Origin of the sequence: Stagnihabitans lacustris (genome assembly GCF_025950525.1) — a bacterium.
In the GTDB taxonomy this organism is placed as follows: domain Bacteria; phylum Pseudomonadota; class Alphaproteobacteria; order Rhodobacterales; family Rhodobacteraceae; genus Stagnihabitans.
Genome location: NZ_JAPDGS010000011.1, coordinates 1 through 57,671 on the forward strand (window position 1 = coordinate 1; position 57,671 = coordinate 57,671).

Here is a 57,671-nt window from a genome sequence, read left to right on the forward strand (position 1 = left end):
ACCCTCCCGGGGCGTCCCCATGAGATTCGGGGAGGGTGTGAAACCCTCCCGGGGCGTCCCCATGAGATTCGGGGAGGGTGTGAAACCCTCCCGGGGCGTCCCCATGAGATTCGGGGAGGATATGAATTCCTCCCGGTGTATCCGCAAAAGACCGGGGAGGATGTGAAACCCACCCGGTTTATCCGCCAGTGCGGCGTTCACCGCAAAAGGGCTCTGCTTCCGCCGCGTAGCCCGGGGTATACCCCGGGGCCTGGCTTACGAGACGACCTGATAGCCCGCAGCCGCCATGACGCGGTGCAGCTCTTTGTTGCCCTTGGTCGACCATTCCAGCGGCGGAGCCTTTTTCGGGTCCTGTTCCGCCTCGACGACGAACCAGCCCTCATAGCCATACGACGCCAGGCGCTTCACGATGGTTTCGAAGTCCAAAGACCCGTCGCCTGGCACGGTGAAAGCGCCTTTCATGACGGCATCAAGAAAGGACTCCTGCGTGCGGTCAAGGGCGTTGATGACCTCCATCCGGACGTCCTTGGTGTGGACATGCGTGATCCGGGCATGGTGGTTGTCGATGGCGCGCAGGCAATCGCCGCCGGCAAAGGCCAGATGCCCCGCATCGAACAGCAGCGGGATGCCCGCGCCGGAGTGCGTCATGAAGAGGTCAAGCTCTGCCTCGGTCTCGACCACGGCGGCCATGTGGTGATGATAGGACAGCGGCATCCCCTGTTCGGCGCACCATTCGCCAAAGGTCGTCATGTTGCGGGCATAGACCTTCATCTGGTCTTCATCCAGCTTGGGCTTGGTCGCCAGCGGCTTGGACCGATCGCCCTGGATCGACCGCGCGACCTCGCCATAGACGATGCAGGGCGCGCCTGCCGCCTTGAACAGCGCCATCTGAGCTGCGATGCGGTCCTTGTTTTCCGCGATATCGCCTTCCAGGATGGTCCCCGAGAACCAGCCGCCGCAGACCGACATAGTGTGCGCCTTCAGGATCGGCCCCAGCTCGGCATAGTCCATCGGAAAGCGCCGTCCCGTCTCCATGCCGGTATAGCCCGCCACCGAGGCCTGGCGCAGGCACTCTTCCAGCGAGACATCGTCGGACAGTTCCACGAGGTCGTCATTCCACCAGCAGATGGGCGAGATGCCCAGTTTGGCCTTCAGCATGGGTTTCCCTTTCGGTTTGGGTTTGGCGATGGCCTAGCGCAGGGGGTGAGTCGGGGCAAGCGGATTTGGAATGAATATTCCAAAAATGGGCGGGTTTGGTGCGGGATGTGTTGCGCCGGGTGGACAGCGCTGGAGGGGCTGCCTGCCCCTCCAGACCTCCCCGGGAATATTTGGGTCAATGTGAAAGGGCCAAGGTCATGGGTCTGGGGGGGCTTGCGTCCGGGCTTGTGGGGGGCGATGTTCAGCGCCCGCTTGCAAAGGAGTCGTCGCATGGCCATTCGTTCCATTCCCCAGATCATCGCCACCGAGATCGGGGCCGCTGTCGGCCAAGTGACCTCGGCGGTGGAGCTGTTGGACGGCGGCGCGACGGTGCCCTTCATCGCGCGCTATCGCAAGGAGGTGACGGGGGGCCTGGATGACACCCAGTTGCGGACCCTGGCCGAGCGGTTGGTTTACCTGCGCGAGCTTGCGGCGCGGCGTGAAGCGATTGCGGCATCGATCACCGAACAGGGCAAGATGACCGATGACCTGGCCCGGGCGATTGCGGGTGTTGTGACCAAGGCCGAGTTGGAGGACCTTTACCTGCCCTACAAGGTCAAGCGCCGCACCAAGGCGATGATTGCCCGCGAATTGGGGCTGGCGGGGCTGTATGAGGCCATCTTGGCCGATCGGGGGGCGGACCCGGTGGCGCTGGCGGCGGGGTTTGTCCGCGAGGGTGTGTCGGACACCAAGGCGGCGCTGGAGGGGGCGCGCGATATCCTGGCCGAGGGGCTGTCGGAGGATGCGGGCCTGTTGGGCCGTTTGCGCGATCATATGAAGAAGGTGGGGGTTCTGTCCGCCAAGATGGTCGCGGGCAAGGAGACCGAGGGCGAGAAGTTCCGCGATTACTTTGCCCATCAAGAGCCCTGGGGCCTGGCGCCCTCGCATCGGGTGCTGGCGATGCTGCGCGGGCAGAATGAGGGGATGCTTTCGGTCGATCTGGAGGTGGACCCCGAGGCGCCCAAGGGCGAGAGCCCCTGTGAGCGGGCTTGTGGGGCGGTGTTGCGCGCCGAAGGCCGGGGCCCGGGGGACAAGTGGCTGCGCGAGGCGGCGGCCTGGGCGTTTCGGATCAAGATCAGGACCTCTTTGGTGCTGGACCTGATGGGAGAGCTGCGTGAGAAGTCCGAGGCCGAGGCGATAAGGGTCTTTGCCCGCAACCTGAAGGACCTTTTGCTGGCCGCACCTGCTGGGGACAAGGCGACGCTGGGCGTGGACCCGGGCATCCGCACGGGGTGCAAGCTGGCGGTGGTGGACGCGACAGGCAAGGTGCTGGCGACCGACACGATCTATCCGTTCCAGCCGAAGAATGATGTGCGCGGCGCGACCGCGACGCTGGCGCGGTTGGTGGTGGCGCATGGGGTCAAGCTGATTGCCATCGGCAATGGGACGGCGTCTCGTGAGACGGAAAAGCTGGTGGCGGATATGCTGGCTTTGCTTCCCCCGGATTCATCGCGCGAGAAGCCCGCCAAGGTCGTGGTCAGCGAGGCGGGCGCCTCGGTCTATTCGGCCAGCGAACTTGCGGCGCTGGAATTTCCGGAGCTGGATGTGTCCTTGCGCGGGGCTGTGTCGATTGCGCGGCGGTTGCAGGACCCGCTGGCGGAACTGGTCAAGATCGAGCCCAAGGCGATCGGCGTCGGCCAGTATCAGCATGACGTCGATCAGGGGCGGCTGGGCAAAAGCCTGGGCGAGGTGGTCGAGGATGCGGTGAACGCGGTGGGGGTCGAGTTGAACACCGCCTCTGCGCCCTTGTTGGCGCGGGTTTCGGGCCTGTCAGAGGGCCTCGCGCGGGCCATCGTGGCGCATCGCGATCAGAACGGGCCGTTTCGCAGCAGGCGTGAGCTGTTGAAGGTCGCCCGGCTTGGCCCCAAGGCCTATGAGCAGGCGGCGGGGTTCTTGCGCATCCGGGACGGGGCAGAGCCGCTGGACGCAAGCTCGGTCCACCCCGAGGCCTATGACGTGGCGCGCAAGATCGTGGCCTCCTGTGGGCGCGACATCCGCAGCCTGATGGGGGACGCAGGGGCGCTGAAGGCCTTGAACCCGCGGGCCTTTGTCGACGAGAAATTCGGCCTGCCCACGGTGCAGGACATCCTGTCCGAGCTGGAAAAGCCCGGTCGTGACCCGCGGCCCGAGTTCAAGACCGCGACCTTTACCGAGGGCGTCGAAGAGATTAAGGACCTGAAGGTCGGGATGCTTTTGGAGGGCACGGTGACCAATGTGGCGGCCTTTGGCGCCTTTGTCGATGTGGGGGTGCATCAGGATGGGCTGGTCCATGTCAGCCAGCTGGCCGACCGTTTCGTCAAGGACCCCCATGAAGTGGTCAAGGCCGGCGACGTCGTCAAGGTGCGCGTGGTCGAGGTCGATGTGGCCAGGAAGCGCATTGCCTTGACGATGAAGAAGGACGGTGGGGCCTCGGCCTCTGCCGAGCGGTCCGAGAGGGCTGCGCCAAAGGACCGCGCAAAAGGGCCGATGCAGGCCGCGCCGAAATCCACGGGCGGCGGGGCGTTTGACGCCTTGCGCGACAAGTTCAAACGGTAGGGGGGAATTCCCCGCGCGGTCTGAGGATTGCTTGCGCAATCCACCGCCCCCCCGGGGAGGGGGCGCGGCCTGCTGCGCAGGCCGCGGTGGGGGGCGCTTCTTGCGGGCTTCCGCCCGCCTTGGCAGGACCGTGGACGCGCTTGTGGAGCCAGTGCAGGGCGGGGTTCACCCCGCCGCCCCTCAGCGGGCGGCTTTAGCGGGCGGCTTTTTCGGCCAGGCCGGATTGCGCCTCGCGGCGGGTCAGTTCGGCTTCGACCTCGTCCAGTGTGATGTCCCGGGCGGCCAGCATCACCAGCAGGTGGTAAAGCACATCCGCCGCCTCGGCGATGAGCTTGGGCCGGTCGCCCTTGACGGCCTCGATGATGGCCTCGATGGCCTCTTCGCCGAATTTCTCGGCGCATTTCTCGGGACCCTTGGCCAAAAGCTTGGCGGTCCAGGACGAGTCGGGCGAGGCGCCTTTGCGGGCTGCAATCGTGGCCGCGAGGTTGGCAAGCGTCATGACAGCCTCATGGGAATGCCGGCGGCCTGCATATGGGCCTTGGCCTGACCGATCGTATAGGTGCCGAAGTGGAAGATACTGGCGGCCAGCACGGCAGAGGCGCCGCCCTGGGTGACGCCCTCGACCAGGTGGTCCAGCGTGCCCACGCCGCCGCTTGCGATGACCGGGACCGGGACCGCGTCGGAAATCGCCCGCGTCAGGGGCAGGTTATAGCCGCCCTTGGTGCCGTCGCGGTCCATGCTTGTCAAAAGGATCTCTCCGGCGCCCTTTGCGGCCATCATCACGGCAAATTCGACCGCGTCGATGCCGGTCTCTTTGCGGCCGCCATGGGTAAAGATCTCCCACCGTCCGGGTGCCACGGTCTTGGCGTCGATGGCCACCACGATGCATTGCGACCCAAAGCGCGAGGCCGCCTCGGCCACCACATCGGGGTTCGCCACAGCGGCGGAGTTGAAGGACACCTTGTCCGCCCCCGCCAACAACAGCGCCCGCACGTCGTGATGGCTGCGCACGCCGCCGCCCACCGTCAGCGGCATGAAACACTGTTCCGCCGTGCGGGTGACAAGGTCGAACATCGTCCCGCGGTTCTCATGGGTCGCGTGGATGTCCAGGAAACACAGCTCGTCCGCGCCCGCCGCATCATAGGCGCGCGCGGCCTCGACCGGGTCGCCCGCGTCGATCAGGTTGACGAAATTCACGCCCTTGACCACGCGGCCATCGGCGACATCAAGACAGGGGATCAGGCGGGTTTTCAGCATGGCGAGGGTTTAGCCGGAAATGCCCGCGCGGGGAAGGGGGCCTTGCCAGCCGGGCTCTCTTTCACATTTGCCCAAATACTCCCGCCGGAGGCATCTTCGCGCCGAGCCCGATAGCCCAGGGCCGCAAGGCCAGCCGCGCCTTCAGGTCAGCGCCCGAAGCGCCTCCGCAAGGTCAATCGCCCCGTCATACAGCGCCCGGCCCGAGATGGCGCCCGCAATCACCCCGGTGGCCTTCAGCGCCTGCAGGTCCGCCATCCGGGAGACGCCACCGCTGGCGATCACCGGGATCGTCACCGCCCGGGCCAGAGCCTCGGTTGCCTCGATGTTCGGGCCCTGCATCGCGCCATCCCGGTCGATGTCGGTATAGATGATCGCGGCCACGCCGGCGTCTTCGAAGCTGCGCGCAAGGTCGGTGGCCTGGACATTGGTTTCCGTGGCCCAGCCCTTGGTGGCCACGAACCCCTTGCGGGCGTCGATGCCCACGGCGACCTGTCCGGGGAAGGCTTTTGCCGCCTCACGAACCAACCCGGGGTTTTCGACAGCCACGGTGCCAAGGATCACACGGGCGAGGCCCTTTTCCAGCCACATGGCAATCGTCGCCATATCCCGGATGCCGCCACCCAGCTGCGCCGGGACCGTGATGGCGGCCAAAATCGCCTGAACCGCGGCGCCATTCACCGGTGTTCCGGCAAAGGCGCCGTTCAGGTCGACCAGATGCAGCCACTGGCAGCCCGCCTGTTCGAATTTCAACGCCTGGGCTGCGGGATCGGTGCCAAAGATCGTGGCCTCTGACATCTCGCCGCGCAACAGCCGCACGCAATTGCCGTCCTTGAGGTCGATGGCGGGGTAAAGGATCATGGGGGCCTCCTGTTTGGCCGCGGGTTTAGGGTTCTGTGGTCCAAGGCGCAAGACGCAGCGTCAAGCTTTACAGGGGGAAATTGTGCGCCATTCTGGGTCCGGACTTCTGGGAGCGCGGAGGATATCATGAGAAAACTGATACTGGCTTTGGTGATGATGGCGGGTCCAGCTATGGCGGACCCGGTCGAGGGGCTGTGGAAGACCAAGCCCGATGACAATGGCAACTTCGGCCACGTGAAGATCGCGACCTGTGGCGCGGCGCTGTGCGGGACGCTGGTTCAGGCTTTCGACAGCACGGGGGCCAAGCGGGAAAGCGAGAACATCGGCCGTCAGATCGTCTGGGACATGATGCCAGCGGGCGATGGGTCCTATGCCGATGGCCAGATATGGGCGCCCGACCGCGACAAGACCTATGCCGCCAAGATGAGCCTTGCGGGCGATGCTCTGTCGGTCTCGGGCTGTGTCATGGGGGGCATGATCTGCCGGGCCCAGGACTGGAGCCGGGTGAAGTGATCAGAGTTTCCCCGTTACGGCTTCCCCGTTACGGCTTCCATGTCAGGAAATTCGCGATCAGCCGCAGGCCGGCGGCTTGGGATTTCTCGGGGTGGAACTGGGTGCCGAACAGGTTGTCACGGCCGACGATGGCCGTGACATCGCCCGCGTAATCCACATGGGCCAGGCGATGCGCCGGGTTTGCCACCTTGAAGTGGTAGGAATGGACGAAATAGGCGTGGTCGCCCGTCGATAGCCCCGCAAGGCAGGGGTGCGCCCCAGAATATTGCGCCCCAGAGCCTTGCGCATCAAGGATCAGGTCGTTCCAGCCCATATGGGGAACCTTCAGGCTGGGGTCGGCTGGGGTGATCCGCGTGACCTCTCCGCCGATCCAGTCGAAACCGGGGGTGGGTTCATACTCCAGCCCGCGCGTCGCCAGCATCTGCATCCCGATGCAAATGCCCATGAAGGGGCGGGCCTTGGCTGTCACGGCCTCATGGATCGCCTCAAACAGCCCGCCATGGTCGCCCAGAGCCTTTCGGCAGGACGGAAAGGCCCCGTCACCCGGCAGAACAATACGGTCGGCGCGGGCCACATCCTCGGGGCGGGAGGAGACGAGGATCTGGCCCCCGGTCTCGGCCGCCATGCGCTCGAAGGCCTTTTGGGCGGAGTGCAGGTTGCCGCTGTCGTAATCTATAAGGACGGTCAACATTCGGATGGGCCTTTGCGGGCGGATGCCGGGGCCTCCGGCGGGAGATATTTGGGTCAGTATGAAAGACTTTAGAGCGCGCCTTTGGTGGAAGGCAGGGCGTCGTTCCTGGGGTCTTTTTCCACCGCCATGCGCAGGGATTTGGCGACGGCCTTGAAGGCGGCCTCGGCGATGTGGTGGCTGTTGAGGCCGTGGCGGCGGTCGATATGCAGCGTGATGCCGCCATGGGTGGCCAGCGCCTGAAAGAACTCGCGCACCAGTTCGGTGTCGAAACTGCCGATTTTCGCGGTCGGGAAGGGCAGGTCGCAGATCAGGAAGGGCCGGGCCGAGATGTCCAGCGCGCAGGCCACCTGGGCGTCGTCCATGGCCAAGGCGAAATGGCCATAGCGGCGGATGCCCTTTTTGTCGCCGACCGCTGCCGCGATGGCCTGGCCGATAGCGATGCCGGTGTCTTCGACCGTGTGGTGGTCGTCGATATGCAGGTCGCCCTTGGCGCGGATGGTCATGTCGATGAGGGAATGCTTGGCCAATTGGTCCAGCATGTGGTCAAAGAACCCCACGCCGGTCTGGATGTCGGACTTGCCCGTGCCATCCAGGTCAAGCGTCACCTCGATGGCGGTCTCATTCGTCTTGCGGGAGATGGTGGCCTTGCGCATGTCGGTCTCCTTTGGGGGTGCTTATAGGGTGCCAAGGGGGCGCTGAAAAGGCTGGAATATGGGGTGATTCTGGGGTCAAGTGGCCTTGGAGGTGTCCATGCCCTTTCCCGATCTTTCCCCCGAGGCGGTGGCAGGCTATCGCAGCCCCGCCACGGCGCCCGAGGATTTCGACGCCTTTTGGGCCGCGACCCTGGCCGAAGGGCGCAGCCATGACCTTGGCCTGGTGCGGCACCTGCACGAGGCCGGCCCGGTGTTTCGCATCGAGGACATCCGCTTTGCCGGATATGGCGGGCATGAGGTGCGGGCCTGGCTGATTGCGCCGCCGGGGGCCACCTCGGTCGTCGTCAAGTATATCGGCTATGGCGGCGGGCGGTCCTTTGCCCATGAGCATCTGTTCTGGCCCGCCACGGGGCGCGCGGTCCTGGTGATGGACACCCGCGGTCAGGGCAGCACCTGGGCCATGGGTGAGACGCCGGACCCCCAGGGCTCTGATCCCGCGCATCCTGGCTTTATGACGCGGGGCATCAGGCGGCGCGAGGACTACTATTACCGCCGCGTCTTTTCCGATGCCGTCCGTGCGGTCGAGGCGGCGCGAGCCCTGGGGTTCAACCGGATCGCTGTCACAGGCGGCAGCCAGGGCGGCGGCATTGCTTTGGCCGTGGCGGGGCTGATGCCGGGGCTTTCGGGTGTCATGCCGGATGTGCCTTACCTGTGCGACTTCTGGCGCGGGGTGACGGTGGCGACGCGCGACCCTTACCTTGAAATCGCGCGCTATCTGGCGGTGCATCGCGGCGCGGAGGCGGCGGTGTTCCACACCCTGTCCTATTTCGACGGCGTCAATTTCGCGGCCCGGGCCACGGCGCCTGCGCTGTTCTCGGTCGGGCTGATGGACACGGTCTGTCCGCCCTCGACGGTTTACGGCGCCTTTAACGCCTATGGCGGGCCGAAGGACATGGCGCGCTATGTCTTCAACGACCACGAGGGCGGGGGGCCGTTTCAAGAGATGCGGCAAAAGGATTGGTTGGCGGGGGTGATGCCCGCGTGACCTGAGGAGGAGGCATGAGCACGATCATCGCAGAGAGCCGCGCCTTTTGGGAGGAGGTCGTGCGGCCCTCGTTGGAAGGTTTCCCGCTGGAGCAGATGGCGGCGGGGTTCTTTGGCTATGGGTCAGATGTGCTGGGGCTGGACGACCAGTATTCGACCGACCACCACTTTGGCCTGCGGGTGAATATCCTGCTGCCTCAGGCTCTTATGCCTCAGGTGCCCGCCATCGAAGCGGCCCTGGCGCGCCTGCCTGCCACCTGGCGGGGGCGCGACCTTGGGGTCATGTATTCCCGCACGCGGGGTGTGACGGTGGCGAGCCTTGAAAATCACCTGATGTCGACCATCGGGCTGGATCACCCGCCCGCGACGCTGGCCGAATGGCTGTCCATCCCCGAAGAGGATGTCACCCATGTCGTGGCCGGAGAGGTCTGGCACGATCCCTGTGGCCGCTTTACGGCGGTGCGGACCGCGCTTCAGGCCTATTATCCCGAGCCCGTCCGCCTGCGCCGCCTCGCGCATTGGTCGCGGTATTTCTCCGGCATGGGGGTCTATGCGCTAAAACGCGCCATCCTGCGCGAGAACTGGCTTTACGCCAGCACCACCTTTGCGCGGTCCCTGCGCTGGGGGGTGCAAATGGCCTTCCTTCTGGACCGCCAGTATTACCCTTACGACAAATGGCTGACCGTCGCCTTTGAACGCCTGCCGCGGATGGGGGCCCGTCTGGCCGCCATCGTCGACGAGGCACCCCGGCTGGAGACGCCTTGGCCGCGGAAACTGGAGCTGCTGCACCAGATGTCGGATATCCTGGATCAGGCCATGGTCGAAGACGGGCTGATCGCGCCGCATCCGCGCTACAAGGTCTCGGACACCTCGGGCTATCGGCTTTTGGAATCGGCCTATGCCGAGTTGATCCAGAAATGCCCGGCCGAGATACAAACCCTGATCCCACAATGGGAACAGGTGCATTGGGAAAGCTTTCACTCGGCCTTTGTCGCCGGGGTGGATTTGGCCGACTGGCGACACATGCTGGTCCTGGAGGAAGAATGAACGCCCTGACGATGACGGGCCGGGACCGGGTCCTGGCGACTTTGGCGCGACGTCCGGTGGACCGCACGCCGATCGACTGCTGGCTGTATCAAAAGCAGTTCGTCGAACGGCTGGCCGCCGATTATGGCCCGCGCGAAAAGTTCATCGAGGAATTCGGCGTCGATGTTTTTGTCGGCCTGATGCCCTATCCCAACCAATACGGGAAACGGTTCGACATCAGCGAATTGGCAAGCGTGCCGCTGGAGGACCCGCGCGATCCGAAATGGCTGGGGTTTTCCGACTGGAACTATGACTTCGGCGGCGTGAACATCCGCACCGCCTTGGCCGATCACCATGGCAAAAGGGCGGTGCTGGCCCATGTCTGGGGCATGGTGGAGGGGACCTCGTCTTTCTTGGGGATCGAGAATTGCTGGATGCATCTGGGCGGTCAGCCCGACAAGATGGCCGCCCATTTCGACCGCTATGCCGATTGGCTTTGCGTTCAGGTGGATCAGTTGGTTGAGGCCGGGGTGGATATGATGACCCTGTCCGATGATTGGGGGTCCAATGGCACGATGCTGTTCAACCCCAAGGCCTGGCGCAAGCTGATCAAACCCTATGCCGGGCGCGTGGTCGCCCACGCGCGGTCGCTGGGGCTGCCGGTAAACCTTCACTCCGATGGTTATATCCTGCAGATCGTCGATGACGTGATCGAGATGGGGTTTTCCTCCTGGCATCCGGTGCAGGAAAGCGCGGGCATCGACCCGGCCGAGGTCAAGGCGAAATGGGGTGACAAGATCACGATCTATGGGTCGCTGGACGTGGTGGACGGCCTGCTGAAGTATGATGGCGACGAGCTGGACGACTACATCACCCAGCGCTTCCACATCTATGCGCCGGGCGGCGGGTTCATCTTCAACGGCGGGCATTTCATCCAGCCCGATATCCCACCTCTGCGGCTGGTGCGCGCCTACCGCCTGGTGAGCGAGCTGGCCAAGCAATACCGGACCTTGCCGTGAGCAACGGGGCCGTGACAGACCCTTTCGCCCCGGGCCAAGCGCTGGAAGGCGCCTTCTGGATCGGGTCGGACCATCCTTTCGACCTGCAGGAATGTTATCTGGTCTTTCGCAGGCATATCACCCTGACCGAAGTGCAGGGCCGCTTTGTCATCGCCTGTGACCACCGTTACAGGCTTTTCGTCAACGGCCAGCACATCGCCCGCGGCCCTTGCCGGTCCTGGCCGCAAGCCATGGCGTGGGACGACCACGACATCGGCCATGCGCTGAAGCCCGGCGTCAATCTGCTGGAGGTCCGGACCTATTCCCCCGGCTATTCGCATTTCGCCCATGTGACCCGGGCCGCGACGGCCTGGATCGGCGGCATGGCGGGGGCGCCCTCGGACAAGGGCTGGCAGGTCGCGCGCGATCGAAGCTATGCCGCAGAGGTCCCCCGCGTGTCGATCTATGGCACGGGGGGCGAGGATCACCGCCCCCGCGCCCTGACCTTCGCCCCCGCCCGCATCGTCCAGCCGCCCGAGGGGCCTTTGTGGCAGGGTCTGCACCCGCGCCCCCTGCCTCTGTTGCGCGAAGAGGTCCGGCCGCTGACCCCCTGGAAGATCCTGTCCGCGCCCTTGCCCCAGGCCGAGGGCGACGCCCATGATCAGATCCGCGCTTCCTATGCGCCGGGAGAAGGGCTTCTGACGATCTATGACCTGGGGTCCTCGCTGACCCTGGCGCCCGAGGTCATGATCGACGGCCCCGGAACCCTGCTGATCTCTTACGCCGAAAAGCTGGCAGGGGACCTGCCGCTGATCTCGGACCCTGCGACCTATTGCCGGATGCGCGTCACCGACCGTTACGCGCTGACCCCCGGGCCGAACCGGGTCGAACCCTTTACCCCCCGTGGCGCGCGGTATCTGCTGCTATTGTCCGATGCCGCCCCCCGGGTGCAGGCCCGCAGCACGCATTACCCTTTCACGCCAAGGGATTATCCCGACCAGGGCGCGCTGAACCCGGTGGTGGACACCTGCCGCCGCACCACGCTGGCCTGTCTGCAGGATGGCTTTGTCGACAGCATCTGGCGGGAAAGCTCGGGCTGGTTGGGCGATGCGGTGCCTCAGGCGCTGGCCTTTTCGGCCATCAGTGACGACCCAAGGCCGCTGAAATTCGCGCTGGAGATGGCGGCGCTGGGCGCGGCGGCGGATGGGGTTCTGCCCTCGATCCTGCCGGGCGATGTGCCGTCTTATGTCGTCACCGACTACAATTTCTCATGGGTCGAGCTGTTGGACCTTTACCTGTCCCACCCGGACGCCACGCCCGGCACGCTGGACCGCCTGGCGCCCGTGCTGCACAAGATGCTGGGCCGCTTTCAACATGACCTGAGGGACGGCCTGACCCACAGCCAACCGGGGCGGCGGCTGTTCCTGGATTGGTCGCCCATGAGCCGGGCGGAACCCAACCTGACCTACAACCTGCGCTATCTTTATGCGCTGCAGATTGCGCATCGCCTGACAGGGCGCTGGGGGCCAGAGGCCGCGGCGTTGCAACAGGCGATCCGCCGCCTTGGGCCTGGCCCCGATCAAGAGGGGTGGCGCGAAAGCCCGGGCGGCGCGCCGGCCAGCCAGTTGGCCCTGGCCTTTCTGTCACTGACCGACACCGCCCATGACCCCGAGGCGATCATCGCGGCCAGCTTGGGGCCAGATTTGGGGCCGGATTTTGGGCCTGATTCGGGTCAGTGCGCCACCCGCGCCTCGCCCTTCATGCATCACTATGTCTTTGCCGCCTTGCACAAGGCCGGGCGCGGGCAGGCGATCCGCGCCATTATCCAAAGGCTTTGGGGGCCGTGGGGCGACATGCCCACGACCCCCGAAAACTGGGACAGCTCTTTCCCCGACGGCTCTGCCTGCCATGGGTTCAGCGCGCATCCGCTGTATTGGCTGCGCGCAACCTCTTGACCGGTCACACGATCCCCGACGAGGCCCCCTTGACCGCCGGGCGCTCGACCGCCTTGGCCGCGCGGTAGCCGCTGGCGCGGTAGGTCGCGATCGGGTCAAAGGCCCCGCCTTGGCGCATCCGCGCTTCGGCCAGGATCGGCGACACATCGGTCACATAGGCCGCCTTCAGGATGCGATGCGCGCCCAGGACGTCGTTCATCGCCTGCGCCTCGGCCAGGGCCTTGCGGTCCACCAACCGCGCCTGGACATGCGCCCGGGCGATCTCGATGGCGGACCCCATCAGGCTTTCGATCGGATCGGTCACATTGTGGCTTTGGTCGATCATATAGGCCAGGTCCAGCTTGCCCGCGCCCTCGATCAACTCGTTGAACACAAGGAACAACCGGAAGGGATCGACCGCGCCCGCATCCAGATCATCGTCGCCATATTTCGAATCGTTGAAGTGAAAGCCCGCCAGCTTGCCCGCATGGATCAGCCGCGCGACGATCTGTTCGATATTGGTGTTGGGCGCGTGGTGGCCAAGGTCGACCAGACATTTCGCCTGCGGACCCAAGGCCTGCGCGGCCATCAGGCTTGACCCCCAATCGCTGATCACCGTCGAATAGAAGGCCGGCTCATACATCTTGTGTTCGATGAACATCGACATCTGGGCGGGCAGGGCGGCATAGATTTCCGCCGCCGAGTCGAGGTAACTGCGGAACATGCCCCCCAGGCTTTGCTGGCCCGGAAAGTTGGTGCCGTCGCCGACCCAGACCGTCAGCGCGCTAGAGCCAAGGGCCGTGCCGATCTCGATACATTCGATGTTATGCGCGATGGCCAGCGCCCGCGCCTTGGGATCGGCGGCCGCGAGGGAGCCGAATTTATAGCTCGCCTCCTGGTCAAGCTGGTCCTGAAAGGTGTTCGAGTTGATCGCATCGAAGCCCAGGCCATAGGACGCGGCCTCTTGGCGCAGCGCGTTATAATCGCTGACCTTGTCCCAGGGGATATGCGGGCTGACGGTCCGCGTGCCCCGCGTCAGGGCCTGGATCACGCCGCAATCGGCGAGTTTGTCATGGATGTTGCGCGGCTCTCCGACGCCCGGAAAGCGCGCGAACCGCGTGCCGCCGGTGCCCACGCCCCAGGTTGGGATGGCCACCGACCAGGCCATCGCGGCCTGGGTTGCCGCCTGAATGTCCAGACCGCGGCGGGCCAGTTGCCGGCCCAGGCTGGCAAAGTCGTCCTCATGCGCGGCCTGCGCCGCATGGTTCATCTGACCGATCAGATCGCTGGAAATCATCGCCTGTTACCTCGTGAAGGACACGGCATTGCCCGCGTCCACGTTCAGGAAATTGCCGGTGGACTTGTTCGACAGGTCGCTGGCAAAGAAATAGACCCCCTCGGCGATGTCCTCGGGGAAAACCGACCGCTGCAGAAGGGAGCGTTTGCGGTAATGGTCCTCCAGCTGATCGACGCTGATCTTGTTGCTGGCGGCGCGCTGCTGGCTCCATTCGCCGGCCCAGATTTTGGACCCGCGCAACACGGCATCGGGATTGACCACATTGACGCGGATGCCCAAGGGCGCGCCCTCCAAAGCCATGCAGCGGGCCAGGTGGATTTCCGCCGCCTTGGCCGTGCAATAGGCGCTGGCGCCCGGGCTGGCTGCGACCCCGTTTTTCGACGCGATAAAGACCATCGACCCGCCGATCCCTTGGTCCTTCATGATCCGATAGCCCTCGCGGCCGACCAGGAAATAGCCGGTCGACAGGATGTCCATCGTCTTGTTCCACATGGCCAGGGTCGTATCTTCGACCGGAGCGGCCGTGGTGATCCCCGCATTGTTCACCACGATATCGACGCCGCCAAAGGCCAGAACCGTCGCCTCGAAGGCCTGGGTCACGGCGTCCTCTGAAGTCACGTTCATCAAGACGCCGCGCACCATGTCGCGGCCGTATTTCTTGCCGAAACCGGTGACGACTTCATCCAAAGAGTCCTGGTCGATATCGGCCAGCACGACATTGCAGCCCTCACGCAAGAGCCGGTCCGCCGAAGCCGAGCCGATGCCGCCCGCCCCCCCGGTGATAAAGGCCACGCGGCCCGCAAGCGACTTCGGCTTCGGCATCCGTTGAAGTTTCGCTTCCTCCAGAAGCCAGTATTCGATGTCGAAGGCCTCTTGCTCCGGCAGGCCCTGATAGACCGACACGCCCGACGCCCCCCGCATCACATTGATGGCGTTCAGGTAGAATTCCGCAGAAATCCGCGCCGTGGCCTTGTCCTTGGCGAAAGAGATCATGCCGACCCCCGGCACCAGATAGATCACCGCATTGGGGTCGCGCATGGCCGGCGAGTTGTCATGTTTGCAACGGTCGTAATAGGCCGCGTAATCGGCGCGGTAGCCCTGCAGCGCGGCATCCAGGCCCGCCGCGTCAATGTCAGCCGCGATCACCAGCGGCTTGATCTTGGTGCGCAAGAAGTGGTCGGGACAAGAGGTCCCCATCGGCGCCAAAACCGCAAGCTGCGCCGAATTGACGAACTCCAGCACCGGGCCGGCATCGGTGAAATGCCCGGCCTTCATCTCGGCCCCCGAGATGCGCCCGCGGATCAAGGGCATCAACCGGCGCGCCACCGCCAGACGGTCGGCGCCTGACAGGCTGTCGACCACGGCGCCCCCAAAGGCGGGGGTCTTCTCGTTGGCGGCCAGCCAGACGGCGGCCTTGTTGATGATCTCCAGCGTCAGCGCATAGCAGTCTTCCGCCGTATCGGCCCAGGTGAACAGCCCATGCTGGCCCAGAACGACCCCCTTCAGATCGGGGCGCGCGACCGCCAGATCCCCCAGCTTGATCCCCAGGTCGATCCCCGGACGCTGCCAGGGCAGATAGCCGATCTCGCCGCCGAAAATCTCTTCGGTCAGCCGCACCTGATCGGCCGAGGCCGCAATTGCGATCACCGCATCGGAATGGACATGATCGACATGGGCTTTCGGCACAAAGCCATGCAACCAGGTGTCAATCGACGGCGCCCGCGGGTTCAGGTTGAAGATGCAATGGCCAAGCGCCTCGACCATGGCGTCCTCTTGGTCCAGCCCGCGATACTGCGCGCGCAACTGCCCCAGCTTTTCCATATACAGCGTCGCAAAGCCGTCCAGCTTCATCGACCCGATATCCCCGCCCGAGCCCTTGACCCAAAGGACCTGCACCGAAGCCCCGGTCAGCGGGTCCTTGTGGGCCACCTTGGCCGAGGTATTGCCCCCGCCGAAATTGGTGATCCGCAAATCCGAGCCCAGCAGGTTCGAGCGATACAAAAGCTTGCCCGGCTCGTCCAAAGTGGCGGCATGGGCTGCATCCCACAGGTTGGGAAGGGTGATGTCGGTCATGGCATCCATCGCAAAAGGGAAATTCCCTGCAACGGTGGCGTGTAAAACGATCAACGTCAATCACGAAACGTCATTCTGCGTCGCAGAAAATCTTCTGCCATGCAGCATTGCGATTGTTTCTTGACGGATATGAGCGATTCTGACTAGCCTACTGACATGTTAGAAATCGAACGCCAACATCTGATCCTGTCCCGCCTGAAGGACCGCGGCATCGTCCGGGTGGCCGACCTTGTCGCCGTCACTGGGGCATCCGTGGCCACCTTGCGCCGCGATCTGGCCAAGCTGGAGGATACGGGGCAACTGCGCCGTGTCCATGGCGGGGCGGAATCGGTGGCCTCGGGCCAGTCGGAACTGACCGCGCCGACCTTTGGCGCAGGCCAGACGACCAATGCCGATCTGAAACGCGCCATTGCGGCCAAGGCGGCTTCTTTGTGCGAGGATGGCGCCTCGATCATCCTGAACGCCGGATCGACCACCTGGTTCATGGCGCAAAACCTGCGCCAGCATCGGATGCAGGTTCTGACCAACTCTTTCCCCATCGCGCAAGAGCTTGTGGCCAACAGCGCCAACCGCGTCGTCGTCCCGGGCGGCGAGGTCTACCGTGAGGCGGGGATCATCCTGTCGCCCTTTGACGAGGATGCGATCCAGCATTTCGCCGCCGGTGTGATGTTCATGTCCTGCTATGCCATGACCCCCATGGGGGTGATCGAAAGTGATCCGCTGGTGGCGCGGGCCGAGGCGAAACTTCTGTCGCGGGCGGAAAAGCTGATCCTGCTGGTCGACAGTTCGAAATTCGAGGCCCGCGGCAACATGGTGGTTTGCCCCCTGTCGCGCGTCCACACGGTCATCACCGATCCGGGCATCCCCCGGACGATGAAAGAACATCTCGCGGCGCAGGGGGTGGAGGTCCTCATCGTCACGGGTGCGGAGTTGACTCAAACGGCCGCCTGACGGCCATAACGGGAGGAAGACCATGAAGAAATTCGGAATCGCTTTGGGGTTGGTTGCCAGCCTCATGGGCTCGGCCGTCATGGCTGAAGCCATCAAGGCCACGCCGGGCGGCGCGGTGAACCTGGTGCTGCTGCCCAAGTTCCTCGGCATCCTGCCCTTCGATCAGGCCGACCGTGGCGCCCAGGAAGCCGCCAAAGAGCTTGGCAACACCGGCACCTATCAATACATCGGGCCGACCCCGGAAAACTCGGCCGCAGGGCAAATCGAGATGCTGACCACCGCCACGACCCAAAAGCAGGGCGTGGTCATGCTGTCGAACAACGCCGGCGACCAGATCGCCGCCGTGGCCGAGGCCGCGCAGGCTGCGGGCACCAAGGTCGTGACCTGGGACAGCCCGATCCCCTCGGGCAAGGGCGAATCGGTCTTCGTGGCTCAGGTCGATTTCGGGTCCATCGGTGTGGTGATGGCCGATATGGTCATGTCGATGACCGGCGGCGCGGGTGAGTTCGCGGTGCTGTCGGCCTCGCCGGACGCCGCCAACCAGAACGCCTGGATCGAGGCGATGAAGAAGACCCTGGCGGAAGACGCCAAATACAAGGACCTGAAGCTGGTCGATGTCGTCTATGGCAATGACCAGTCGGAAGAATCCTACAACAAGGCCCTGGGTCTGGTCGACAAATACCCCGACCTGAAGGTCATCATGGCGCCGACCACGGTCGGCATCGTGGCGGCGGCCAAGGCCATGCAGGACGAAAAGCTGTGCGACAAGGTCAAGGTGTCGGGTCTGGGTCTGCCCGCCGAAATGGTCAGCTATACGATGAACGGCTGCGCGCCGGAATTCGCGCTGTGGTCCTTCGTCGACCTGGGGTATCTGACCACCTATACCTCTTACATGCTGGCCACCGGTGCCATCAAGGGTGAGGTCGGCGAGACCTTCACCGCGGGCCGCATGGGCGATTTCACCATCGAGGCCGATCCGGGCCGCGAAGGCGCCAAGCGCGTGCTGATGGGGCCCTTCACGGTCTATAACAAGGACAATGTCGAAGCGGCCTCGAAGTAAGTCGCCTGACATCTTCTGTGGCGGGGCCCTGGGGTCCCGCCCTCTTTCCCCCTGACATTGGTGGCCGACTTGACCGTTCTGTCCTTGCAGCACGTCTCGAAAAGCTTTGCCGCGACGGCGGCTTTGAAAGACATGTCCCTGGCCATAGAGCCCGGGGAAATCCATGCCATCGTGGGCGAGAACGGCGCGGGGAAATCCACGCTGATCAAGATCATGACCGGGGTGCATCAGCCCGACCGGGGGGATATTCTGGTGGGCGGCGCCCCTGTCGTCTTGCGCGGCACCCAGGACGCACAAAGCCACGGGATCGCCGCGATCTATCAAGAGCCAATGGTTTTCCCCGATCTGGATGTGGCCGAGAATATCTTCATTTCGAACCGCAACGAGGGCGCGGTGATGAACTGGCGCCGCATGTATGCGCAGGCCGACCAGATCGTGGCGCAACTGGGCGTCAAGCTGGACGTGCGCCGCGCGGCTTCGGGTCTGACGCTGGCCGAACAGCAGACGGTGGAAATCGCCCGGGCGCTGTCGTTGAACGTCAAGGTCCTGATCATGGACGAGCCTACCGCCAGCCTGTCCGCGCATGAGGTTGCCCGCCTTTTGACCATCGCCCGCGCGCTGAAGGCGCAGGGGGTTTCGGTCATCTATATCAGTCATAGGTTGGACGAGATCTTCCAGATCGCCGACCGCGTCACCGTGATCCGCGACGGCAGCCATATTTCCACCCGCCCCATCGCCGAGGTCACGCCCGATGGCCTGGTCCATGACATGGTGGGCCGCGCGATTGACTCCTTTGCCGTCAAGACCGAGGCCAGCCCGCACGGCGCGCCGGTGCTGGAACTGCAGGGCCTTGGCCGCGCCGGGGTCTTTCGCGGCATCCATGCCACGGTCCATGCGGGGGAAGTCCTGTGTTTCGCGGGCCTTGTGGGCGCGCGCCGCACCGATGTGGCGCTGGCGGTGTTCGGCATCGCCCCCGCCACCGAAGGCACGATCCGCATCGACGGCGCCCCCGTGACGATCCGCACCCCTGCCGAGGCGATGGGCCATCAGATCGCCTATGTGTCCGAGGACCGCCGCAAGATGGGCCTGGCCATGAGCCTGCCGATCTTTGCCAATATCTCCTTGGCCAGTCTTCGCAAGCTGATGGGCCTTTTGGGTCTGATCGACCGCAAAGCAGAGCTTGCCATGGCCGAGACCTATCGCAAGCAACTGGCGATCAAGGCGGCCGATACCGGCGTCGAGGTCGGCAAGCTGTCGGGCGGCAATCAGCAAAAGGTCATGCTGGCCAAATGGCTGGAGACCAAGCCGCGCATCCTGATCTTTGACGAGCCGACCCGCGGCATCGACGTCGGCGCCAAGGCCGAGGTCCATAACATCATCCGCACGCTGGCCGGGCAGGGTGTCGCGGTCATCGTGATCTCCTCTGACCTGCCCGAGGTCCTGGCCTTGGCAGACCGCGTGCTGGTGATGCGCGAGGGCACCCAAGCCGGGATATTGCCCATCGCCGAGGCGACACAGGAACGCGTCATCGGCCTTGCTGCGGGCCACGACATAAAAGGAGCCGCCTGATGCATCCGCAAACCCTGCGCATTCTGGCGCTGGCCGTGGCTTTGCTGGCCACGGTGCTGTTTTTCTCGACCCAGATCGACGGATATCTGTCGGCGCGGATGTTCACCCGGATCACGACCTCGGCGGCGGTGATCCTGCCTTTGGCGGTGGCGCAGGCCATCGTTGTCATCACGCGCAACATCGACCTGTCGGTGGGGTCGATCGTGGGGGTGGTCGCCTATATGACCGGCGACATCCTGGGGCAGTTTCCCGACCTGCCGCCGGTGCTGGTCTGTGTGATGGCCATGGGGATCGGGGCCGGGCTTGGCGCGATCAACGGGGTGCTGGTGGCCTGGGGCCGTGTGCCCTCGATCATCGTGACGCTGGGGACACTGGCGCTGTTGCGGTCCTTCCTTGTGGAATATTCCGATGCGCGCACGATCACGACGGCCAGCCTTCCGGCCTGGCTGGTTGACCTTCCGCAGGCCAATGCCTTTTCGGTTTTCGGACTGGATGTGCGGGTGACGGTGGTGCTGGCCTTGGCCTCGGCCGTGGTCATGGGGCTGTGTCTGTCACGGTTGCGGGCGGCGCGGCGGGTCTTTGCGGTGGGCTCGAACCCCGATGCGGCTGTCATGGCGGGGATCAATGCGGGGCAGGTGGTCTTTTGGTCCTTTGTCCTGTCGGGCGCCTTGGCTGGGCTGTCGGGGTTCCTGTTCCTCGCCAAGTTCGGCAATATCACCGTGGTCGCGGGCATGGGGATGGAGCTGAAATCGGTGGCGGCCGTCGTTGTGGGCGGGGTGTCGGTGCTGGGCGGGTCGGGGTCGATGGTCGGCGTGGTGATCGGCACGCTTTTGGTCGACACGATCGACAATTCCCTAACGCGTTGGGAACTGGTGTCCGAGTTCTGGCGCGATGCTTTGCTGGGCTTCCTGATCATGGCGGCGGTGACGGTGGATACGGTCATGTCGCGCCAATTGGGCCGCCTGGCGCGGAAGGAGACCTGAGATGCGCTTGAAGTCGTGGGAGGGTATGCTTGCCCTGTTGTTTCTGGCGACCCTGGCCGCCAATGCGGTTCTGGCGCCAGAGTTCCTGACGCTGCAAAACCAGATCAACCTGTTCCAGCTGTCGATTGAAAAGATCATCCTCGCCCTGGTCATGACCCTGGTGATCCTGAATGCCGAGATCGACTTGTCGGTCAGTTCGGTCCTGGGGCTGTCGGCCTGTGTCTTCGGCTATCTGGTGCATGAGGGGGTGGCCGCGCCCTGGGCCGTGGTCGCGGCGCTGATGGTCGGGCCGGTGGCGGGGTTGATCAACGCGGTCTTGATCGCGCGGATGGGGATACCTTCGCTGGTTGTGACGCTGGCCATGCTGATCATGTTCCGCGGCGTGGCGCGGATATTGGTCAAGGATCAGAGCATGGGGGATTTCCCGCTGTGGTTCACCACGCTGGGGCAAAAGGGGTTTCTGGGGCCGATCCCGCTGTCGCTGTGGCTGTTCCTGGGCTTTTCGGTCGGGCTGGGGGTTCTGCTGCATCGCACGGGGTTCGGGCGTCAGGTCGTGGTGATCGGCACCAATGCCGAGGTGGCGCGGTTCTCTGGCCTGGATGTTGCGCGGGTCAAGACCACGCTTTTCGTCATGGTCTCCAGCATGGCGGCGCTGGCCGGGGTGCTTTATGCGGCCAGGCTGGGGTCGGTGCGGGGCGACGCCGGGGTGGGCTTCGAGCTGGACGTGATCACGATGGTTCTGTTGGGCGGGGTCAGCATCTTTGGCGGCAAGGGCAGCATGGCGGGGGTGATCCTGTCCATATTGATCATCTTGAACCTGCGGAACGGCATGGCCTTGACGAATATCACCGGGCATATCCAGACCGGGGTGATCGGGGTCCTGTTGATCCTGTCGGTGCTGGGGCCGAACCTGTGGGAGAGGGTCAGGAGGGGATGATGCGCCACGCGTTCAAGATGTATCTCAATCCCGGGATGGAGGCGGAATACACCCGCCGCCATGACGCGATCTGGCCAGAGCTGGAGGCGCTGTTGCGCGCGGCCGGGGTGTCGAATTACTCGATCCACCTGGACCGTGAGACAGGGGTTCTGTTCGGCTATCTGGAGCGGCCCGAGGGGCACGGCATGGCCGACCTGCCGTCCCATCCCGTGATGCGCAAATGGTGGGCCTTCATGGGCGACATCATGCGGACCAACCCGGATGGGTCCCCCGTGGCGGTGGACCTGGTCGAGACGTTTTACATGGCGTGAAGGGGGGTCCAGGACCAACCCGAGGCCTGAAAGGCCTCGGGTTGGTCCTGGAGGAAGCGGGGGGCTTGCAGCCCCCCGCACCCCCCGCCTGGAGGGACCCACGGGGCCCCTCCAGACCTCCCCCGGCACATTCCCTGAAACGGCGCGCCAGCGCCGCCCCCTCCCGCGGGACGGAGAGGGGGCGTAAGCCCGCTGTCCGCACCGCGGGAAACCCCCCTCTCAGGTCTGGGACCAAAGTTCGGCAACCCGCGCGCGCCAGTCGGTGATCACCGGGCGCAAGGTTTCATCCGGCAGGATGGCGGCGCGTTCGGCCCGGGCCGCCTGCACCGGGCCCGCCAGCAGCGCCGCGCCAAGCCCGGTGCCCGCCGACTTCCCCGAAGCGATCACCGGGCGCCCCGTGGCCGTGGCCAGCATCACCGCGAAATCCCGGTTGCCGCCAAAGGGCCCCTCGACATGGATCGGCCCCTCGGCCCCGATCAGGCCCAGACATTCCGCCGTCATCAGCCCGGCATACCAACTCGCCGCAAGGCTGCGCTCTGCCGGGCTTTGACCCGGCAGCTCGACCTGCAAAAGCCCCGGGAAAGGCCCACATTCCGGGTGGCGCGAGGGCAGGGGCACCGCCACGGGGCCATTCGCCCCCTCGACCACCACACCGCCGGTCATCTCGTCGAACTCGCGCCCGCCCATATAGCGGGCGGTGGGGGTGGGCTCTCCGCGGGCGTTCACGTTGATCAGCACATCGCGGCGCTGATCCAGCGCCACGCGCCGCCCGCCCAAAGCCATGCAGATCATCCAGGTCCCCGACGAGACCACCGCACAGGGCGCCTCGTCCAGATAGGGCAACAGCGAGGCGTTGGAATCATGCAGGCCGAAATGCACCGGCAGCCCCTTTGGCACGCCCCAGGCTTGCGCCAGGTCATCGCGCAGGGCTGCATGGTCGGCGGCCTTGCGCAGCCCGGGGAACAGACGCTCCCACCTGCCGCTGACCAGCGGCGAAAACCGACCCTCCCAGGGGCTCCAGAGGTCGGTGTGACAGCCCAATGAGGTCGCCTCCGACACCGCCACCCCGGTCAGCCGCATGGCCCAATATTGCGGATACATCAGGCAATGGGCGGCGCGGGCAAAGGCCTTGGGGAAGTGCTTTTCCAGCCAGAAGATCTGCGCCCCAAGGTTCAACCCCAAGGGCAGGCGGGGCGAGCCGGTCTGGGCAAAGGGGGGGCGCAGGTGGGCATAGTCTTCATCCTCGCCGGGGGCTGCGACTTCGTAATCCAGGATCGGCAGGACCAGATCCCCCAGGTCATCGACCAGAGCCGCGCAGGCGCCATGGGTGGTGATCGAGATCGCATCAAGCGGCCCTTCGGCGGCCAGCGCCCGCAGGCTTTCGCCCAAGAAGTCCCAAAGCCGCGCCACATCGTAATGCGGATAGGGATCGGCCTGGATGACCGCATTGGGCGTCTTGAAGACCCGCGTTTCGGCCCCCGTCGCAAGATCGACCCTCAGCACTTTGGCATTGGTCTTGCCAATGTCCAGAACCGCGATATGGCGCATGAAATCCCCCTTCTTCCTCGGGCGGCAGGATAGCCGTAACGGCCCGATTCCCAAAGGATTACGCGGTGAAGGAAGGGTAAAAATCGTGAGGGTCGCGCGGAAATCAAAAGGCGCCGGGGAACACCCGGCGCCTTTGAAACTGGAGCGGGCGAAGGGATTCGAACCCTCGACCCTAACCTTGGCAAGGTTATGCTCTACCCCTGAGCTACGCCCGCACTCCGTGGGGCGTCTATTAGCGGCCTGCGTCGGGGGGCGCAAGGGGGGCAAGGCCCGCGCGCGACGATTTTTCTGCGATCAGGTGGGACAGGCAGGCGGAAAACGCCGGAATCCGCAGCTGGCCTTGCTGTTGGCCCAGGCGGGGGGCAAAGCCCAAAAGCGCATAGCCATGGACCAAAGACCAGACCGCGGTTTCGAAGGCCTGGTCCCGTTGGGCCGAAAAGGGCGCGCAGGCCAGCCGCAACAGGTCATAGGCCCGGGCCGATTGCATCACCAGCGCGGGGTCGTCATGGCTGACCGCGTCGCTTTGGAACATGACGTGAAACAGCCCGGCATGGCGGGTCGCAAAGTCCAGATAGCCCGCGCAGGTCGCCTGCAGCCGCGAGACGGGGTCCGCGGGGGCGCGGGCGATGGCCGCCTCCATCGCGCGGACAAAGCGGGCAAAGGCCGCCTCGGCGATGGCGGTCATCAGCCCGGGCAGGCCGTCGAAATGGTGGGCGGGAGCGGCATGGCTGACGCCAGCCAGCGCCGCGGTCTTGCGCAGGGACATGCCGGCGATGCCGTCGCGCTCCAGCAGGGTCATGCCGGCCTCGATCAGCCGGTCACGCAAGGGCGGCTCTGGGATGGACTGGGGCGCGGGCGGCTGTTCTGAGACGTCGGGATTTCGGGACAAGGGGGACTTTCGGGGCAAGGGGAGGCGGGGCAAGGGGAGGCGGGGCAAGGGGAGGCGGGGCAAGGGGAGGCGGGGCAAGGGGAGGCGGGGCAAGGGCGCTGTGCCTTTGTTGCAAAGCCGCCTGACAGTGTCAAGTTTCTGGCTTGACACTGTCAGGCGTGGGGCTACAACAAGAAGACTTTACACTGTCAAGGAGCGTTCCATGTCCCGTCCGGTTTTCTGGCTTCTGTCCCTGCCTGCGCTGTTGATCGCGCTTCTGTCCTGGCGGGTGTTTTTCCTGCCGATGAAGCTGGTGATGCCCGAGATGGGGAATTACCTGGCCCATGTGCCCTGGGGCGTCTGGGGTCATGTGATCTTTGCCCCCATCGCTCTGGCGCTGATGCCGCTGCAGCTGCGGACGCGCAAGGATGCGCTGCACCGTTGGGCAGGGCGGGCCTATGCGGTTTCGGTCCTGGTGGCGGCCCTGTCCTCGCTGATGCTTTTGCCGGTTTCGGTTGCATCCAGCTTTGCGCGGACCGGGTTTGGCGTGCTGGCGGTGCTGTGGATCGGCTTTACCGCGCTTGGGGTGGCGGCGGCCCTGCGGCGCGACCTGGCCCGGCATCGGGTCTGGATGGAGCGGTCGATGGCGCTGACCTTTGCGGCGGTGTCGCTGCGGGTGGTGATGATGCCGCTGCTGGCGATGGGCTGGACCGTGGCCGAGACCTATCAGATCACCGCCTGGGGGTCCTGGCTGCTGACGCTGGCTGTGGTGGAGTTGAGGAGGATGAAATTGAAAAGGGCGCCCTGAGGCGCCCTTTCAAACTGGAGCGGGCGAAGGGATTCGAACCCTCGACCCTAACCTTGGCAAGGTTATGCTCTACCCCTGAGCTACGCCCGCACTCCGTAGCGGGGGATTTACGGAAAGGCCGGGGAGGCTGCAAGGGGGAAAACGAAAGCGGCGCGAAAAAAGTGGACGCGCAACCGGAGGTGGAATCGCTCTGACCAATGTCGCCTGGCCCGCGGTCAACCTTTCTTCCAACGCCTTTCGCTGCAGCGCGTCAATCCCTTTTGCAGCCGCAGTAAAATGCCCGTGATCCAAAGCATGAGCATCTGGATTTCCGGCGCTGTATCAGTAGGTTGCGCGGCGAAGGTCATATCCTTCGCATGGGGCCGCTTGGGCCCCTGGAATTACTGGAGAACAAGATGAAGCACACCGTTCTGGCCGCCGCCCTCGTTGCCCTGACCTCGGTCGCAGCCCTGGCCACCGACATTGCAGACACCGATGCCAATGGCACCTTTTCGATCGAAGAGCTGAAGGCCGCTTTCCCGGACCTGACCGACGACGCATTCAAGGCCGCTGACACCGACGCCGATGGCCAACTGTCGGCCGACGAGCTGAAGGCCGCGCAAGAAGCTGGCACCATCCCGGCCTGATCCAGGCTTGGACGATGGAAAGGCCGCCAGGAGCGATCCTGGCGGCCTTTTTCGTGGGCGCAAGTTTCATGGGCGCAAGGCTGGGGGCGCTGCCCGCAGGAAAAAGGCTGGGGGCGCTGCCCGCAGGAAAAAGGCCGGGGGCGCTGCCCGCAGGAAAAAAAGGCCGGGGGCGCTGCCCGCAGGAAAAAAAAGGCCGGGGGCGCTGCCCCCGGACCCCCGGAATATTTTAGTCAGTATGAAAGCCTAGGGGCCTATTTCCACTCGGGCGGCAGGGGCGTGTCCGAGAAGGGCAGGCCCAGCAGGGCCGCGGCGTCCAGCTCCTCGGCGGCAAAGATCGCGCGGGTTGTATATTCGCCCCAGGCCTTGCCATCGCCCGGTCGCCAGCCCCAATCCGCTACCTGGGTTCGGTCGAAGTTCAGCGCCTGGTCGGCCTTGATCTCCTTGGCATAGACCCCGGCATTCATCGACATGCCGGCGATCTTGCCATCGGGCAGAAGGATGAAGGGCGCGAACCAGAAACATTCCGAGGGATGGGCCGTGTCGCCCGTCTGGAAGCAAGCCTTGATCGCCGCGCCATCCTTGGCCACGCCGCGCGGGCCCACGACCTGTTCCAGAAAGGTGGGCAGGGTGGTCAGAGCCTCTTGAGTCGCGGCCTGAAGGGCAGGGTCCGACGGATCAACGGCGAAGGTGGTCTCCTCGGCCAGGGCGGCCGAAGAGAGCATCAGGGTCAGGAGAAGCGCTTTCATTCCAGTTCCACCAGCAGGTCCTTGGCCTCGACCTGAGCGCCGGGATGGATATGGACGGCGGTGATCACGCCGGCCCGGTCGGCATGGATGCCGGTCTCCATCTTCATCGCCTCGATGGTCAACAGCAGGTCGCCCGCATTGACCTTCATGCCGACCTTGGCCGCCACGCTGGCAATCGACCCCGGCATAGGCGCGCCGATATGGTTGGGGTTCGATTCCATCGCCTTGGGCTTGGCCGCGGTCTTGGCCTTGATCGCGCGGTTGGGGACGCGGATGACGCGGGGTTGGCCGTTGAGTTCAAAGAAGACCTTGACCTCGCCCTCTTCGGTCGTCTCGCCCACGGCTTGCAGGCGGATTTCCAGCGTCTTGCCGGGGTCGATTTCGGCACTGATCTCTTCGCCCGCGTCCATGCCGTAAAAGAAGGTCTTGGTCGGCAGGACGCGCACCGGGCCATAGGCCTCGTGGCGGGACATATAGTCGGTGAAGACCTTGGGATACATGAGATATCCGTTCAGATCCTCGTCATCCACCGGGCGGCCCAGTTCGGCGGCCAGTTTCAGCCGGGTCGCGTCAAGGTCCACCGGAGGCAGGGAGGCGCCCGGGCGGGTCAGCATGGGCGCCTCGCCCTTCAGGACCTTTTTCTGGATGCCCGCGGGCCAGCCGCCATGGGGTTGGCCGAGGTTGCCCTTCATCATGTCCACCACCGATTCGGGGAAGGAGACTTCGACCGAGGGGTCCTCGACCTGGGCGCGGGTCAGGTCTTGCGCCACCATCATCAACGCCATGTCGCCCACGACCTTGGACGAGGGCGTGACCTTGACGATGTCACCGAACATCTGGTTGGCGTCGGCATAGGCCTGCGCCACTTCGTGCCAGCGTTCCTCCAGCCCCAAGGACCGCGCTTGGGCTTTCAGGTTGGTGAACTGGCCGCCGGGCATTTCGTGCAAATAGACTTCCGAGGCCGGGGCCTGGAGGCTTGACTCGAAGGCCGCATATTGGCCGCGCACCGCCTCCCAGTAGTTCGAGATCTCGCGGATGGCGGCGATGTCCAGGCCGGTGTCACGGTCGGTGTGGCGGAGCGCCTCGACGATGGAACCCAGGCAGGGCTGGGACGTGCCACCGCTGAAGGCGTCCATCGCCGCATCCACGGCATCGACGCCGGCATCGCAAGCGGCCAGAATGGTCGCAGCCGCAGCGCCCGAGGTGTCATGGGTGTGGAAATGCACCGGCAGGCCGACTTCCTGCTTCAGCGTCTTGACCAAAAGACGTGCTGCGGCGGGCTTCAACAGCCCCGCCATATCCTTCAGCCCCAGCACATGCGCGCCCGCATCCCGCAGTTCCCGCGCCCGATCGACGTAGTATTTCAGGTTATACTTGGCCCGGTTGGGGTCCAGCATGTCGCCGGTATAACAGATCGTGCCTTCGCAAAGCTTGTTCGCCTCAAGCACGGCGTCCATCGCGACGCGCATGTTGTCGACCCAGTTCAGGCTGTCGAACACCCGGAACACGTCCACCCCCGAAGCCGCCGCCTGCGCCACAAAGGCCTGGACCACGTTGTCGGGATAGTTCGTGTAACCCACGCCGTTGGAGGCGCGCAGCAGCATCTGCGTCATCAGGTTGGGCATATGGGCGCGCAACTCGCGCAGGCGCTGCCAGGGACATTCCTGCAAGAAGCGATAGGCCACGTCAAAGGTCGCGCCGCCCCAGCACTCGACACTGAACAGCTGCGACAGGTTGCCCGCATAGGCCGGCGCCACCTTGATCATGTCGATCGACCGCATCCGGGTCGCCAAAAGCGACTGGTGGCCGTCGCGCATCGTTGTATCGGTGATCAGGACCTTTTGCTGTTTCAGCATCCAGTCGGCGACCGCCTTGGGACCCTTTTGCTCCAGCAGGTTGCGCGTGCCCATCGGCGGTTCGGACTTGGCCTTGGGGGCGCGGGCCTTGCGGGCCTCGGCATGGGGCTTGGCGCGGCCTGCCGTCTCGGGATGCCCATTCACCGTGATATCGGCGATATAGGTCAGGATCTTGGTCGCCCGGTCCTGACGTTTCGAGAACTGGAACAGGTCGGGCGTCGTGTCGATGAACTTGGTCGTATAGGAGTAGTCCAGGAAGGTCGGATGTTTCAGCAGGTTGATGACGAATTCGATATTCGTGCTGACGCCGCGAATACGGAACTCGCGCAAGGCGCGGTCCATGCGGTGGATCGCAGCCTCGGGCGTTTGCGCCCAGGCCGTCACCTTGACCAAGAGCGAGTCGTAATAGCGCGTGATGACCGACCCCGCATAGGCCGTGCCGCCGTCCAGACGGATGCCGTTGCCGGTGGCGGAACGATAGGCGGTCAGGCGGCCGTAATCCGGGATGAAGTTGTTCTGCGGGTCTTCGGTCGTCACCCGGCACTGGACCGCATGGCCGTTCAGCTTGACATCGGCTTGGCTGGCCACACCGGTGGCCTGGGGCAGGGTCTTGCCCTCTTCGATCAGAATTTGCGCCTGGACGATGTCGATGCCGGTGACTTGTTCGGTCACGGTGTGTTCGACCTGAACGCGGGGGTTCACCTCGATGAAGTAGAACTTCTGGCTGTCCATATCCATCAGGAACTCGACCGTGCCGGCACATTCATAGCCGACATGGGCGCAGATGCGGCGCGCCATTTCGCAGACATCGGCGCGCTGTTCGGGGGTCAGGTAGGGGGCGGGGGCGCGCTCGACCACCTTTTGATTGCGGCGCTGAACGGTGCAATCGCGCTCCCACAGGTGCCAGACATTGCCCTGTTTGTCGCCCAGGATCTGAACCTCGACGTGGCGGGCACGAAGAATCATCTTCTCAAGATAGCCCTCGCCGTTGCCAAAGGCGGCTTCGGCCTCGCGCCGGCCCTCCAGCACCTTGGCCTCAAGCTCTTCGGGGTTGTTCACCGGGCGCATGCCCCGCCCGCCGCCGCCCCAGGACGCCTTGAGCATCAGGGGATAGCCCACCTCGGCCGCTTGTGCCTTGATGGCGGTAAAGTCGTTGCCCAGGACCTCGGTCGCGGGAATGACCGGAACGCCCGCCTCGATCGCCACACGCCGCGCCGAGGCCTTGTCGCCCAGCGCGCGCATCGTCTCGGCCCGCGGCCCGATGAAGGTGATGCCGTTCTGGTCGCAAGCCTCGACCAGGTCGGGGTTTTCCGACAAAAGCCCATAGCCCGGATGGATGGCATCGGCGCCCGATTCCTTGGCGACCCGGATGATCTCGGAAATCGACAGATAGGCGCCGACCGGCGACAGGCCCTCACCGATCAAATAGGCCTCGTCGGCCTTGAACCGGTGCAGCGACAGCTTGTCTTCCTCGGCATAGACGGCGACCGTCTTCTTGCCCATCTCATTGGCGGCCCGCATGACGCGGATGGCGATCTCACCCCGGTTGGCGATGAGAATTTTCTTGAAAACGGTCATAGGCAGGCCCCTTCATCCCTGTGCGTTCGTGTCGCAGGTTTGACCCGGCACTTTATGGGTGCTGCACCGCAGCGCAAGGGGGGAGCCCCCCGCTTCGCGCAAGATTTCCGCAAAGCCCGGGGGGGAGTTTTGCAAACCGCCCGTTTCTTGGGCGGTTTGCAAATGTTGCAGGCGTCATTCGCCCCTTATTCACCCCGGGGCGGCACGCGGTTGACCAGGGGGACTTCCTCTAGCAAGAAGGCGAAGGCCAGGCCCACAAGCGCGGCAATCCCCGCGATCCAATAGATCGGATGGATCGCCAGAACGACCGCATCGGCCATGGCCGCGGCCTGGGCCGGGTCGATGCCTGACCCGCCCTCGCCGACAGAGACCTGGCTTGCCGCCTCGCCCAGTTGCGCGAAAAGGCTGGCCGAAAAGATCGCCCCAAAGGCCGCCACGCCAAGCGCGCCGCCCAACTGCCGCAACAGGATGCCCGCCGCCGTGGCCGTGCCCAAAGTGTGCCGCGGCACGGCGTTTTGCACCGCGGTCGTGACCACCGGAAAGATGCAGCCCATGCCCAGCCCCATGACCAGCAACAGCCCGGCAAAGATCGGATAGGGCGTCGTGGCCGTGATCTGCGCCAGGCCCAGAAGGCCGATGGCCAGCCCGCTCATCCCCAGTTTCGGCAGGATCAGATACCGCCCCGTCCGCCCCATATAGCGCCCCGCCAGCGTCGAGGCCGTCAGGATGCCCACGGTCAGCGGGATCAGCTCCAGCCCCGAGTTGGTGGGCGTCGATCCGGTGGCAATCTGCAGATAGATCGGCAGGAACGTCACCGCGCCAAACATCGCCGCCCCCACGACAAAGCCCAGAACCGATGTGACCCAGAAGACGTTCATCTTGAACAGCCACAGCGGAAGGATCGGCTCTTTGGCGGTGGTCTCGATGCGCACAAAGGCCGCCAGCGCCGCCAGGCTGACCGCGATCATTCCCAGGCTAAGCCCCGAGCCCCAGGCAAAGCTGCGCCCGCCCAACGAGGTCCAAAGCGTCAGCCCGCCGACGCCGATGGTCAGCGCAAACGCGCCCCACCAGTCGATCTGATGGCTGACCCGCGTGCCGCGCGGCTTGAAGGACAGGGCGAACCCCACCAGCGCTAAGGCGCCCAGGGGCAGGTTGATAAAGAAGATCCAGTGCCAATCGGCATGTTCGGTCAGCCAGCCGCCCGCAAAGGGGCCGATCACCGACGACACCGAAAAGACCGCTGCAAAGACGCCCTGGATCTTGCCGCGGTCCTGCGGCGGGACGGCATCGCCCACCACCGACAGCGCCAGCACGAAAAGCCCGCCGCCGCCCATGCCCTGCAAGGCGCGCGCCAGGATCAGTTGCGTCATCGTCCCCGCCAAGCCGCAAGCCAATGACCCCAAAAGGAAAATCCCGACCGAGGCAAAGATCGTGTTCCGCCGCCCATAAAGGTCCCCCAGCTTGCCATACAGGGGCGCCACCACGGTCGAGGTCAGGATATAGGCCGTGACCACCCAGCTCAGATGCTCCAGCCCGCCCAGGTCCTTGACGATCCGGGGCAGGGCGGTCGAGACGATGGACTGGTCCAGCGCCGCAAGCAGCAGCAAAAGCCCGACCGACAGGATGACCATCCGCAGCGACTTGGCCTCGGTGCCATGGGTTATTCTTGGGTTGGGGTCTGTCATCATCTGCTCCTTCGGCCTGTGCGCAAGCCGCGGTCTTAGGCCTTGGGCAATTATATGTCAATGGCATGTAATTGCTATTAGCACGGGCTTGACAGGGGCATGGAACCCGCGCAAAGCAGGCACATGAGCGACACACCGACCCATCCCCATGCCCGCGTCACCGCCGCCTTGACCGAGGCGGGCTTTTCCCCTGCTGCGGTCCATGCCCTGCTGGCGCTGGACGGCGACCATTTCCACCATGTCCGCCGGGTGATGAAGGGCGATGTGCCCCAAAGCCTGATGGAGGAACTGGGCGCGGGGCTGGAGGTCACGCAGTTCCACGCCCTGTCCTCGATCATGCGGATCTGGGCGGGCTATGGCCGGCCTGCGGGCGAGGCGACGGTGGGGCTTTTGGCCGAGGAAATGGCGCTGGACCCGTCCCGCGCCAGCCGGATCGCGGCCGACCTGGTGGACCGCGGGCTGTTGCTGCGGGCGGTCAGCCAAGAGGACGGGCGGCGCTCGGTTCTGGTGCCGACCGATGCGGCGCGCACCTTGCTTGAGGGCTTCATGACCGCCAAGTGGCGCCACACGATGCGGATTTTCGCGACCTGGGATGAGGCCGATATCGTGACCTTTGCCCGGCTTTTCGCCCGCTATACCGAGGGGATGCGCGCGGAATATCCGGGGGCCGCAAAACTGGGCGCTGCGAAATAGGCGCCGAACTGGGGGGATGGCATGAGGCTGGGGATATTGGGGGCGACGGGCTGGCTGGGCGGCGCCCTCGCCGCGCGTCTGGTGGCGGGCGGCTGGCCCGAAGCCCGCCTGGTGCTGGCCAACCGTTCGGGACCGCGGGGGTTTCCCCTGGCGGAGTGGACCGATGCGGCGGCGGTCGCCCGCGCCGATGTGGTCGTGGTGGCGGTGCGGCCCGAGGATTTCCCGACCCCGGGCTTTGCGCCTGATGGCCTGGTGATCTCTTTCGCGACGGTCTGGACCCTGGACAAGCTGCGCGCGCTGGCCCCTCGCGCCCGCATCGTCCGCGCCATGCCCAATTCCGGCGCGCCGCAGGGCGCAAGCTATACGCCCTGGGTCGGCGATGTCGGGCCGGGGGATGCGGAGTTGGTGATGAAACTGCTGTCCGCGATGGGCGAGGTCGTGCGCCTGACCTCGGAAGACCAGCTGGATTATATGGCGGCTCTGCCGGGTTCGGGCATGGCCTATCCTGCGCTGATGGCGCAAGCGATGCTGACCCATGCCCGCGCCTTTGGCCTGCCCGAGGCGGTGGCACAACGGGCGGTTCAGGCCGTGGTGGTGCAGGCGGCCAGCGGGCTTTTGGGGCGGATGGGCGACCTGGACGCGGTCTTGGACCTTTACCGCGGCTACCGGGGTGTCACGGCGGCCGGGATCGCTGCGGCCGCGCCCGGGATGGCGCAGGCGATGTCTGCCGCGCTGGAGGCGGCCCATGCCAAGGCGGTGGATCTGGGGCGGTAGCGGTGCGCTGAAGCACACCCTACGGAAGGTGGCACGGTCTTGCCCCTGCACAATTTCTGGGAGGCGCGCGGAACGTAAAGAGAACACCGCTTCCCATGATCTTTGCTTTCCGTTAGTCTGCCCGACATGTCCGAGTCCCTCTCCCTTTCCGCCCGCGCTTTGGCCGCCCGCAGTCCGTCTTTGGATCGGGCCCCGGCAGAGTATCTGAACGACCTGAACCCCGCCCAACGCGAGGCGGTCGAGGCGCTGGATGGCCCGGTCCTGATGCTGGCAGGCGCGGGCACCGGCAAGACCAAGGCCCTCGTCGCCCGCATCATCCACCTGGTGCGCACGGGGCGGGCCTATCCGAACCAGATCCTTGCCGTGACCTTCACCAACAAGGCCGCGCGCGAGATGAAGAACCGCATCCTGGCCCAACTGGGAGAGGCCGCCGAGGGCATGGCCTGGATGGGCACCTTCCATTCGCTGTCGGTCAAGATCCTGCGCCGCCATGCCGAACTGGTGGGGCTGAAGTCCAGTTTCACCATCCTGGACACCGACGACCAGTTGCGGCTGTTGAAACAGCTGATCGCGGTGGCGAATATCGACGAAAAGCGCTGGCCCGCGCGGCTTTTGGCGGGGCTGATCGACGGCTGGAAAAACCGCGCCTGGACGCCAGACCGGGTGCCTGCCTCCGAGGCCAGCGCCTATAACAACCGCGGCACCGAGCTGTATGAGGCCTATCAAGAGCGGCTGAAGACCCTGAACGCCGTCGATTTCGGCGATATCCTCTTGCATTGCGTGACGATCTTTCAGCGTCACCGCGATGTGCTGGAGGATTGGCAGCGCCGCTTTCGTTATATCCTGGTTGACGAATATCAGGACACCAATGTCGCCCAATACCTGTGGTTGCGGCTTCTGGCGCAGGCGCATCACAACATCTGCTGCGTCGGCGATGACGACCAGTCGATCTATGGCTGGCGCGGCGCCGAGGTCGGCAATATCCTGCGCTTTGAGGCCGATTTCCCCGGCGCGGTCGTCGTGCGGCTGGAACAGAATTACCGCAGCACGCCCCATATTCTCGCCGCCGCTTCGGGCGTGATCAAGGGCAACGCGAACCGCCTGGGCAAGACCTTGTGGACCGACCGCGAACAGGGCGAAAAGGTCCGGCTGATCGGCCATTGGGATGGCGAGGAAGAGGCGCGCTGGGTCGGCGAACAGATCGAGAGCCTCCAGCGCGGCCAGGGCCGTTCGCCCGAGGATATGGCGATCCTCGTCCGCGCCTCGCATCAAATGCGGGCGTTTGAGGACCGGTTTCTGACCATCGGCTTGCCGTATCGCGTCATCGGCGGGCCGCGCTTTTATGAACGCCAAGAGATTCGCGACGCCATGGCCTATTTCCGGCTGGCGGTGTCGCCTGATGACGACCTGGCCTTTGAACGCGTGGTGAACCTGCCCAAGCGCGGCCTGGGCGACAAGGCGCAGTCGGAAATCCAGCGCCTTGCGCGCGCTTCGGGCCTGCCGCTGCTGGAGGGCGCGCGTGAGGCCGTCTCGCGCGGGGTCATCGGGGGCAAGGGCGGCGCGGCCCTGCGGGTCTTTGTCGAAAACACCGACCGCTGGCACAAGGTCACGCTGGAAGACCACGACCATGTCCGGTTGGCCGAAACCATCCTGGAGGAGTCGGGCTATACCGACATGTGGGTTCAGGACAAGACGCCCGAGGCGCCGGGGCGGCTGGAGAACCTCAAGGAACTCGTCAAGGCGCTGGAACAGTTCGAAAATCTGACCGGGTTTCTGGAACATGTCAGCCTGATCATGGAGAACGAATCCGAGGAATCGACGGAAAAGGTCAGCATCATGACGCTTCATGCCGCCAAGGGGCTGGAGTTTCCGGCGGTCTTTCTGCCGGGCTGGGAAGAGGGGCTGTTTCCGTCCCAACGCAGCATGGATGAAAGCGGGCAAAAGGGGCTGGAGGAGGAACGGCGGCTGGCTTACGTCGGCATCACCCGCGCCGAAGAGCTTTGCACGATCTCTTTCGCGTCGAACCGGCGGGTTTACGGGCAATGGCAAAGCCAGCTGCCCAGCCGGTTCATCGACGAGCTGCCGGGCGATCATGTCGAGGTCCTCAGCCCGCCATCCCTGCACAATGGCGGTTATGGCGCGGGCGGTTATGGCGGGGCGAACAGCTTTGACGCGCGGGTGGCCAAGGCCGATGTCTATAACTCGCCGGGCTGGAAGCGGCTGCAGGACCGGGTTCAGACCCGCGGCGTCTCGGCCCCGCGTGAGGCTGCAGGCCTGACCATCGACGCCCAGGCCGTGACGGGCTACGGCATCGGAGAGCGGGTGTTTCACCAGAAGTTCGGCTATGGGAATATTGTGGCGATGGAAGGCGACAAGCTGGAGATCGACTTCGAACATTCGGGGATCAAGAACATCGTCGCGCGCTGGGTGATCCCGGCGCATCAGGTCACGGATGTGCCGTTTTGATCCGCATCCTATTGTTTCTACTGGCCTTTGCGCTTCCCTTGGCGGCGCAGGACCTGACGGGTCTGGCGCGGCTTGACCCCGCCGCCAGCAGCATCCGCGACCGGGTGCAGGGGCTGGATCTGGTGCTGGCGATCTCGCAGCCGGTGCCTTGGCGGGTGCGGGTGCTGGATCAGCCGCCGCGGCTGGTCGTCGATTTCCGCGAGGTGGATTGGACGGGGCTGGAGGCGATGGCCCAGGCCTCCAGCCATGTCACGGGCCTGCGGGCGGGGGTGTTTCGCCCCGGTTGGTCGCGTCTGGTGCTGGACCTGAAGGCGCCCATGGCGGTGGAAAGCGCGGGCATGACGACCGAGGGCGCGACACGGGTGGCGATCCGGCTGGGCCCCACGACGGCAAAGGCCTTTGCCGCGGCCGCAAGCCAGCCCGAGCCGCCCGGCTGGGCCTTGCCGAAGCCCGCGGCCTTGGTCCCGGTCCCGCCGCGCGGCACGGGGCCCCTGGTCGTCGTGCTGGACCCCGGCCATGGCGGACTGGACCCCGGGGCAGAGCGGGGCGGCTTTTCCGAGGCCGACCTGATGCTGACCTTCGCGCGTGAGTTGAAGGAAGTCCTGCTGCGGGATGGCGGCTTTGCCGTCACCATGACGCGGGAAACCGATGATTTCGTCCCCCTGGAGACCCGGATTTCGCTGGCCCATCAGGCCGGGGCGCAGGTCTTTGTGTCGCTTCATGCCGATGCGATCCCCGAGGGCGAGGCGGTGGGCGCCACGGTCTATACTTTGGCCGATGCGGCCTCGGATGCGGCCTCGCAGACCCTGGCCGAACGGCACAACCGCGACGACCTGCTGGCCGGGGTCGATCTTAGCCGCCAGGATGATCAGGTGGCCAAGGTGCTGATGGACATGGCGCGGGCGCAAACGCAGCCGCGGACCGACCGTCTGGCGGCGGCGCTGGTGGCGGCGATCAAGGGGGCGGGGCTGAAAATGCACCGCCATCCGCATCAAGAGGCGTCGTTTGCGGTGTTGAAATCGGCCGATATCCCCTCGGTCCTGGTCGAGTTGGGGTTCCTCTCCAGCCAGTCCGACCTGGAACGGCTGAGCGATCCGGAGTGGCGGGCCGGCATGGCGCAAGCGATCCTAGAGGGGCTGAAGACCTGGGACGAGGTCGAAGCGGCGGCGCCGTAGGGGGCGGTCGGGGGACTTCGGCGGCCGCAGCGGGGGGCAACCGACCGCGTTCGGCATGATATGCCCCCCCCTTGCCGCGCCTGTAATCGGTTGGCGCTTGTGCGCGACCCCTGTCCGGCGGGGTTTGTTGCACGGGCCCGACAGACCCCGCCGGACAGGGCGCGCACAAGCGCGGTCCTCTCCGTCGGCAGGCCGCCGGTGCCGGCGGGCGCCAGGGTCCGGTCGGCAAAGCCCCCCATCGGCGGGATCGTGCAGCGCGGTCACAGGGTGTTTTGACCTTCCCTCGCTTTTCCGCCTATAAGCATCCATCCACGCGAGGGTCCGGACTTGCTGCGTCTCATCACTTCTTTCTTCGGGGCCGTTTTCACGACGGTCACGCTTGGCCTTGCCTTTGTCGCCTTGACGGCGGGCGGGGTCTTTTACATGTATTCGACCGAAGTCCCCTCGACGCAGAACCTTGCGACCTATGCGCCGCCGACGATCAGCCGGATCTATTCCGGCGAGGGTCAGCTTATGGACGAGTTCGCCACCGAACGGCGGCTTTTCGTCCCCATCGCCGATATCCCGCCCCTGGTCCAACAGGCCTTCGTTTCGGCCGAGGACAAGAACTTTTTCACCCATCCCGGCTATGATGTCCGCGGCATCCTGGCCGCCGGCTATCAGGCGATGGTGTCGCGCGGCAAGGATGCGCGCGGCGCCTCGACCATCACGCAGCAGGTGGCCAAGAACTTCCTTCTGTCGGGCGAACGGTCCATCGAACGCAAGATCAAGGAATTGATCCTGGCCACGCGTCTGGAACAGACCCTGTCCAAGGACCGCATCCTTGAACTTTACATGAACGAGATCTTCCTGGGGCAGAACTCTTACGGGGTGGCGGCTGCGGCGCAGACCTATTTCAACAAGACCCTGTCCGAACTGTCCCCGGCCGAGGCCGCAACTCTGGCCTCGATGCCCAAGGCGCCCTCGGATTTTCACCCGGTCCGCAACAAGGACCGCCTGGTGGAACGGCGCAACTATGTGCTGAACGAGATGGAGCAGAACGGCTATCTGGACGACCCCACCGGCGAGGCCGCCAAGGCAGAACCCCTGCGCACCGTGCAGGGCGGCGAAATCCCCGCCTACCGCGAGGCCCTGCCGCCGCGCGACTATTTCACCGATGAAATCCGCCGTCAGCTGTCGGGCACCTTTGGCGAGGAGGAATTCTTCTCGGGCGGGCTTGCCATTCGTGCCACCGAAGACCCAGAGCTTCAGCGTCTGGCTGCCAAGGCCCTGCGCACCGGGCTGGAGAAATACGACCGCGATCAGGGCGTCTGGCGGGGCTCGGGCAAGCGTCTGACCACGGAGGAAATGACCGACTGGCGCGCGGCCCTGGTCAAGGTGGCGGGCCTGGCGCGCGACGTCGAAGGCTGGCGCGCGGGCGTCGTGCTGGAGCTGGGCGAGGACACCGCGCAAATCGGCATCGAGGGCGAGGCCGCCCCGGGCACGGTGACGGCCAAAGACGTCACCTGGGCGCGCAAGCGCAACCCGGATGGCTCGCTGGGCAAAAAGGCCCGCGCCCCCGCCGATCTGGTCGAAGTGGGCGACATCGTCATGGTCAAGCCGATCCTGGCCGAGGATGGCACCGTTGATCATTGGTCGCTGCGCCAGGTCCCCGAGATTCAGGGCGGCTTCATGGCTATGGATGTGAACTCTGGCCGCGTCATCGCGATGCAGGGCGGGTTCAGCTATATGGACTCGGTCTTCAACCGCGCGACGCAGGCTTTGCGCCAGCCGGGGTCCAGCTTCAAACCCTTCGTCTATGCCGCCGCGCTGGACAGTGGCTTTACCCCCGCCACGATGGTCGTCGACGCGCCCATCGTGGTCGACACGCCCCAGGGCCTCTGGACGCCCAAGAACTCGTCCAACAAGTTCTACGGGCCGGCGCCGTTGCGCATCGGGATCGAGCAAAGCCGCAACCTGATGACGATCCGCCTGGCGCAAGACGTCACGATGGAGACGGTGGCCGGCTATGCCGAACGCTTCGGCGTCTATGACCACCTGCAACCGCTGCTGGCCAACAGCCTGGGCGCGCAGGAAACCACGCTGTTCAAGATGGTTGCCTCTTATGCCATGTTCGCCAATGGCGGCGAGCGGGTGGAGCCGACGCTCGTCGACCGCGTCCAGGACCGCTATGGCAAGACGATCTACCGCCATGACACGCGGGTCTGCGAGGATTGCACCGCGGCCAGCCTGCCTGCGGGGCAGGGCCTGCAGATCACGTCGGACCGCGAGCGGGTGATGAACGCGATCACCGCCTATCAGCTGACCTCGATGATGCAAGGTGTCGTGGTTCATGGCACGGCCACGGGCGCGCAACTGGCGGTGCCGACGGCGGGCAAGACCGGGACCACGAATGACGCCAAGGATGTGTGGTTCATCGGCTTCACCTCGAACACAGTGGCGGGCTGTTATCTGGGCTATGACAATCCGCGCAGTCTTGGGCCGGGGGCCTTTGGCGGGACGCTCTGCGTGCCGATCTTCAAGGAATTCATGGACGAGGTCGTGAAGCGCTATGGCGGCACGGATTTCAAAGTGCCTCCGGGTGGGCATTTCATCAAGATCGACCGCTATTCCGGCGCGCAACTGCCCGATGACGCCTCTGGTCCCAATGTGCAGGCCGAATATTTCCGCGATGGCGAAGTTCCGGTCTTTGGCCTGGGCGCGCTGGTCGATGGCGGGTTTGGCATGGGCCAGGACCTGCCCTTGTTCGCGCCGGGCGAAAGCGATCTTGGTGCGGCCTTGGGCACCGAGACCGAGACGGTGACGACCGGCGATGGCCAGGTGAAAGAGGTGCCCAAGAAGGCGACCTTCGGGTCGGCAAGCTCGGGTGGGCTTTACTAACGGCGAGTTGGGCTTGCCCCGCAGGCCTTGAACCGCTATCTCCCCGCCGTCACGTCCAAGAGGTCTCTCATGCGCGCCGAAATCCAAAACCACGTCGATGCGATCCAGAAGTCGCTGGTTCTCTTGGGGCAGCGTCTGAACCTGGAGACGGTGGGACATCGGCTGGAAGAGTTCGAGGCGATGATCGAGGCGCCCGACCTGTGGAACGACCCGGCCAAGGCGCAAAAGCTGATGCGGGAACGTCAGGGGCTGATCGACGCCAAGGGGTCTTATGACTTTCTGGCGGGGGGCTTGCGCGACAACCTGGAACTGATCGAGATGGGCGAGGCCGAGGACGACGCCGAGATCGTCGCCGAGGCCGAGGCCGCGATCACCGCCCTGGTGGAGACCGCCCGTCAAAAAGAGCTTGAGGCGCTGTTGAACGGCGAGGCCGATGGCAATGACACGTTCCTGGAGATCAACGCCGGCGCGGGTGGCACGGAAAGCTGCGATTGGGCCTTGATGTTGGCGCGGATGTATACCCGCTGGGCCGAGCGCAAGGGCTATCAGGTCGAGCTTCTGTCCGAAGTCGATGGCGACGAGGCCGGGATCAAGTCGGCCTCCTACAAGATCACCGGCAAGAATGCCTATGGCTGGCTGAAGACGGAATCGGGCGTCCATCGCCTGGTCCGCATCAGCCCCTTTGGGTCGGGCGACAAGCGGCAGACCTCGTTTGCCTCGGTCTGGGTCTATCCGGTGGTGGATGACAGCATCGAAATCGAAGTGCATGACAAGGACATCCGCATCGACACCTATCGCTCTTCGGGCGCGGGTGGCCAGCACGTCAACAAGACCGACTCGGCCGTGCGGATCACGCACTTTCCGTCCGGCATTGTCGTGACCTCCAGCTTGAAGTCACAGCACCAGAACCGCGACATCGCCATGACGGCCCTGAAGGCGCGGCTTTACCAGATGGAGCTGGACAAGCGGAACGCCGCCATCAACGAGGCGCATGAGAACAAGGGCGATGCGGGCTGGGGCAACCAGATCCGGTCCTATGTGCTGCAGCCCTATCAGATGGTGAAGGACCTGCGGACCAACCACGAGACATCGGACACCCAAGGGACGCTGGACGGCGACCTTGATGGCTTTATGGCGGCGACGCTGGCCATGGATGTGGCAGGCAAGAGCCGGGCTGACGCGCAGGGCGAATAGGGCTCAGGCAGGGGCTCATGCCACTGGTTTCTTGCACCAGAGGCGAAGCAAGGGGCACAGCCCTCGCACCCCTGCCCAAAGGGTGCACCTGCCACTTGTTTCTTGCACCACTGGCGAAGCGAGGGGCAGACCTTTTTGACCCCCCCTGCGTATCGGGGCCAGCAGGAAAGAGACCTCTTCGCGCGGCGGAGAGGTTTTTTCGTTTGGGGTTCGGGGCAGGGTGGGGTTAGCTTTTGGCTGACGTGATGCCTTGCGGCTGCGGGACACGCGGGGGCCAGCCCCCCAGTCCACCGGTTTCTTGAACCAGCGGCCTGCCCCGGAATAATTGGGCAAGTATAAAAGGCATCAGGCGGGGTGGGAGGCCCTGGCCGATGGAGGATGTGGCGACGGGTCCTGTGCAGGTCACGGTGATGCAGGCCGATTTCAGCGACCTGCGGGCGGCGCTTGCGGCAGGTTGGGCGGATGTCCTGCGGGCGCCGGCCTATGGGGCGTTTTTCTCGGTCGTCTATGTGTTGGGCGGCTGGGGTATTCTGGCGGCCCTGTCGGCCCAGGGACAGATTTGGTGGACGATCCCGGCCATGGCGGGGTTTCCGATCCTGGGACCGTTTTTGGCTTGCGGGTTCTATGAGGTGTCGCGGCGGCTGGAGGCGGGTGAGCCGCTGATCGCGTGCGCGGTGCTGGGGGTGATCTGGCGGCAGAAGGACCGGCAGATCCCCTCGATGGCGGCGGTGGTCGTGGTGTTCTTTCTGTTCTGGAACTTCCTCAGCCATATCACCTTTGCGCTGTTTCTGGGGACATCGACGCTGACCAATGTGTCGTCGTCCTGGGGGCTGTTCCTGACGCCCGAGGGGCTGGCGATGTTGGGCTTCGGGACCCTGCTGGGGGCGGTCATCGCCTTTGTGCTGTTTGGGTTGACGGTGGTCAGCCTGCCCTTGCTGTTGGACCGCGAGGTGGATTTCATCACCGCGATGATCACCTCGATGCGCTGCGTGACGGCCTCGCCGCTGGTGATGCTGGTCTGGGGGGCGATGATCGCCTTGGGGCTGGGCCTGGGGATGCTGACGGGGTTCCTGGGGCTGTTCGTGGTGCTGCCGTTGTTCGGGCATGGCTCCTGGCATCTTTATCGGCGGCTGGTCGTCTGAGCCCCGCCTTTGCCGCAGCCTGGACCAGACGCCCGCCCCAAGACTGTCCCCCTGCGGCCCTTTGCGATTCTGTGGCCTGGCGCGATGCGGCAGCATCGCGCCACCTCCCATTGGAGGGCTGCGGGCAAAGCCCGCAGCCCTCCAATGGGACCCCGTTCCTCCGACTGTCCGGTCAGCGGGCTTCGCCCGCAGCCCAGCCAGTCGGACCCGGGCGGCGCGGGCAAAGCCCGCGCCGCCCCCTCCCATGGGTTTCCCCTCGGGCTTCGCCCGACGGGAAACCCATGGGACCGCGCTCCTTCGGGGAAAGGATAAGGCCGCCGAGACTGGCAGCCTTTGCGCCGTGAAAATGAAAAGGGCCCCGAAACCGGAGCCCTTGGGACCATCTGGCAAAAGGGGGTCGTTTAGACGCCTTCGCCCGAAACCGGCGGCGGCAGGGCCCCGCGCGAGGTCGCCAGCGGGTCTTCCTGACGCTGGACCGAGCCTTCGAAATGCGCGCCCGATTCGATGGCGATCGTCTTGTGGATGATGTCGCCTTCGACCCGCGCGGTCGAGGTCAGGCGGACCTTCAGGCCCCGCACGCGACCGATCACGCGGCCATTGACCACGATGTCATCGGCGACGATCTCGCCGCGGATCGTGGCGCTTTCGCCCACGGTCAGCAGATGGGCGCGGATATCGCCCTCGACCGTGCCTTCGACCTGGATATCGCCCGAGGTCTTCAGGTTGCCGACCACCGTCAGGTCGGCCGACAGGATCGAGGCCCCCACCTTGCCGCGGGGTGCGGCAGGCGTGTAGTCCGTCGCGGGTTTTGTCATCGGGGCCTCCGGTGCCTTGGGTTTATCTCCCTCGCCCTTGGGTCCGGGTTCATTGATGCGACTCTTAGAAAACATCTCTCGCAGCCCTTATGAAGGTCATCGGATTGACGGCGGTCCCGCTGAGGCGGACCTCGTAGTGAAGGTGAGTGCCGGTGGACCGGCCCGAGTTGCCCATATCACCGATTTTTTCGCCGCGCGATACCTTTTGACCGACAGAAACGCCGATCTCCGACAGGTGTCCATAGCGGGTCTCGATGCCAAAGGCATGTTTGATCTTGATCAGCCGGCCATAGCCCGATTCCCAGCCGGCATAGGTGACGGTTCCATCGGCCGTGGCATAGATCGGATCGCCATAATCGCCGGCAAGGTCCTGGCCCTCATGCATCTTGTGGCGGCCATTGATCGGGTCATTGCGCCCGCCGAAGCCCGAGGTCATGCGGAACGAGGTCTTGACCGGCAAGCCCAGCGGCACCTTGAACGCCGCCATCCGGTAGGTGTTCAGCGTATCCATGCTGGCCAGAATCGCATTGGCCCGCGTCTCGTCGGGACTGCCCGACAGGCCCATGGTCGACAGCTTGATCGGCACCAGCGGACCGCCCTGGCCCGAATAGCCCGAGCGCACCGCGGAAATCAGGTCATCGGGGTTCAGGCCCGCCGCTTCGAACATCTTCTCCAGGGGCTCGACCGAGACGGTCAGCGCTTCTTCCAGCTTGGCAAAGATGATGGCGTTGCGCGCCTCGACCTCGGCCTTGGCCTTGGCGACCTCGGCGGTTTTCGCTTCGGCCTTGGCGACCTCTCCGGCCATGCCGTCGCGGTCGCGGGCGGCGGCGGTCAGGGCCTCGGTCATCAGGTCGACGGTCTGGGCCAAGTCCTCGGCCTGCAGGGCAGGGCCCTGGACCGTGCCCGCCAGCGCCGCCACTTCGGCCCGGGCGGCGTCGCGCTCGCCAATGGTGCGGCGCAAGGTGTTCTGAATGACGTCGATCCCGGTTTCCAACTCGCGCAAGCGGGTTTCCGAGGCCAAAAGCCGCTCTTGCATGGCCGAAACCTGCTGCAGCGCCAGGTTAAAGCGCGCCTGGGCGCCAGCGGCCTCGGTCACGCGCAAATCCCGGTCGGCCGAAAGCGCCTCAAGCCGTTCCGCAAAGACTTCGGTCTGGCTGGCGACCTGGTCGCGGCTGTTGGCCTGGCCCAGCATGTCGACGATCAGCAGGGCAGAGGCGACCATCATCCAGCCCGTGGCCAGAACGCCAATCATCAGCCCCATGGCCTGGGTCACGGGGCGCAGGCGGACGAATCGCGTGGCCGTGTCAGATTTAAGGAACAGCCTTTGCTCGGGGAACCACGGTTCCAGGGCGAGGTTGAGGCGAAAGGCGAAACGTTGAAGCACGTCGTCCGGTTCCTTGGGTCAGGGCTTTTCCTTGGCTAGCCTTGTGGGGCGCAGGTTTCAACCATGGCGCCAGGCAGGGGGCGCGCGCTTTGCGGGAATCCGCTGAAAGGCGTCCTGCCAAAGGACCCCAAGCCCCCTTTGGTCGCGCCCTGCCGACGCAAGGCAATTCAGCCCCCTTGGCCTCGCGCCTCGACCAGCGGCCAATAGAAATCCGGCGGCAGCCCGGCATCGGCGCGCTTTTCCTCGTTGAACGGCGGCTTCAGCGATCCGTGGAAATAACGCCGGACGAGGTCGTGAAAGACCTCCTTCGGGTCGGTCCCCTCCCGCCCGCACAGCCAGTTGAACCATTTCGACCCATAGGCGACATGGGAGACCTCTTCGGCATAGATCACCTGCAAGGCCGCCACCGCCCCGGCCTCGCCCGCCCCCTGGAACAGCGCGATCATGCCCGGAGTCACGTCCAGCCCCCGCGCCTCCAGCACCATGGGCACCACCGCAAGCCGCGCCTGCAGATCGCCCATCGTATCCTCGGCCGCGCGCCACATCCCGGCATGGGCAGGCAGGGCGCCGTAATGTGACCCCATGGCCGCAAGGCAGTCGCACAGCATCAGGAAATGCCGACACTCGTCATCTGCCGCCCGGACCCAGTCGTCGTAAAACCCCAAAGGCATGGGCTGATCGCAAAACCGCGCGATGATGTCCCAATGCAGATCGACCGCGTTCAGCTCGATATGGGCCACGGCATGCAACATGGCCTGCCGCCCCGCCAGACTGCCCGGCTTGCGGCGCGGCACGTCGCGCGGGTCCAAAAGCTCCGGCGCCGCAGGCCGCGCGGGCTGCAAAGGCGGCTCCGCCCGCCCCACGGCCAAAGGCACCCCCGCGGCACGAGACGCCAACCAGGCCGCCGCATGCGCGCGCCCCAAGCTGACCTTCTGCAAGGCATCCCCGCAGGTCAGCACTTCGACCGCCATTTCCGCCAAAGTCAAAGCCATGCGCCACCTCCCCCCGCCCTATCGCATCTGCGCCGGACCCCGGGCAAGCGTGTCTCATTCATCTTTTCACAAATATCCCGGGGGAGGTCTGGAGGGGGCAGCGCCCCCTCCAGCGCTGTCCGCAAGACCTAGCCCTTGACGGCGGCCAGAACCTCGGCCGCGTGTCCCTTGACCTTCTCGACCCGCCAGATCGCGCCCAGGGTGCCATCCGCCTCGATCAGAAAGGTCGTGCGCAAGACGCCCACCACTTGCTTGCCAAAGAAGATCTTCTCGCCATAAGCGCCCCAATCCTCCATCACATGACCGTCCTTGTCCGACAGCAACGCCATGCCAAGCCCCTGCTTGGCCGCAAACTTGCGGTGCTTTTCCACCCCGTCCTTTGACAGGCCCAGCACCGTAACCCCGGCGGCCTGGAACGCGGGCAAGAGCGCCTGGAACTCCATGATCTCGTTGGTGCAAGAGGGCGTGCCATCGGCGCCATAGGTGAACAGCACCACCCGCCCGCCCCGCAAGGCCTGCAGCGTGACCGCGCTGCCATCCTCGCGCAGAAGGGTGAAATCGGGGGCGGGCTGGCCTGCAACGAGGGTCTGGGTCATCCGAAGGGCTCCTTTGTGGCCTCTGCGGGCAAAATCCCGCCTTTCCTTGGCGTTCTAGTTGCCTTGGGCCAAAGATAAAGGCATGCCGGGAAAAATCTGACCCGCAATTCGGGCAAACCAGACTTCGGGCACAGCAGACTTCGGGCAAAGCGGACATCGGGCAAACCAGGATGACAGGTCCCAAGGACAAAGCTGCGGGCAACAGCGCCCCCCTGGTGCTTGCGCCAGAGCAACGCCTTGTCCCGGGCCCGGACACCCGTTCCCCCGCCGATTCCCACCTGGACGCTGCCCCCGACACTCTGGCCCCCGACATTCTGGCACCTGACCAAGCCGCCCCCACCAAGGCGGAGCGGCGCAAGGGGGAGCGTCGGCAAAGCGCGTCCCCCGCCCCGCTCCACGAGCGCCGCCGCAAGGACCGCCGCCACCGCTCTGGCCTGGGGGGACGGCTGGTGTTCCTGGCGCTGGTGGCCATCCTGGGTCTTGGCCTTCTGGCGCTGAACGGGCGGACCATTCCGCTGCCGGTCTGGGTCGTGGTCGAGATCGAAAAGCGCCTGAACGATTCGCTGGCCAAGGTCCTGCCGCAGAATGCCGCCGCGGTGGGGGGGATCACCCTGACCATCGGCACCGACTGGACGCCCGTGCTGGACATCGAGGACCTGTCGCTGTTGCAGCCCTCGGGTCAGACGCTGTTGACCCTGCCGGAAACCCATCTGGCGCTGGACCCGGGCAGTCTGCTGCACGGCGTGATCCAGCCGCAAAGCCTGCGGATCGTGGGCGCGCGGCTGGCGATCCGGCGCGACCGGGACGGGCGGCTGGACCTGGATCTGGGCAACCAGACGTCGACCGCTCAGACCCCGGGCCCCGGGCTGGACAGCCCCGCCCAGGCCTTTGCCCTGCTGGACGCGGCCTTTGCCCAGCCTGCCTTCGCCAAACTGACCCGGATCGAGGCCGAGGCGCTAAGCCTGACCCTGACCGATCAGCGCCTTGGCAAGACCTGGACGGTGGGCGATGGCCGGCTTTCGGTCGACAATGGCCCGAAAGAGCTTGCGGCTCAGCTGGCCATGACGCTGGTCACGGGGGGCCAGGGGTCTTCTCAGGCGGTGCTGACGGCGGTTCTGGCCAAGGGGAGCCAATCGGCGCGGCTTTCGGCCGAGGTGACGCAGGTTTCGGCCGCGGACCTCGCCTCGGGGGCGCCGGCGCTGGCCTGGCTGGGGGTGCTGGATGCGCCGATCTCGGGGCGGCTGGCGACGACGATCGGGCCTGCGGGCGTCACCGCGCTGGAAGGGCGGCTGGACATCGGCGCGGGCGCCCTGCGCCCCACGCCCGCCACGACCCCCGTGGCCTTTGACCGCGCCAGCCTGGGCCTGGGCTTTGATCCTGCGGCCGGGCGCATCCTTTTGACCGACCTGTCCTTGCAAAGCCGCAGCCTGCGCCTGACGGCCAAGGGTCAGGCCTATATGATCGACGACCAGGGCCAGCGCGCCACGGGGCCCCTGTCAGCGCGCATCCCCGCGGCCTTTCTGGGGCAATTGTCGATCCAGGACCTGTCGGTCGATCCCGATGGCCTGTTCGAGGCCCCGGTGCAGTTCAGCCAGGGCGCGGTGGATGTCCGCCTGAAGCTGGACCCTTTCACGCTGGACATCGGCCAATTCACCCTGGCCGAGGCGGGCGACACCCTCAGCCTGAAAGGCCGCATCAGCGCCTCGCCCAAGGGGTGGACCACGGCCATCGACCTGGACCTGAACCGCATCTCACGCGACAGGCTTTTGGCGATCTGGCCCCTGCGGCTGGTGCCGGGCACCAGGTCCTGGGTCGAGGGCAACATCCGCAACGCCCTGCTGAAAGACCTGAAGGCCGGCCTGCGCCTGGCGCCGGGCCAAGAGCCGCGGGCGGAAATCGCCTATGCCTTTTCCGAGGCCGAATTGCGCTTCATGCCCAAGATGCCGCCGGTGACGGGGGCCGAGGGCTATTCGACGATCCAGGGCCGGACCTATACGCTGGTCGTGACCAAGGGCACCTTGACCCCCCCCGAGGGCGGGCGGCTGGATGTCGCGGGCACCGTCTTTGCCGTGCCGGACATCACGCTGAAGCCGGCCAGCGCCGATATCGCCTTGCGGGTGCGCGGGCCGCTGACCGCGACGCTGTCCTTGCTGGATCAGCCGCCGTTGTCCTATCTGCGCAAGGCGGGTCAGCCGGTGGACCTTGGCGCGGGCGAGGTCGATCTTGCCGCCCGCATCCAGTTCCCGCTGATTGCCCGCGTCTTGCAAGAGCATGTGACGTTGGATGTCCGCGCCGTGGTGCGGGATTTCGTCTCGGACAAGCTGATCAAGGGCCACCGTGTCACGGCGCCCGCGCTGGATGTGCATGTGACCTCGACCGATCTGACCATCACGGGGAAGGGCCGCGTCGGCGCCGTGCCCTTTGACATGGTCCTGACGCAAGAGATCCCGCAACAGCCGCTGTCGCCGCGCCAGGTGGCCTTGGCGGCCAAGGTCCCGGCCTCGATGCCGATCTATCCCGATCCGGTGCCGCCCAAGCCCACGCTGATTTCCGCGACGGTGACGCTGTCGCCCGCGGCGGTCAGCGAATTCCGCCTGGGCCTGCCGAAATCGGCGGTGGCGGGCGAGGGTCCGGCTCGGGTCGATGTGACCTTGATGCGGGGCCAGCCGGGGCGTCTGATCCTGACATCAGAGCTGGCGGGCCTGACCCTGGCCATCCCGGAGCTGGGGTGGCGCAAGGGGGCCAAGACCAAGGGTGCGCTGCGGGCCGAGGTGACTTTGGGCGCCGTGCCGCGGGTCGATGTGCTGCAATTGGACGCGCCGGGGCTTGCGGCGCGGGGGCGTGTCACCCTGCGGCCGGACGGGCTGTTGGACCTCGCGCGCTTTGACGAGGTCAAGATGGGCGCCTGGCTGGAGGGCGCGTTGGACATCCGCGGTCAGGGCAAGAACCCGGTGGACTTTGCCCTGACCTCGGGCAGCATCGACCTGCGCAAATTCCCGCAGGACCGCGGCGGGCAGGGCGGACCAGGGACGAACCGGATCACGGCTGACCTGTCGTCGCTGCGAGTGTCAGAGGGGATCAGGCTGCAACCCTTCCGCGGCGAGTTCACCTTGCGTGGCGGGTTCAACGGCACCTTTCAGGGCCGGGTGAACGGCGCGGCGCCTGTGACGGGCACCGTCGTGCCCACCGCCCATGGCTCTGCCGTGCGGATCGAGGCCGGGGACGCGGGCGCGGTGGCCCGGGACGCGGGCCTGTTCGCCTCGGCCTATGGCGGGGGGATGACGCTGTCCCTTGTGCCGCAAGCCGCCGTCGGGGTCTATGATGGCACCTTGCGCATCGACCAGGTCCGGGTGCGGTATGGGTCCTTCATGGCGGACCTGCTGTCGGCCATCTCGGTCGTGGGGCTGTTGGAACAACTGGGCGGCGAGGGCATCCTTTTCGACCGCGCCGAGGGCAGCTTTCTGCTGACCCCCGATGTGATCGAGGTCCGCCGCGGCTCGGCCATCGGCCTGTCGATGGGGGTCTCGCTTGAGGGTCTTTACCGCCAGGACGCGCAGGCCTTTGACATGCGCGGCGTCGTGTCGCCCATCTATCTGTTGAACGGCATCGGCGCCGTCCTGACCCGCAAGGGCGAGGGGCTGTTCGGCTTTGCCTATACATTGCGCGGAACGGCTGGCGACCCTCAGGTCAGCGTGAACCCGCTTTCGATCCTGACCCCGGGGATGTTCCGCGAAATCTTCCGCGCCCCCGCTCCACAAGGAAATGGCGGATGAACCTGTCCGATTTCGACTTTGACTTGCCCGAGGCGCTGATTGCGACAAGGCCCATGACCCCGCGGTCGGATGCGCGGCTTTTGGTGGTGCAGGGGGCGGCGATGCGCGATGCTTTCGTGCGCGACCTGGTCGATGTCTTTCGCCCCGGCGACCGGCTGGTCTTGAACAACACCAAGGTGATCCCGGCGCGGCTGTCTGGCACGCGGGCCCGTGGCGATGCGGTGGCCAAGGTGGAAATCACCCTGCTGGAGCCGCGCGCGACTGGCTGGCGGGCGCTGGCCAAACCCCTGCGCAAGGTGAATATGGGCGAGGTGATCCGGTTCTCGGACAGGCTTTCGGCCCAGGTTGCGGAAAAGTCGGAAACCGACCTGGTGCTGGCCTTCAACCTGGTGGGGGATGACTTTGACGCGGCCCTGGCCGAGGCCGGGCAAATGCCGCTGCCGCCCTATATCGCGGCCAAGCGCGCCCCCGATGCGCAGGATATGACCGACTACCAGACCGTCTTTGCCCGCCATTCCGGCGCGGTGGCCGCCCCCACGGCCTCCTTGCATTTCGAACCCTGGCTCTTGCAGGCCCTAGCCGACAAGGGCGTGACCTTTACCGAAGTGACGCTGCATGTCGGGGCGGGGACGTTTTTGCCGGTCAAGGTGCAGGATGTGACGACCCACAAGATGCACGCCGAATGGGGCGAAGTCACCGAGGCGGCCGCGGCCGAGATCAACGCGACCCGTGCCGCGGGCGGTCGCGTGATCCCAGTGGGGACAACGGCGCTGCGGCTGATCGAAAGCGCCGCCGTGACCGGTCAGGTGGAACCTTGGCGCGGGCCGACCGACATCTTCATCTATCCGGGCTATCGCTGGCGCGTGACCTCTGGCCTGATGACGAATTTTCACCTGCCCAAGTCGACCCTGTTGATGCTGGTGTCGGCTCTGATGGGCAAAGAGGTGATGGACCGCGTCTATGCCCATGCGGTCGCCACGGGCTATCGGTTCTTTTCCTATGGCGATGCCTCGGTGCTGTTTCCGACTTCGCAAACTGACTGAAAAACGGGCGAAATGCCGGCGAATCGCGGGGGTTTTGTTAACCAAACCTCGTTAGGCTTTCCCCAGATATGGAGGAAGCCATGACGTCTCCCGAGCCCAGCTTTCGCGAAAGTGTCGATCTGATGTTTGACCGGGCCTCGGCCCATCTGGACCTGTCGCCGGGTTTGGCCGCCAAGATCAAGGTCTGCAACTCTACCTATACGGTGCGGTTTGGCGTGCGATTGCGCGGCGAAATCAAGACATTCACCGGTTACAGGTCGGTCCATTCCGAACATATGGAACCGGTGAAGGGCGGCATCCGCTATGCGCTGTCGGTCCATCAGGACGAGGTCGAGGCGCTGGCGGCCCTGATGACCTATAAATGCGCGCTGGTCGAAACGCCTTTTGGCGGGTCCAAAGGCGGGCTGTGCATCGACCCCCGCGCCTGGGACGAACACGAGCTGGAACAGATCACGCGGCGCTTTGCCTATGAGCTGATCAAGCGCGACCTGATCCATCCGGCCCAGAATGTGCCGGCGCCTGACATGGGGACCGGAGAGCGTGAGATGGCCTGGATCGCCGACCAATATGCCCGGATGAACACGACCGATATCAACGCCAAGGCCTGTGTGACCGGGAAACCGCCCCATGCCGGCGGGATCAAGGGCCGGGTCGAGGCGACGGGCCGCGGCGTGCAATATGCGCTGCGCGAGTTCTTTCGGTATAAGGACGACGTGGCGCGGGCGGGGCTTTCGGGAACGCTGGACGGCAAAAGGGTTGTGGTTCAGGGGCTTGGGAACGTCGGCTATCACGCGGCCAAGTTCCTGGCCGAAGAGGACGGCTGCAAGGTCATCGCGGTGGCCGAACGCGACGGTGCCGTGGTCAACGAAGCCGGCGTCGATATCGAGGCGCTGAAGGCCCATCTGGGGGAAACCAAGGGCTCGGTCCAGGGGTTCACCGGCGGGCGGATCATCGACAGCGCCTTGGCCTTGGAACTGGCCTGCGACATCCTGATCCCCGCCGCGATGGAGGGGGTGATCCACAAGGGCAACGCCGCCCGCATCCAGGCGCCCCTGATACTGGAAGCTGCGAATGGCCCCATCACCTTTGGCGCCGACGAGATCTTGCGCGCCAAGGGCGTGGTCATCATCCCCGACCTTTACGCCAATGCCGGCGGTGTGACGGTCAGCTATTTCGAATGGGTCAAGAACCTGTCCCACATCCGCTTCGGCCGGATGCAGCGCCGCGCCGAAGAGGCCCGAAGCCGCCTTTTGGTCGAGGAGCTGGAGCGGCTCTCCTCGGATCAGGGCCTGGGCTGGTCGCTGGCCCCCGGCTTCAAAAGTCAGTTCCTGGAGGGCTCGGACGAATTGGCGCTGGTGCGCTCGGGTCTGGATGACACGATGCGCGGGGCTTACCAGTCGATGCGCAAGGAATGGTATGAACGCCCCGGCATCGACCTGCGTGTGGCGGCCTATATCGTGTCCATCGGCCGGGTGGCGCAGACCTATCGCAGCAAGGGGCTGTAGGTCCGCAAGGCTTTGCGGCTCTGTCAAGCAAAGCCTCGCGGCTTGGCAGGACCGGGGGCGCCGAACCCTGCCGCGCAGAGTTCGACGCCCCGGCCGCCAAGTGACCCCGCCGCCAAGTGACCCGGCCTCAAGTGCCCCGGCCGTCTGCTGACAGGTTCTGTCAGCAGGCCCTTGGTATCTCCGTGACAAAGGAGACCCATGATGACCCTGCTTTTCCCCTCGCCCATCGCCCCGCCGCGCCACTGGATCGCGGTGGCTTCGGCCAACCATGTCGCCCGTGGCGTGCAAGGCGGCTTTGCCCAGACCTGCCACGGCAAGGCCGCGCCCCTGCGCCGCGCCCGCCCGGGCGATACGGTGATCTATTACGCCCCGACCGAGACCTTCGGGCAGCGCGACAAGTGCCAAGCCTTTGTCGCCTATGGCCATTTCACCGGCGAGGTCTACCAGGCCCACCTGGGCGGCTTTGACCCCCACCGCCGCGACGTCACCTGGACCCAAGCCCAACGCGCGCCCATTGCCCCCCTCTTGCCACATCTGAGCTTTACCTCGGGCAAGGCCAACTGGGGCGCGCCCTTCCGCTGGGGCTTTTTCGAAGTCCCGGCTCACGACCGCGCGATCATCGCCGAAGCCATGGGGGTTGCGGCCCATTCGCGACATGATCTGTCGCAAGCTTGGCAGGAAAGCGCGCCAAGACCTTGAATAAGGGGCCAAAGCCTGCATCATGTGCAGAAAACGAGGTCCGTCATGCGTTATTCCGGCTGGAAGGTCATCACCGAAGGGCTGAGGGGAAACCTCGGCTGGACGCGGGCCTGGCGCGATCCGGCGCCCAAGGCGGAGTATGACGCGATCATCATCGGCGGCGGCGGCCATGGTCTGGCCACGGCCTATTACCTGGCGAAAAACCACGGGCTGACCAATATCGCGGTGCTGGAAAAGGGCTATCTTGGCGGCGGCAATGTCGGGCGCAACACGACCATCGTGCGGGCGAACTACTTCCTGCCGGGGAACAGTGAATTCTACTCCCATTCGCTAAAGCTCTGGGAGGGGCTGGAACCCGAGCTGAACTACAACGTCATGCATTCTCAGCGCGGCCATATCATCCTGTTTCACTCGGACGGCCAGCGCGATGCGGCGGCGCGGCGCGGCAATGCGATCGTGAACCAGGGCGATGATGCAGAACTCCTCTCGGTGCCCCAGCTGAAAGAGATGATGCCCTACCTGGATTACGCCCAGACCCGCTTTCCGATCTATGGCGGGCTGATCCAAAAGCGTGCCGGCACGGCGCGTCATGATGCGGTGGCCTGGGGCTTTGCCCGCGCCGCCGATCAGCGCGGCGTCGACCTGATCCAGAATTGCGAAGTGACCGGCATCGACATCGTCGACGGCAAAGTCACCGGCGTGCAGACCACCCGCGGCCCGATCCGCGCCAAGAAGGTCGGCATGGCGGTGGCCGGCCGCTCCAGCCAGGTGGCCGCCATGGCGGGCATGCGCCTGCCGATCGAAAGCCACGTGCTACAGGCCTTCGTGACCGAGGGCCTGAAACCGGTCATCGACAATGTCATCAGCTATGGCATGGGCCATTTCTACATCAGCCAATCCGACAAGGGCGGTTTGGTCTTTGGCGGCGACATCGACATGTATGCCAGCTATGCCGCGCGCGGCAATCTGCCCATGGTCGAACATGTGATGGAGGCGGGCATGACGCTGATGCCGATGCTGGCCCGCGCCAAGGTCCTCCGCTCTTGGGGCGGGATCATGGACATGACGCCCGACGGGTCGCCCATCATCGACAAGACCCATATCGAGGGGCTTTTCGTCGACGCCGGCTGGAACTACGGCGGCTTCAAGGCCACGCCGGCCTCGGGCTGGTGCATGGCCCATCTGATGGCCACCGGCCAAAGCCACGACACGGCCCGCCGCTTCCGCCTGGACCGCTTCCGCACCGGCCATGTGATCGACGAAGAAGGCACCGGCAGCCAACATAACCTGCACTAGGGGGGATAACCTGATGCGTCCCCCTTTCCACACCGTCGCAGCCTCCGGCGGGGATATTTATGAACAGATGAACAGGGGCGGCGCGCCTGATGTCATCTTTTCGAAAATATCCCGGGGTGAGGCGAAGCCGAGGGGCAGCGCCCCTTTCTTTTCGGAGGCCAAACCATGCGCCTGACCTGTCCGCTTTGCGGCGACCGCGACCGCCGCGAGTTCTATTACGCCGGCACCGAAGATACCCTCTCCCGCCCCGGCCCCGAGGCCGCGCCAGAGGCCTGGGATGACATGCTTTACCTGCGCACCAACCCGGCCGGGGTGACGCGCGACCTGTGGTATCACGAAGCCGGCTGCGGCCTTTGGCTTGTGGTCACGCGCAACACCGTGACCCATGAGGTGCTGGCCACCGAAGGCGTCGCAGACCGCAAAGGAGCCCCCAAATGAGGCCCGAACCGTTCAGACTGGCCGCCAAGGGTCTGATTGACCGCACCAAACCGCTGAATTTCACCTTTGACGGCCGGCGCTACCAGGGCTTTCAGGGCGACACGCTGGCCTCGGCACTCCTGGCCAATGGGGTCAGGCTGGTCGGTCGGTCCTTCAAGTATCACCGGCCTCGGGGGCTTTTGACCGCAGGCCCCGAAGAGCCCAATGCCATGGTCGAGGTGCTGGACCCCGGTTCCGCGCTTCAGACCCCCAACACCCGCGCCACGGTGCAAGAGCTTTATGACGGCTTGGCGGCGCGCAGCCAGAATCGCCTTGGCACCCTGCGCTTTGACCTTTTGTCGGTGAACGACTACCTCGCGCCGTTTCTAAGTGCCGGCTTTTATTACAAGACCTTCATGTGGCCGCGCCCCTTCTGGGAGGCGATCTATGAGCCGATCATCCGCCGCGCCGCAGGTCTTGGCACGCTGAAACCCCTGAACGAGACGCAGGATTACGAAAAGGCCTTTGCCTATTGCGACCTTCTGGTCGTGGGCTCTGGTCCTGCGGGGCTGATGGCCGCCCTGACCGCGGCGCGGTCGGGCGCCGACGTGATCTTGACCGAGCAGGACACCGCCCCCGGCGGGCGGCTTTTGTCGCAGGATGGTCAGGTCGATCCGGCCTGGGTCAAGTCCACCTTGGCCGAGCTTGCCTCCCTTGGCGTGCGGATCATGACCCGCACCACGGTCATCGGCGCCTATGACCAGGGCACTTATGGCGCGGTCGAGCGGGTTGGCCTGCATCTGACGCCGCAAAAGCACCTGCCGCGGGAATGTTTCTGGCGCATCCATGCCCGCCAAGCCGTCATGGCGACCGGCGCGCTGGAGCGTCCGGTGGCTTTCGTGAACAACGACCGGCCCGGCATCATGCTGGCCTCGGCCGGGCAAAGCTATCTGCACCGCTATGGGGTCTCTCCAGGGCAAAAGGTCACGCTCTTTGCCACCAATGACCATGCCCGCACGGTCGCCCGGCAGATGAAGGCTGACGGGGTGAATGTCGTGGCGCTTCTTGACAGCCGTCCCGATGCCTCCACGCTGGAGGACTTCCCGGTCCATCTGAATGCAAAGATCACCGATACCGCGGGCCGCCATGCGCTGAAGGCGATTTCCGGCAGCCATCACGGCGGCGATTTCCAGATCGAGACCGATTGCCTGCTGGTTTCGGGTGGCTGGAACCCGACTCTGGCGCTGGCTTGTCATCAGAACGCAAGGCCCGCATGGCGCGAGGATATCGCGGCCTTTGTGCCGCGTCCCGGCATGGTTCCGGGGCTGCACGCCGCCGGTGCCGCCAATGGCGCCTTTTCGACCCATGGCGCGCTTTCCGAAGGCCGCGCTGCCGCCGAAGCCGCGCTGGGCGCGCTTGGGATCACGCCGAAAAGCCCCGACCTGCCCCAGGCCGAGGATGCGCCCTATCGCCTCACCCCCCTTTGGCAGATCCCGGGCCAAGGCCGCGCCTGGCTGGACTTTGCCAATGACGTGACGGTCAAGGATGTGAAGCTTTCGGCGCAAGAAGGTTACACCTCGGTCGAGCATATGAAGCGTTACACGACCCAGGGCATGGCCCCCGATCAGGGCAAGAACTCCAACGTTGGCGCCCTGGCCGTGCTGGCCGATGCGACCGGGCGTTCAATCCCCGAGACCGGGACCACGACCTTCCGCGCGCCCTTTGCGCCGGTGTCCATCGGGGTTCTGGGGGCGGGCGGGCAGGGCAAGGGCTTTGCACCGCAGCGGTTTTTGACCTCGGACCAGGCCTCGCGCGATCGTGGTGCGCCGATGATCGAGGCGGGGCTTTGGTATCGCCCGTCTTATTTCCCGAAACCCGGCGAGACCGACTGGCGGACCGCCTGCAACCGCGAGGTGCTGATGGTGCGCGGTTCGGTGGGGGTCAGCGATGTGTCCACCCTGGGCAAGATCGACATCCAGGGCGCAGATGCCGGGCGCTTCCTGGACCTGGTCTATACCAACACGTTTTCGACCCTGCCGGTGGGGCGGGTGCGTTATGGGCTGATGTTGCGCGAAGACGGGTTCGTCATGGATGACGGCACGACAGCGCGGTTGGGCCCGGATCACTACCTGACCACCACCACCACCGCCGCGGCGGGCCAGGTCATGCGGCATCTGGATTTCGTGCATCAGGCCTATTGCGCCGATTGGGATGTTCGCTTCATCTCGGTCACGGAATCCTGGGCGCAATTCGCGGTGGCGGGGCCTATGGCCAAGATGCTGCTGAACGCGCTTTTGGACGAGAAACTGGGCGATTTCCCCTTCATGTCCTGCGGCCCCGTGTCCATCGAAGGCGTCAGGGCGCGGCTGTTCCGCATCTCGTTCAGTGGCGAAGAGGGCTATGAGATCGCCGTGCCGACCCCTTACGGCGAAAGCCTGTTCCGCGACCTGACCGCCAAGGCAGAGACCCTGGGCGGCGGGCTTTACGGGATGGAGGCCTTGAACGTCCTGCGCATCGAAAAGGGCTTCATCACCCATGCCGAGATCCATGGCCGCGTCACGGCCTTTGACATCGGCATGGAGAAGATGATCGGAAAGAAGGACTGCATCGGCAAGGCGCAGGCCGCGCGGCCGGGTCTGGTGGGGCCGGACCGCGAGCAGCTGGTGGGCCTGCGCCCTCTGGTGCAAACCGAAATCGCCTCGGGCGGGCATCTGTTCAATCCGGGCGACCGCGTCGAACGGGTGAATGATCAGGGCTATGTCACCTCGGTCTGCTGGTCGCCGGTTCTGGGGTCCTGGCTGGGCCTGGCCTTCCTGAAAGATGGCCGCGCGCGGCATGGCCAACAGATCCGCCTGGTCGATCACATGCGCAAGCTGGACGTGCTGTGTGAAGTCACCGACCCGGTCTTCCTTGATCCGAAAGGAGAGAAACTCCGTGCGTGAACTTTTCGCCAAGACCGCCCTGCAGGGGCAAAAGCCGCTGACCCAGGCGGGCGTGACCCTGTCGGAGGAGGTCCTTGGGGCCATTACCTCGGTCGCCTGCTTTCCGGGCAAACGTGACCTTGTGGCGGCGCAGCTGGGCGGCTTTCCCACGCCGAACCGCCGGGAGGGCAACTTGCTTTGGACCGGCCCGGAACAGGCCTTCCTTTTGGGCGCGGCGCCCGACCTGACGGGCCTGGCCGCCACGACGGATCAGACCGGCGGCTGGGCGGCCTTGCGGCTGGTG

The 57,671-nt window shown here is 65.3% G+C and carries 46 protein-coding genes and 2 tRNA genes (1 of these 48 running past the window's edge); 29 read left to right on the plus strand and 19 right to left on the minus strand.

Annotated elements, in window-relative coordinates; translation table 11 throughout:
* Positions 1-255: 255 nt before the first annotated feature.
* Positions 256-1,158 carry a myo-inosose-2 dehydratase gene (gene iolE / locus NX862_RS17660; protein WP_264495258.1) on the minus strand — a complete coding sequence of 301 codons (903 nt, stop codon included), beginning with the start codon at positions 1,156-1,158 and terminating at the stop codon, positions 256-258.
* Positions 1,159-1,428: 270 nt separating this feature from the next.
* Here iolE and NX862_RS17665 point away from each other — a divergent pair, with 270 nt between their 5' ends.
* On the plus strand, positions 1,429-3,732 hold the full coding sequence (locus NX862_RS17665) for a Tex family protein (protein ID WP_264495259.1): 2,304 nt from the start codon (positions 1,429-1,431) through the stop codon (positions 3,730-3,732).
* Positions 3,733-3,925: 193 nt separating this feature from the next.
* Here NX862_RS17665 and NX862_RS17670 read toward each other — a convergent pair whose 3' ends face one another.
* The 3 genes from NX862_RS17670 to hisA all read right to left on the minus strand — a co-directional run bounded on the left by NX862_RS17670 (position 3,926) and on the right by hisA (position 5,847).
* The gene (locus NX862_RS17670; RefSeq protein WP_264495260.1) at positions 3,926-4,231 is read right to left on the minus strand and encodes a phosphoribosyl-ATP diphosphatase; all 306 of its coding nucleotides are present in this window, start codon (positions 4,229-4,231) and stop codon (positions 3,926-3,928) included.
* Positions 4,228-4,989: an imidazole glycerol phosphate synthase subunit HisF gene (hisF, locus tag NX862_RS17675; RefSeq protein ID WP_264495261.1), complete on the minus strand. Its 762-nt coding sequence runs from the start codon at positions 4,987-4,989 to the stop codon at positions 4,228-4,230. Before hisF ends, NX862_RS17670 begins: the two co-directional genes overlap by 4 nt.
* A gap of 141 nt (positions 4,990-5,130) precedes the next feature.
* Positions 5,131-5,847, minus strand: coding sequence for a 1-(5-phosphoribosyl)-5-[(5-phosphoribosylamino)methylideneamino]imidazole-4-carboxamide isomerase (hisA, locus tag NX862_RS17680; RefSeq protein WP_264495262.1), 717 nt, complete (start codon positions 5,845-5,847; stop codon positions 5,131-5,133).
* Positions 5,848-5,973: 126 nt separating this feature from the next.
* Between hisA and NX862_RS17685 the strand changes: the two genes are divergently transcribed.
* Positions 5,974-6,360, plus strand: coding sequence for a DUF2147 domain-containing protein (locus NX862_RS17685; RefSeq protein WP_264495263.1), 387 nt, complete (start codon positions 5,974-5,976; stop codon positions 6,358-6,360).
* 28 nt (positions 6,361-6,388) lie between these two features.
* On the opposite strand, the gene hisH is transcribed toward NX862_RS17685, so the two are convergent.
* Complete coding sequence (gene hisH / locus NX862_RS17690; protein WP_264495264.1) at positions 6,389-7,051, minus strand: imidazole glycerol phosphate synthase subunit HisH; 663 nt, start codon at positions 7,049-7,051, stop codon at positions 6,389-6,391.
* Between the two features lie 68 nt (positions 7,052-7,119).
* Positions 7,120-7,704 (minus strand): imidazoleglycerol-phosphate dehydratase HisB, encoded by a 585-nt coding sequence (hisB, locus tag NX862_RS17695; RefSeq protein WP_264495265.1) that lies wholly within the window; start codon positions 7,702-7,704, stop codon positions 7,120-7,122.
* Between the two features lie 97 nt (positions 7,705-7,801).
* Between hisB and NX862_RS17700 the strand changes: the two genes are divergently transcribed.
* The 4 genes from NX862_RS17700 to NX862_RS17715 are packed head-to-tail and all read left to right on the plus strand — an operon-like array spanning position 7,802 to position 12,727.
* A complete protein-coding gene (locus NX862_RS17700) occupies positions 7,802-8,749 on the plus strand; it encodes an acetylxylan esterase (RefSeq protein ID WP_264495266.1) in 948 nt (315 codons plus the stop codon).
* A 14-nt stretch (positions 8,750-8,763) separates the two neighbouring features.
* Entirely contained in the window at positions 8,764-9,795 is a 1,032-nt protein-coding gene (locus NX862_RS17705; RefSeq protein ID WP_264495267.1) for a DUF4037 domain-containing protein, read from the plus strand.
* Positions 9,792-10,793 carry a uroporphyrinogen decarboxylase family protein gene (locus NX862_RS17710; protein WP_264495268.1) on the plus strand — a complete coding sequence of 334 codons (1,002 nt, stop codon included), beginning with the start codon at positions 9,792-9,794 and terminating at the stop codon, positions 10,791-10,793. Before NX862_RS17705 ends, NX862_RS17710 begins: the two co-directional genes overlap by 4 nt.
* Before the next feature lie 11 nt (positions 10,794-10,804).
* The gene (locus NX862_RS17715) at positions 10,805-12,727 is read left to right on the plus strand and encodes a hypothetical protein (RefSeq protein WP_264495269.1); all 1,923 of its coding nucleotides are present in this window, start codon (positions 10,805-10,807) and stop codon (positions 12,725-12,727) included.
* Between the two features lie 4 nt (positions 12,728-12,731).
* Here NX862_RS17715 and NX862_RS17720 read toward each other — a convergent pair whose 3' ends face one another.
* Positions 12,732-14,003 (minus strand): sugar isomerase, encoded by a 1,272-nt coding sequence (locus NX862_RS17720; protein WP_264495270.1) that lies wholly within the window; start codon positions 14,001-14,003, stop codon positions 12,732-12,734.
* Between the two features lie 6 nt (positions 14,004-14,009).
* Positions 14,010-16,076 (minus strand): bifunctional rhamnulose-1-phosphate aldolase/short-chain dehydrogenase, encoded by a 2,067-nt coding sequence (locus NX862_RS17725; protein WP_264495271.1) that lies wholly within the window; start codon positions 16,074-16,076, stop codon positions 14,010-14,012.
* A gap of 156 nt (positions 16,077-16,232) precedes the next feature.
* On the opposite strand from NX862_RS17725, the gene NX862_RS17730 reads away from it, so the two are divergent.
* Genes NX862_RS17730 through rhaM form a run of 6 tightly spaced genes read left to right on the plus strand, consistent with a single transcriptional unit; the run spans position 16,233 to position 21,887 of the window.
* Positions 16,233-17,027 carry a DeoR/GlpR family DNA-binding transcription regulator gene (locus NX862_RS17730; protein WP_264495272.1) on the plus strand — a complete coding sequence of 265 codons (795 nt, stop codon included), beginning with the start codon at positions 16,233-16,235 and terminating at the stop codon, positions 17,025-17,027.
* Between the two features lie 22 nt (positions 17,028-17,049).
* Entirely contained in the window at positions 17,050-18,087 is a 1,038-nt protein-coding gene (locus NX862_RS17735) for a rhamnose ABC transporter substrate-binding protein (protein ID WP_264495273.1), read from the plus strand.
* Positions 18,088-18,147: 60 nt separating this feature from the next.
* On the plus strand, positions 18,148-19,656 hold the full coding sequence (locus NX862_RS17740; RefSeq protein ID WP_264495274.1) for a sugar ABC transporter ATP-binding protein: 1,509 nt from the start codon (positions 18,148-18,150) through the stop codon (positions 19,654-19,656).
* Positions 19,656-20,639 carry an ABC transporter permease gene (locus NX862_RS17745; protein ID WP_264495275.1) on the plus strand — a complete coding sequence of 328 codons (984 nt, stop codon included), beginning with the start codon at positions 19,656-19,658 and terminating at the stop codon, positions 20,637-20,639. The genes NX862_RS17740 and NX862_RS17745 overlap by 1 nt, the downstream gene beginning before the upstream one ends.
* A 1-nt stretch (position 20,640) precedes the next feature.
* Positions 20,641-21,576 carry an ABC transporter permease gene (locus tag NX862_RS17750; RefSeq protein ID WP_264495276.1) on the plus strand — a complete coding sequence of 312 codons (936 nt, stop codon included), beginning with the start codon at positions 20,641-20,643 and terminating at the stop codon, positions 21,574-21,576.
* On the plus strand, positions 21,573-21,887 hold the full coding sequence (gene rhaM, locus NX862_RS17755; RefSeq protein ID WP_264495277.1) for an L-rhamnose mutarotase: 315 nt from the start codon (positions 21,573-21,575) through the stop codon (positions 21,885-21,887). Before NX862_RS17750 ends, rhaM begins: the two co-directional genes overlap by 4 nt.
* Before the next feature lie 219 nt (positions 21,888-22,106).
* Here the strand turns inward: rhaM and NX862_RS17760 are convergent, their stop codons facing one another.
* The 3 genes from NX862_RS17760 to NX862_RS17770 form a co-directional block, all read right to left on the minus strand.
* Positions 22,107-23,435, minus strand: a complete 1,329-nt coding sequence (locus tag NX862_RS17760; RefSeq protein WP_264495278.1) for an FGGY-family carbohydrate kinase — start codon at positions 23,433-23,435, stop codon at positions 22,107-22,109.
* Between the two features lie 140 nt (positions 23,436-23,575).
* Positions 23,576-23,650, minus strand: a tRNA-Gly gene (locus NX862_RS17765).
* Positions 23,651-23,667: 17 nt separating this feature from the next.
* Positions 23,668-24,261: a TetR/AcrR family transcriptional regulator gene (locus NX862_RS17770; protein WP_264495279.1), complete on the minus strand. Its 594-nt coding sequence runs from the start codon at positions 24,259-24,261 to the stop codon at positions 23,668-23,670.
* Positions 24,262-24,526: 265 nt separating this feature from the next.
* Between NX862_RS17770 and NX862_RS17775 the strand changes: the two genes are divergently transcribed.
* Entirely contained in the window at positions 24,527-25,111 is a 585-nt protein-coding gene (locus NX862_RS17775; RefSeq protein WP_264495280.1) for a DUF2306 domain-containing protein, read from the plus strand.
* A 15-nt stretch (positions 25,112-25,126) separates the two neighbouring features.
* On the opposite strand, the gene NX862_RS17780 is transcribed toward NX862_RS17775, so the two are convergent.
* Positions 25,127-25,201: transfer RNA gene (locus NX862_RS17780), tRNA-Gly, on the minus strand.
* A gap of 305 nt (positions 25,202-25,506) precedes the next feature.
* Between NX862_RS17780 and NX862_RS17785 the strand changes: the two genes are divergently transcribed.
* Complete coding sequence (locus tag NX862_RS17785) at positions 25,507-25,737, plus strand: EF-hand domain-containing protein (RefSeq protein ID WP_264495281.1); 231 nt, start codon at positions 25,507-25,509, stop codon at positions 25,735-25,737.
* Positions 25,738-25,988: 251 nt separating this feature from the next.
* Here NX862_RS17785 and NX862_RS17790 read toward each other — a convergent pair whose 3' ends face one another.
* From NX862_RS17790 to NX862_RS17800, 3 genes are all read right to left on the minus strand, one after another.
* A complete protein-coding gene (locus tag NX862_RS17790; protein ID WP_264495282.1) occupies positions 25,989-26,483 on the minus strand; it encodes a DUF2314 domain-containing protein in 495 nt (164 codons plus the stop codon).
* Positions 26,480-29,917 carry a pyruvate carboxylase gene (locus NX862_RS17795; RefSeq protein ID WP_264495283.1) on the minus strand — a complete coding sequence of 1,146 codons (3,438 nt, stop codon included), beginning with the start codon at positions 29,915-29,917 and terminating at the stop codon, positions 26,480-26,482. Before NX862_RS17795 ends, NX862_RS17790 begins: the two co-directional genes overlap by 4 nt.
* 185 nt (positions 29,918-30,102) lie before the next feature.
* Positions 30,103-31,602: an MDR family MFS transporter gene (locus tag NX862_RS17800; RefSeq protein ID WP_264495284.1), complete on the minus strand. Its 1,500-nt coding sequence runs from the start codon at positions 31,600-31,602 to the stop codon at positions 30,103-30,105.
* A 123-nt stretch (positions 31,603-31,725) separates the two neighbouring features.
* Here NX862_RS17800 and NX862_RS17805 point away from each other — a divergent pair, with 123 nt between their 5' ends.
* The 7 genes from NX862_RS17805 (at position 31,726) to NX862_RS17835 (ending at position 41,926) form a co-directional block, all read left to right on the plus strand.
* The gene (locus tag NX862_RS17805) at positions 31,726-32,295 is read left to right on the plus strand and encodes a MarR family winged helix-turn-helix transcriptional regulator (protein WP_264495285.1); all 570 of its coding nucleotides are present in this window, start codon (positions 31,726-31,728) and stop codon (positions 32,293-32,295) included.
* Between the two features lie 21 nt (positions 32,296-32,316).
* Positions 32,317-33,069 carry a pyrroline-5-carboxylate reductase family protein gene (locus tag NX862_RS17810; protein WP_264495286.1) on the plus strand — a complete coding sequence of 251 codons (753 nt, stop codon included), beginning with the start codon at positions 32,317-32,319 and terminating at the stop codon, positions 33,067-33,069.
* 126 nt (positions 33,070-33,195) lie between these two features.
* Positions 33,196-35,535 carry an ATP-dependent helicase gene (locus NX862_RS17815; RefSeq protein ID WP_264495287.1) on the plus strand — a complete coding sequence of 780 codons (2,340 nt, stop codon included), beginning with the start codon at positions 33,196-33,198 and terminating at the stop codon, positions 35,533-35,535.
* Complete coding sequence (locus NX862_RS17820; RefSeq protein ID WP_264495288.1) at positions 35,532-36,710, plus strand: N-acetylmuramoyl-L-alanine amidase; 1,179 nt, start codon at positions 35,532-35,534, stop codon at positions 36,708-36,710. Before NX862_RS17815 ends, NX862_RS17820 begins: the two co-directional genes overlap by 4 nt.
* Before the next feature lie 327 nt (positions 36,711-37,037).
* Positions 37,038-39,590 carry a penicillin-binding protein 1A gene (locus NX862_RS17825; protein ID WP_264495289.1) on the plus strand — a complete coding sequence of 851 codons (2,553 nt, stop codon included), beginning with the start codon at positions 37,038-37,040 and terminating at the stop codon, positions 39,588-39,590.
* A gap of 69 nt (positions 39,591-39,659) precedes the next feature.
* Positions 39,660-40,784, plus strand: a complete 1,125-nt coding sequence (prfB, locus tag NX862_RS17830) for a peptide chain release factor 2 (protein WP_264495290.1) — start codon at positions 39,660-39,662, stop codon at positions 40,782-40,784.
* Between the two features lie 371 nt (positions 40,785-41,155).
* Positions 41,156-41,926 (plus strand): DUF2189 domain-containing protein, encoded by a 771-nt coding sequence (locus NX862_RS17835; RefSeq protein ID WP_264495291.1) that lies wholly within the window; start codon positions 41,156-41,158, stop codon positions 41,924-41,926.
* A 401-nt stretch (positions 41,927-42,327) separates the two neighbouring features.
* Here the strand turns inward: NX862_RS17835 and NX862_RS17840 are convergent, their stop codons facing one another.
* From NX862_RS17840 to NX862_RS17855, 4 genes are all read right to left on the minus strand, one after another.
* Positions 42,328-42,816, minus strand: a complete 489-nt coding sequence (locus tag NX862_RS17840; protein WP_264495292.1) for a bactofilin family protein — start codon at positions 42,814-42,816, stop codon at positions 42,328-42,330.
* Positions 42,806-44,125: a M23 family metallopeptidase gene (locus NX862_RS17845; protein ID WP_264495293.1), complete on the minus strand. Its 1,320-nt coding sequence runs from the start codon at positions 44,123-44,125 to the stop codon at positions 42,806-42,808. The genes NX862_RS17840 and NX862_RS17845 overlap by 11 nt, the downstream gene beginning before the upstream one ends.
* Positions 44,126-44,292: 167 nt before the next feature.
* Entirely contained in the window at positions 44,293-45,117 is an 825-nt protein-coding gene (locus NX862_RS17850; protein ID WP_264495294.1) for a ferritin-like domain-containing protein, read from the minus strand.
* Positions 45,118-45,245: 128 nt separating this feature from the next.
* Positions 45,246-45,713, minus strand: coding sequence for a peroxiredoxin (locus NX862_RS17855; protein ID WP_264495295.1), 468 nt, complete (start codon positions 45,711-45,713; stop codon positions 45,246-45,248).
* 170 nt (positions 45,714-45,883) lie between these two features.
* On the opposite strand from NX862_RS17855, the gene NX862_RS17860 reads away from it, so the two are divergent.
* From NX862_RS17860 to NX862_RS17895, 8 genes are all read left to right on the plus strand, one after another.
* Positions 45,884-49,486 carry a DUF3971 domain-containing protein gene (locus NX862_RS17860; protein WP_264495296.1) on the plus strand — a complete coding sequence of 1,201 codons (3,603 nt, stop codon included), beginning with the start codon at positions 45,884-45,886 and terminating at the stop codon, positions 49,484-49,486.
* Complete coding sequence (gene queA / locus NX862_RS17865) at positions 49,483-50,529, plus strand: tRNA preQ1(34) S-adenosylmethionine ribosyltransferase-isomerase QueA (protein WP_264495297.1); 1,047 nt, start codon at positions 49,483-49,485, stop codon at positions 50,527-50,529. The genes NX862_RS17860 and queA overlap by 4 nt, the downstream gene beginning before the upstream one ends.
* An 80-nt stretch (positions 50,530-50,609) precedes the next feature.
* On the plus strand, positions 50,610-52,034 hold the full coding sequence (locus NX862_RS17870; protein WP_264495298.1) for a Glu/Leu/Phe/Val family dehydrogenase: 1,425 nt from the start codon (positions 50,610-50,612) through the stop codon (positions 52,032-52,034).
* Between the two features lie 201 nt (positions 52,035-52,235).
* Positions 52,236-52,733, plus strand: a complete 498-nt coding sequence (locus NX862_RS17875; protein ID WP_264495299.1) for an EVE domain-containing protein — start codon at positions 52,236-52,238, stop codon at positions 52,731-52,733.
* Positions 52,734-52,778: 45 nt separating this feature from the next.
* Positions 52,779-54,029 carry a sarcosine oxidase subunit beta family protein gene (locus NX862_RS17880; RefSeq protein ID WP_264495300.1) on the plus strand — a complete coding sequence of 417 codons (1,251 nt, stop codon included), beginning with the start codon at positions 52,779-52,781 and terminating at the stop codon, positions 54,027-54,029.
* Between the two features lie 165 nt (positions 54,030-54,194).
* Positions 54,195-54,467 carry a sarcosine oxidase subunit delta gene (locus NX862_RS17885; protein WP_264495301.1) on the plus strand — a complete coding sequence of 91 codons (273 nt, stop codon included), beginning with the start codon at positions 54,195-54,197 and terminating at the stop codon, positions 54,465-54,467.
* Positions 54,464-57,388, plus strand: coding sequence for a sarcosine oxidase subunit alpha family protein (locus NX862_RS17890; protein ID WP_264495302.1), 2,925 nt, complete (start codon positions 54,464-54,466; stop codon positions 57,386-57,388). Before NX862_RS17885 ends, NX862_RS17890 begins: the two co-directional genes overlap by 4 nt.
* On the plus strand, positions 57,381-57,671 hold the 5' portion of the coding sequence (locus NX862_RS17895) for a sarcosine oxidase subunit gamma (protein ID WP_264495303.1). Its footprint extends 222 nt past the window's final position; only the first 291 of its 513 coding nucleotides appear in the window; it begins with the start codon at positions 57,381-57,383; the stop codon falls past the right edge of the window. The genes NX862_RS17890 and NX862_RS17895 overlap by 8 nt, the downstream gene beginning before the upstream one ends.

Excerpts from the sequence above, each read along its gene's own strand:
- NX862_RS17720 (WP_264495270.1), bottom strand. The coding sequence starts at position 14,003 with ATGATTTCCAGCGATCTGATCGGTCAGATGAACCATGCGGCGCAGGCC.
- NX862_RS17790 (WP_264495282.1), bottom strand. The coding sequence starts at position 26,483 with ATGAAAGCGCTTCTCCTGACCCTGATGCTCTCTTCGGCCGCCCTGGCC.
- NX862_RS17890 (WP_264495302.1), top strand. The coding sequence starts at position 54,464 with ATGAGGCCCGAACCGTTCAGACTGGCCGCCAAGGGTCTGATTGACCGC.
- NX862_RS17835 (WP_264495291.1), top strand. The coding sequence starts at position 41,156 with ATGGAGGATGTGGCGACGGGTCCTGTGCAGGTCACGGTGATGCAGGCC.
- NX862_RS17710 (WP_264495268.1), top strand. The coding sequence starts at position 9,792 with ATGAACGCCCTGACGATGACGGGCCGGGACCGGGTCCTGGCGACTTTG.
- hisH (WP_264495264.1), bottom strand. The coding sequence starts at position 7,051 with ATGTTGACCGTCCTTATAGATTACGACAGCGGCAACCTGCACTCCGCC.
- NX862_RS17670 (WP_264495260.1), bottom strand. The coding sequence starts at position 4,231 with ATGACGCTTGCCAACCTCGCGGCCACGATTGCAGCCCGCAAAGGCGCC.
- NX862_RS17800 (WP_264495284.1), bottom strand. The coding sequence starts at position 31,602 with ATGACAGACCCCAACCCAAGAATAACCCATGGCACCGAGGCCAAGTCG.
- NX862_RS17785 (WP_264495281.1), top strand. The coding sequence starts at position 25,507 with ATGAAGCACACCGTTCTGGCCGCCGCCCTCGTTGCCCTGACCTCGGTC.
- NX862_RS17880 (WP_264495300.1), top strand. The coding sequence starts at position 52,779 with ATGCGTTATTCCGGCTGGAAGGTCATCACCGAAGGGCTGAGGGGAAAC.
- NX862_RS17850 (WP_264495294.1), bottom strand. The coding sequence starts at position 45,117 with ATGGCTTTGACTTTGGCGGAAATGGCGGTCGAAGTGCTGACCTGCGGG.
- hisA (WP_264495262.1), bottom strand. The coding sequence starts at position 5,847 with ATGATCCTTTACCCCGCCATCGACCTCAAGGACGGCAATTGCGTGCGG.
- NX862_RS17750 (WP_264495276.1), top strand. The coding sequence starts at position 20,641 with ATGCGCTTGAAGTCGTGGGAGGGTATGCTTGCCCTGTTGTTTCTGGCG.
- NX862_RS17775 (WP_264495280.1), top strand. The coding sequence starts at position 24,527 with ATGTCCCGTCCGGTTTTCTGGCTTCTGTCCCTGCCTGCGCTGTTGATC.
- hisB (WP_264495265.1), bottom strand. The coding sequence starts at position 7,704 with ATGCGCAAGGCCACCATCTCCCGCAAGACGAATGAGACCGCCATCGAG.
- NX862_RS17700 (WP_264495266.1), top strand. The coding sequence starts at position 7,802 with ATGCCCTTTCCCGATCTTTCCCCCGAGGCGGTGGCAGGCTATCGCAGC.
- NX862_RS17840 (WP_264495292.1), bottom strand. The coding sequence starts at position 42,816 with ATGTTTTCTAAGAGTCGCATCAATGAACCCGGACCCAAGGGCGAGGGA.
- NX862_RS17810 (WP_264495286.1), top strand. The coding sequence starts at position 32,317 with ATGAGGCTGGGGATATTGGGGGCGACGGGCTGGCTGGGCGGCGCCCTC.
- NX862_RS17735 (WP_264495273.1), top strand. The coding sequence starts at position 17,050 with ATGAAGAAATTCGGAATCGCTTTGGGGTTGGTTGCCAGCCTCATGGGC.
- rhaM (WP_264495277.1), top strand. The coding sequence starts at position 21,573 with ATGATGCGCCACGCGTTCAAGATGTATCTCAATCCCGGGATGGAGGCG.
- NX862_RS17730 (WP_264495272.1), top strand. The coding sequence starts at position 16,233 with ATGTTAGAAATCGAACGCCAACATCTGATCCTGTCCCGCCTGAAGGAC.
- NX862_RS17705 (WP_264495267.1), top strand. The coding sequence starts at position 8,764 with ATGAGCACGATCATCGCAGAGAGCCGCGCCTTTTGGGAGGAGGTCGTG.
- hisF (WP_264495261.1), bottom strand. The coding sequence starts at position 4,989 with ATGCTGAAAACCCGCCTGATCCCCTGTCTTGATGTCGCCGATGGCCGC.
- NX862_RS17725 (WP_264495271.1), bottom strand. The coding sequence starts at position 16,076 with ATGACCGACATCACCCTTCCCAACCTGTGGGATGCAGCCCATGCCGCC.
- NX862_RS17685 (WP_264495263.1), top strand. The coding sequence starts at position 5,974 with ATGAGAAAACTGATACTGGCTTTGGTGATGATGGCGGGTCCAGCTATG.
- NX862_RS17805 (WP_264495285.1), top strand. The coding sequence starts at position 31,726 with ATGAGCGACACACCGACCCATCCCCATGCCCGCGTCACCGCCGCCTTG.
- iolE (WP_264495258.1), bottom strand. The coding sequence starts at position 1,158 with ATGCTGAAGGCCAAACTGGGCATCTCGCCCATCTGCTGGTGGAATGAC.
- NX862_RS17855 (WP_264495295.1), bottom strand. The coding sequence starts at position 45,713 with ATGACCCAGACCCTCGTTGCAGGCCAGCCCGCCCCCGATTTCACCCTT.
- queA (WP_264495297.1), top strand. The coding sequence starts at position 49,483 with ATGAACCTGTCCGATTTCGACTTTGACTTGCCCGAGGCGCTGATTGCG.
- NX862_RS17815 (WP_264495287.1), top strand. The coding sequence starts at position 33,196 with ATGTCCGAGTCCCTCTCCCTTTCCGCCCGCGCTTTGGCCGCCCGCAGT.
- NX862_RS17860 (WP_264495296.1), top strand. The coding sequence starts at position 45,884 with ATGACAGGTCCCAAGGACAAAGCTGCGGGCAACAGCGCCCCCCTGGTG.
- NX862_RS17870 (WP_264495298.1), top strand. The coding sequence starts at position 50,610 with ATGACGTCTCCCGAGCCCAGCTTTCGCGAAAGTGTCGATCTGATGTTT.
- NX862_RS17885 (WP_264495301.1), top strand. The coding sequence starts at position 54,195 with ATGCGCCTGACCTGTCCGCTTTGCGGCGACCGCGACCGCCGCGAGTTC.
- prfB (WP_264495290.1), top strand. The coding sequence starts at position 39,660 with ATGCGCGCCGAAATCCAAAACCACGTCGATGCGATCCAGAAGTCGCTG.
- NX862_RS17665 (WP_264495259.1), top strand. The coding sequence starts at position 1,429 with ATGGCCATTCGTTCCATTCCCCAGATCATCGCCACCGAGATCGGGGCC.
- NX862_RS17760 (WP_264495278.1), bottom strand. The coding sequence starts at position 23,435 with ATGCGCCATATCGCGGTTCTGGACATTGGCAAGACCAATGCCAAAGTG.
- NX862_RS17745 (WP_264495275.1), top strand. The coding sequence starts at position 19,656 with ATGCATCCGCAAACCCTGCGCATTCTGGCGCTGGCCGTGGCTTTGCTG.
- NX862_RS17875 (WP_264495299.1), top strand. The coding sequence starts at position 52,236 with ATGACCCTGCTTTTCCCCTCGCCCATCGCCCCGCCGCGCCACTGGATC.
- NX862_RS17795 (WP_264495283.1), bottom strand. The coding sequence starts at position 29,917 with ATGACCGTTTTCAAGAAAATTCTCATCGCCAACCGGGGTGAGATCGCC.